This window comes from Pseudomonas sp. 15A4, assembly GCF_016925575.1.
Taxonomy (GTDB): Bacteria; Pseudomonadota; Gammaproteobacteria; order Pseudomonadales; family Pseudomonadaceae; genus Aquipseudomonas.
Window position 1 is genome coordinate 3,703,645 of record NZ_CP068986.1, and the last position, 57,671, is coordinate 3,761,315.

Sequence of the window (57,671 nt, forward strand, 5' to 3'; positions counted from 1 at the left end):
ACACCTTCCGCAAAGCCATCCGCGAAGCCTTCACCGGCCGCATCATCTACGCCGGCCGCTACACCGCCGAACGTGGCAACCGCCTGATCGACGCCGGTCTGGCCGACCTCATCGCCTTCGGCCGCCCCTTCATCGCCAACCCCGACCTGCCGGCACGCATCGCCAACGGCTGGCCCCTCAACCCCGTTAACCCGGCCACGTTGTATGGCGGGACTGAAGTGGGCTATGTCGACTATCCGGTTTATCAGGCCGGCAAGTGAAGGCAGCGCCCCGCAGCTGACTGATGCGACGCAGAGCGTCGGAGGATGCGTTCCCACGCGGAGCGTGGGAACGATTAAATCGTCGGGATGGCTTCATCGAGCGAAATTGATGGTGCATGCACTGGCCTCTTCCCGGCTGAAGCCGGTCCCACTAAGAGCAGCGCGTGTATGCGGCGAAATTGGGAGTGATCCGGCTGGCCTCTTCCCGGCTGAAGCCGGTCCCACTACCAGCAGCGCGTGCATTCAGCAAAATTGGCGGTAATCCGGCCGGCCTCTTCCCGGCTAAAGCCAGTTCAGTGGGACCGGCTTTAGCCGAGAAGCTTTGATCTGCTTTTGATCTTCGTACACAAAAGAGCCCAGTCACCGCCAATCGCGACTTTGGTGCAGGCTGAACGCAGACGATGCGCAGTGGGCCGAGCGGCATGGATGCCGCGAGAGCGCCGTCAGGACATGGATGTCCGTTCGGCGCGGGCCCACGGAGCGTCGTCGGAGTGAGGAACCCGACGAAGTCGGGCCAAACCGAGAGCAAGCACCCTTGGTTACTTGGGGTGCTTTTCCAAGTAACTCGCCGAAGGCGAAACCGAGGCCGTTAGGCCGACGCTCTTGATCTCGACGTTCCAGACCTGCCGAGCACTACTCCCGCGTCGCGATCTCATCCAGATGATTGAGCATCGCCAACGGATCCTCATACACCCGCAACGCCCCGGCCCGCTCCAGCTCGCTCGTATCGTACCCACCCGAAAGCAGCCCGATCCCCGTCGCCTTACACCGCCGCGCCGCGAGCATGTCCCAGATCGCATCACCGACCACCAGACAATCCTCGATTTTCGCGTCAATCTTCTTCGCCGCCGTCACGAACAAATCCGGGTCCGGCTTGCCGTTCTTCACATCATCGCGCGTGATCAGATTGATCTTCTTCGGGTCCAGACCCAACGCTTTCAAATTGATCTTCGCCGTCGACATCTCCCCACTGGTCGCGATGCACCACGGGAAGCCCTCATCGTCCAGCGTCTTCAGCAAATCAACAGCGCCGGGCAACGCAATGATCTGATCCTGGGTTCTCTCGTACGCCTCAGCGTGCTTTTTGCTCAACCGATCGGCCTGCGCCTCACTGATCTCCATCCCGGTCTCCCGGGACAGCATCTTCAACATCAAACCGCCGCTCATGCCGATCTTGCGGTGGATTCGCCACATCGCCAGTGGGATGTTTTCCGAATCGAGGGCTTCCTTCCACGCCGTGACGTTCTGATAAACGCTGTCAGTCAAGGTGCCGTCGAGGTCAAAAAGGAAGGAGGTATTGGATCGCATGGTGTGGCTCCGTTGGTAAACATGTCATCCGCTGACAATGGCTAAAAATAGAAAGGGAGATGCCCGGCGCTCAGGCACGCTGCACAACGTCGGCTCAGGACAACCCGAGCGTCAGCCGCTTCAACCGGCATTCCACGACCTTGTCGTAGAACTCCGAAAGCGCCTCGGCCTGCTGCGCGTCAATGCCGCCGCAGCACTGCAGACCGAGCACGAAGCCGTTGGCCTGAGCGCCGTTCTTGACGGCGTCGATGGTCGAGCCGGACGCATGGATATCCGCCAGGATGCGCTCGCTTTGCGGTCGCAGCACCGGGGGCAAGTGATCAATGATGTCGGTCATGGGAAGGCTGCCTTTCAGTTCTCTGTCCGCAGGTCTGCGCTTGCACAGATGCGGTTGAATGCTCATGCAAGACCTGACCGGGAGAGGGACGCAGCGGTTCCGACAAATTTGCAGAAATGGCCGCGAACGGCAGGGGGCGTGGGACTGGCTTTAGCCGGGAAGGCGTCGTGTGCTACACCACAACACTGATGGTGTATAAACCGGCCTCTTCCCGGCTGAAGCCGGTCCCACCAGAATCAATCTATACGCGGGTGCTGCTGAACCAGGCTCTCGCGTTTGGCTTGCAGTTCGGCAATCTGCGTGTCGATGTCTTCAATCTTCTGCTCGATGTTGTCGTGGTGCTCCTGCAGCAGCTCACGGGCCTCGTTGAGGTCAGATGCTGCCGGCGCTGCACCACGCAAAGGCTTGTTCGCCGTTTCCTTCATGGTCAGGCCGGTGATCAGGCCCACCACTGCCACCACCATCAGGTAGTACGCCGGCATGTAAAGGTCCTGGGTGGTTTCAACCAGCCAGGCGACCACGGTCGGGGTCAGACCTGCAATCAATACCGAGACGTTAAAGGCACTGGCCAGCGCGCTGTAGCGGATGTGGGTGGGGAACATCGCCGGGAGCGTCGAGGCCATCACACCGATGAAGAAGTTGAGGATCACCGCGATCAGCAGCAGACCGGCGAAGATCAGGCCCAACTGGCCGCTGTTGATCAGCTTGAACGCCGGAATCGACAGCACCAGCAAGGCAATGCTGCCCGCGATGATGAAGGGACGACGGCCGATCTTGTCGCTGAGAAAGCCGATCAGCGGCTGCACGAAGAGCATGCCGACCATGATCGCCACGATGATCAGCACGCCGCGGTCTTCGCTGTAATGCAGGTTATGCGACAGGTAGCTGGGCATGTACGTGAGCAGCATGTAGTACGTGACGTTGGTCGCCGCGACCACGCCGATGCAGGTCAGCAGGCTGCGCCAGTGCTTGGTCGCGACTTCCTTGAAGGAGACTTTCGGGCCGTGGGCCAGGCCTTCGCGGTCGCCTTGCTCGAGTTTTTCAACGTGCTGCTGGAACGCCGGGGTTTCTTCCAGAGCATTACGCAGATAGAGACCGACCATACCCAGGGGCAGGGCGAGGAAGAACGGCAGACGCCAGCCCCATTCGAGGAACTTCTCTTCACCCACCACAGAGGAAATCAGCACAACGACCCCGGCCCCGAGGACGAAACCGGCGATCGAGCCGAAGTCCAGCCAGCTGCCGAGGAAACCGCGTTTACGGTCCGGCGCGTATTCGGCGACGAAGATCGAGGCGCCGGTGTACTCGCCGCCGACCGAGAAGCCCTGGGCCATCTTGGCCAGCAGCAGCAGAATCGGCGCCCAGATGCCAATGGATTCATACGAGGGAATCAGCCCGATGGCAAAGGTGCTGAGGGACATGATGACGATGGTCGCGGCGAGGACTTTCTGTCGCCCGTACTTGTCGCCGATGGCGCCGAAGAACACGCCGCCGATAGGGCGAATCAGGAAGGGCACGGAAAAGGTCGCGAGGGCCGCGATCATCTGCACGCTGGGGTCGGCGCCGGGGAAGAAGATCTTGCCCAGTGCGTAGGCCACGAAGCCGTAGACGCCGAAGTCGAACCATTCCATTGCATTGCCCAGCGCGGCGGCCGTGATGGCCTTCCGCATCTTGGCATCGTCGACAATAGTGATGTCTTGCAACCCGATCGGGTTGACGGTTTTCTTGCGTGATCTCATAAAAGTCCCGGCAGCTGGAAGTATGACGTTGTGGCAATCAAAGCCCTGGCCCTTGGCGACGCGCGCACTCCGTGGAATGCGGTGCTGTCGTAGTAATGGCAGGCCGATCTGCATCTGATAGGACAAGGGCGTAAATAATTCAGAACGGGCGCCATATATTTTGAATCCGTACAAATGAGTGCCTAATCGATTGGCTCTATCGGCTGATAAATTCAAACAGGTTGGATCCAATGAATTAAATGTATCGGTAGTAGACGAGCGGTAGCCTCAGCCTATTGAGTAAGTGATGGCTCAATGACATATTCACTCCGCCATCCACTCATGCCCACGGAACATCATGCGCCCCTTCAAGTCACTTGTTGCAGCCTCAGTGCTGATCAGCGGGTGCAACGGAATGCCCACCGCTTTTACTCAGGACCCTGTATTTGACCAAGCCTTCGTCGTCCACTCCGGTGCGCCGTTGCCCTATCTGATGATGGGCACCGCGATCCAGTGGAATGAAGATTATGCCGTGACGGTCAAGCACCTTCCTTACGTATCCGGTGCGGTCTACCAGGGGCAGGGCGACGTGCAATTCTTCAAGCACAAGGCCAACGGCGTGCCGATGTGGCGCTCGTACCAGCCCGGTGAAGAACTGACTTCCGTGGGTTTCAACTCCGCCTACATGTCGGTGAAAGGCACCGGCCATGCGCTGCCGGCCATGGTTCGTCTGGACGCCAAAGAAGGCAACGTGATGTACGGCACCCATGATGGCCCGGTCGCCAAGGGCATGTCCGGCGGTCCGGTGTTCGCGGCAGACGGCAAGGTGGTGGGGATCACCGTGGCGTTGCTGACCGCCAACGACCTGGCCAGGATCAAGCGCCCTGACCTGGCCAACCAGCCCCGCGTCAGCATCTTTTTGCCGTACAACGAGATCAACCGCGAGTGGACCCGCTACATGGCCCAGGCCAAGCCGGCCACGCCCGTGCCGACCAACCTGGCCGCCAACTGATCACCGCTCGCGCAGGGCTTCTCGGGCGCGGTTGAGGGGCTTGATGAGGTAATCCAGCACGGTCTTTTCACCCGTGCGGATGTCCACGGTGGCGATCATCCCCGGAACGATGGCGAAAGTTTTACCTGCCTTGTTGCGCAGCACGTCCGAGTCCGTGCGGATGAACACCCGGTAGTAGAAGATTTCCGGTTTGACTTCATCCTGAATCGTGTCCGGCGAGATGGTCACCACCTTGCCGTCCAGGCTGCCGTAGATCGAGTAGTCGTAGGCCGTGATTTTCACCTTGGCCTGCTGCTCGGGGTGAATAAAGGCGATGTCCCGGGGCGAGATGCGCGTTTCGATGAGCAGTTGCTCATCCAGCGGAACGATTTGCATGAGCTGCCCATTGGGCGGCACCACCCCACCGATCGTGGTGACTTCGATGTCCTTGACGATGCCGCGCACCGGCGAGCGCAGGGTCAGGCGTGACAACGAATCGCTGCGCCCGCGGATCACCGAAGACAGCATCTGCGCTTCGGAATTGGCTTTTGCCAGGTCTTCCCGGGCATGCACCATGTACTCCGAACGCGCTTCGGTGGCCTTCAGCTCAAGCTCGGAGCGCTGGCGGTTCAGGCGCAGGACTTCGACCCGGCTGGAAGCGCCTATTTTTGCCAGATTCTCGGTGATGGTCAGCTCGCTGCGCACCAGTTTCAACGAGCTCTCGATGCCGGTCAGCGTTTCAGCCAAGCCTTTGCGGCGGGCGTTGAACAGCTCGGTTTCGGCACGACGCAGCTCCGGGTACTTGTCCAGCGAGGCGTCGAAGGTCAGCGGTTTCTCACTGACTTCGGCCTGCAGCCGGTTGACGCTGGCCAGTGCCGCCCGGTACTTCGCCTCACTCTCACCTACGTTCGATTCACTCTTGACCGCATCCAGCTGCGCCAGCACCTGGCCGCGCTCGACCAGCGTGCCTTCACTGACATTCAGCTCCTTGATGATCCCGCCCTCCATGGATTGAATCAGCTGCTCCCTGGAGCTGGGCACCACCTTGCCGGTGCCGGTGGACACTTCCACGACCTGAAACCAGGCCGCCCAGGCGATGAAGCACGCCAGCATCAGCGCGCAGACCCAGATCACCCGCACGCTCCCGGTGATGCTGCGCTCGTCCTGGCCATCGAGGTAAGTGATCTGGTCGCCGAGCCGAGGCGTTTGTTCGGTGGTCAATGCGTTCATGCCTGCGCTCCTTGCGGCTGCTTGAGTCGGGTGAGGGCGGCGTCGCGGTGGTCGTCGATGACGATGCGGCCGTTGTCCAGCACGATGATCCGTTCCACCAGTTGCAGCAGGCTGACCCGGTGGGTGGCGACGATCAACGTGCGGCCCTGGCACCAGGTCGAGAGTTTTTCAAGCAACTGGCGTTCGGTGATGTCATCCAGTGACGCCGTGGGTTCGTCCAGCAGCAGTACCTGGGGCTGGCGAATCAGCAGGCGTGACAGCAGCAGGCTCTGGCGCTGGCCGCCGGACAGGCCCAAACCCCCTTCGAGAATCAGGTGGTCCATGCCTTTGGGCATCTGGCGGACAAACTCCAGCGCGCCGGTCACTGCCAGGGCGGCGATGATTTCCTGATCGCTGGCCTGGCCCGCGCCGAGGGTCAGGTTGTCCCGCAGCGTGCCGTGAAACAGCCGCGCCTGCTGTGACATCAGGCCGACGTCCCGGCGCAGGTCGGCCGGGTCCAGGTGAGCGAGGGAGATGCCGTCCACGGTGGTCTCGCCGCTGGACAAATCCATTGAACCCGCCAGCGCCTGCAGCAGTGTCGACTTGCCCGCGCCGTTGCGCCCGAGAATGGCAACGCGCTCGCCCGGGCGAATCTTCAGGTTGATGCCGCTCAAGGCCGGCGATGCTTCTTCGCTGTACTTGAAGCCGGCCTGACGGAGCACGTAATCCCCGCGAATGGACGGGAGATGCACGCGCTGGCTGCCTTCGGGATGATCGACCGGCATCTGCATCAACCGATTGAGCCCTTGCAGCGCGACTTTTGCCTGTTGCCAGCGGGTCAGCACGTGGGTCAGTTGCGCCATCGGCGCCATCATCCGCGAGGCCAGCATCGAGGCCGCCACCAGGCTGCCGGTGGTGAGGTCGCCGGCAATCACCATTGGCGCGCCGAACACGATGACCACGGCGAACACCGCGCCCTGCACGTTCTGGGTCCAGGCCACCAGGCTGTTGGTCAGCGAACGCAGTTTCAGGCTGCTGTCGGCGGACGCAGCGTTGTAATGATTCCACTGCTGCTGAAAGCGTTGCTCGGCCTGCAGCGCCTTGATGTCGTCCATGCCCTGCACGGTTTCCACCAGCATGGCGTTGCGCAGCGCGGCTTCGCGCATCGACGCATTGGCCAGCCGCGCCAGCTTGCGTTGAGCGAGGATGCCGGGCAGCACCATTGCCACCAGCGCAACCAGAGGAATCAGCACCAGTGGCCCGCCAATCAGGTAGAACACCAGCAGGAACAGGAAGAAAAACGGCATGTCCGCCAGCGCCGTTGCCGTGCTTGAGGTGATCAGGTCGCGGATCTGCTCCAGCTCGCGCAGCTGCGAAATGAACGAACCGGTGGATTTCGGCCGGGCCGAGTTACGCAGGCGCAGGGCGTGGCCGAACACCAGGTCCGAGACCCGCAGGTCGGCGCGCTTGCCCATGACGTCGGTGATGCGCAGACGCATGATGCGCATCACGAAGTCGAACACCAGCGCGAGCATGACGCCACCGAAGAGCACGTACAGCGTCGGCAGGGATTCGGCCGGAATCACTCGGTCGTAGACCTGCATGGAGAACAGCACGCCGGCCATGCCCAGCAGGTTCGCGACCAGCGACGCCAGCATTACCTGGCGGTACGGGCGCAGGTCACTGAGGACGATGCGCCTGAACCAGTGCTCGTCGTAGGGCTTGATGTAGTCGTCGGTGCGCACGTCGCTCAGGGGCTGAATGGGCCGCAGGATCACCGTGCGCAGCGCCTGTTCGGCGAGCACGGCCGGGTCGATACGGCTTTGCAGGCCCTGATCACCGCTGTAGGCGATGCCCAGTTCGCCTTGCTCGCTGACGCTTTCGATCACGCCGACCTGGCCGTCGCGCAGTTGCACCAGCAGCGGCGTGCGCCAACGCGACAGGCTTTTACGGTCGTAGTGGGCGAACTTGACGCTCAGGCCCGCCTGACGCGCCATGTGTCGCACCACTTCCTCGGCGCGGCCCTCGCTGTTGGTCGACGCCAGACGAACGCTCTCGGGCGAGACGTCCAGCCGGTAATGCCGGGCGACGATGAGGATGGCTTCCACCCACGGCGAGTAGTCCGGACGATCAGGGCCTGCCGCGGGCGCTTCGGGAATGACGATGGTCTCGGTCATGGCAGGATCTCCACGTGCTGGATGGTGCTGTGATCGATGCCGAACGCGCGGCGCAGCGCACCGCTGTTGTACAGGCAGTCGATTTGCAGACGGCGCAGGTCGGCCTGGGTATTGGCCAGGTCGAAGCGCGACTGGTGGATTTCCTGTTCGGCGTTGAGCAGGTCGAGCAACGGCCGGGTGCCCAGCTCCAGGTATTGCCGACCGTACAACTCGCGGGCCTCGGTGATGCTGGTCTGCCGCGATTCGAGCGAACTGAGTCGGCGCGTCAGCCCGGACGTCTGCGCCTGGGCTTCGCCGAGCCCTTGCCGCGCCTGCAAACGGGCGGCGTCTTCGGCGGAATCGGCGGCGGTGAGCGCGTAGTTGGCGGCGCGACTGCGGGCACTGATGGCACCGCCCTGGTAAATCGGCACTTCCAGATTGAGGAAGATCCCGGCCTGGGTGCGATTGATCCTCGTGTTCTGGTCGTCGTAATGGTCGTCCAGAAACTGGTTGATCGACGGCTGCAACGACAGCGTCGGGTAGGCTTCGGCCTTTGCCTGGGCCAGCTCGGCCTGGGCCTGGGTGCGCTGGGCAGCGGCTTGCAGCACCGCGGGGAGGGCGTCAGTGCCCAGTGGCCCCTTACAGGCGTCGCTCATCGAGGTGTCGAACGTGTCACTGACCTGGGGCGGGGTCTGCCGCCCGAGCAGGTTGGTCAACGTCGACTGCCAGCGCGCATACAGTGCTTTGTACTCTTGCAGCGTGGCCATGCCGCCCTCGGCGCGGGACTGCGCCTGAACCACATCGGAGCGGGTGCTCGCACCCATGTCGCTGCGCTGTCTGGCGAGTTCGACGATGTCGCCGATCCCGCGAATCTGCTCACGGGCGACCTCCACCAGACGCTGATAACGCTGGACTTCGATGTAGGCGAATGCGGTGTCGCGGCTGACCTGATCGATGGTCAGCAGAATGCTGGCCTGACTGCGCGCTACCTTGGCCCGGGCCGCCTCGACTGAATTCGAGACCTTGCCGAAGTCGTACAGCATCTGCTTGAGGGAAATGCTCACGGACTGGCTGCCGTCGTCGCTGCCGTAGCCGCTGGTGTAACCGCCTTTTATCCCGCCGGAGATCTGCGGGTAATAACCGGCTTCAGCCACGTTGATGCCCTCGGCCTGCTGATACAAGGTGCCGATCGCTTCGCTGATGCTGGGGTGCCAGTCAACCGCGAGCCTGACCGCCTGTTCCAGACCCAGGGTCTGGCTGTCTTCCTTGACCATGACTGCCCCGGGGCGGAACCGCCTTTGGCATTGTCTGGTGCACTGCCTTTGGAACTGTCTGCCGTGCCATCGCCCTTGCGCCGCTGATCCGCGGGCTTAGCCTGCAAGCGCGAAGGGCTGATGCTGCGCAGGCCGGGATCAATCTGATCCTCCGCCAGCGCAACGGAGAATATCGGGTGACACAGGCCGAGGGTCAGGACGACCGCCGGCCATTTCTGCTTGCGAACGCGCTCCACATGGCTTCCTTACTGTACGAATACAGAGCTTCCCTTTAGTGAATCAACCGGTCGAGCGCATTGATCGACCGGTTGAACCCCGCCGCTGGCAGCGCCAGACGGCGGGCTGATCAAACGACGTGAATACCGTTCTGCACCCACAGATGATGGGTTGGATCTTCCTGCGGCGTGTACTGGGTGTAATCGACACCATCAGCCTGTTGCGCACCGCCGGCGACCCAGGTGTTGGTCATGTGTACGGTGTCCTCGCTGCCCCCTTTAATCAGCAAGGTGTTGTTGTCTGCCGAGGTAATGGACACCAGGTCCGCCAGGCTGATGGTCAGCGCGACGGCACTGGTGTGGTTCAGGTCCAGCACCTCGATGTTGTTGATCCGGTCCTGCAGATCACCCAGGTTGATGGTGGCATCGCCTCCCGCCCAGAGCAGCGTGTCGGTACCCGTGCCGCCATCGACCGAGGCAAAGTGCTGGTCAGCGATGATCAGCGTGTCGTTGCCGGCGCCGCCTTGCAGCGTGACGGCACCGCCATGGGAGCCGTCCAGCGTGTCGTTGCCTGCCGTGCCCTGTATCAGCTCGGCACCGGTGGTGGCAATGGCGGTGGCGCTGTGATCATCAACGCTCGCTACAGTGGACAGCGCCGCAAACGAGGTAGTGACGACGGCACCGGCCTGTTCCAGATCAATGGTCAGCGTCGCCGTGTCGGTAGTCCCGTTGGGGTGCTTGAGCTGGTAGGTGAAGACGTCTTCACGGCCGATGACCGCATCCGTCTGTCCGGGCGTCAGTGTGTAGGTGTAGCGCCCGTCGGCCTGCACCAGCAGCGAGCCATAGGTGCCGACAATCGTGGTGCCGTTGTAGCCCGGCGTCACGTAACTGCCGGCCGCCAGCACGTTGAGCACGGTGAACGCCGAGCCCAGCACGTCAGCACCGCCGCCGGCAGTGTCGGTGAGCAGATTGCCCGACACCGGCGTGTAGCTGCCGACGACGAACTGATTGGTATAGGTTGCATCGTTGATCAGGCTGATGTTGACCGTACTGGCGACACCGATGCCCCCGGCGGCGAGTCTGACCTGATAGCTGCCGGGCCCCTGGTCATCGAAGCGCGCGGCGTAATTGCCGCCGCCCAGGTTCGCCAGCGAGCCGCCGGCATAGCTCTTGACCAGCACGTATTGGCCGGTGGTGGTGTTGAGCTTGTACAGGCCCAGGTTCAGCGAACCGAGCAGGCTGAGCAGGTTGGAGGAGTTGACCACCACGGTCAGGTCACTGATCGCACCCGCCGCCACGCTGGTGGTCCATGAGCCACTGCCGCCCAGCAGCGGCACGAGGAACGGGCCCAGCGTGGAGGTGGTGATGACCTCCTTGTTGACCAGGGTGATGTCGCTGATCGCGATGTCGTTGGTGGCGTCGACCAGAAAGGCCGGGCTGGCCAGGTTACTGTCGCTCCACACCTCGGTGGCTTGCGGACTGTCGATGCGCACGTACAGATTGGCCGTGTCGCTCAGGCCATTCGGGTGTACCAGTTGATAGCTGAAGACGTCCACTTTGCCGACGCTGGTCACCGCCCCGTCGGGTCTGTAGCTGTAGTTGCCGCTGGCGTCGATGGTGAGCGTGCCATACAGGCCTTGCACCGTGATGCCCGCGCTGGCCGCGACATAGCTGCCGTTTTTCAGCACCTGCAACACGGCGCCGTTGTCCGGGCCGGTGACATCCGCCTGGCCGTCAATGCCCGGGTTGGTGATGACGTTCCCGGTCACGGCGGTACCGGCCACCCCGTTGAACTGGGTCAGGCTGGTGACATCCAGCTGCAGTTGCGTGGTGACGTTGGTCACCACGCCAATGCCAGTGCTGGACACGATCAGCCGGTAGTCGCCACCCAGCAGATCACCGATGTTCACCCGCACGCCCTGGCCGGTCAGCGCCACCAGATCGAGCAGCCCGCCGCTGCCGTTGACGTCGAGGGTCACCCAGTTGCCGCTGGCGTTTTTCACTTGCAGCGTATAGACCACGCCGTCGAGCAGCGACACCAGGCTGCCGGTGGTCAGCGTCAGGGTCGGATCGAGGCGGGTGCCGCTGTTGACGGTGAACACAAACGCCTTGGAGAACCCGGCCAGCAATGTGGTGAAGGAGTCCGCAAAGTTCTGCGTGGTTTTCACCGGCACAAGGGTGACCGTGGCGGTAGCGAGGTTGTCACTGGCGACCACCGGCGTGTTGACGTCGATGTCCGGCGCGGTGACGTTGGCCGTCACGGAAAGATTGCCCCTGATGTCGGTGAGGCTGACCAGCAGGGTTTCGCCGTTGATCTGCGCGGGGGCGAGGGTGACGCTGAACAGCCCCGTGGCGCCGACGGTACCCGTCCCGAGCACTGCGCCGCCAACGGATTTGATTTGCACCGTCGAACCGATTTCCCCGCTGCCGGTGACCGTCAGGCCATCGACGCTGACCAGCAGCGCGCCGGGGGCAGCTGGGGGTGTCAGATCAGGCGCGATGGCGCTCACCGCAAGGGATACGTTCCCCGACGCGTCCGCCTGGGTAATGCTCAGCACTTGATTGTTGATCTGCGCGGCGTTCAGTGCCACCGAGAAGCTGCCATTGGCGGCCACGGTCGTTGTGCCGAGGACAGCGCCCAGTGCATTGCTCACGGTCACCGTGGAACCTGCGACACCGGTGCCGGTCACCACCGTACCGCTGGCATTCACCGCAACGATCGTTGGTGCCCCGGGCGCCGTGGTGTCTGGTGCCAGAAGGCTGCCGGCGGCCGACACGTTGCCAGCGACGTCGACCTGACGCACCGTCAGCGCCTGGCCGTCCAGTTGCGCGGCGTTGAGGGTAACGTTGAACGTCCCGCCAACGCCCACGGTGGTGGTCCCCAGCAGCGTACCGCCCGCGTTGAATACGTTGACCGTCGCACCGACCTCACCGCTGCCGCTCAGGGTCAGGCCGTTAGCCGCCAGCAACAGGGCCGAAGGCGCATTTGGCGCTTGAACGTCGAGGGCGTTGACCGTCGCGACTGCCGAGAGGTTACTCGCCGCGTCCACTTGCTGGACGCTCAGCACCTGACCATTCAACTGCGCGCTGGAGAGCGAGACGACAAACCCGCCCGCCGCATTGACCACTGCGCTGCCGAGCACGCCGCCGCCCGCGTTGGTCACGCGCACGGTCGCTCCGGCTTCACCGTTGCCGCTGACCTGCAGGCCTGCGGCATTCAGCGCGACGTTGGTCAGCGCAGCGGGTGGCGTAGTGTCGACGGCAGTCACATTGGCGAGCACCGAGAGGTTGCCTGCGACGTCGCGCTGACTCACCGTCAGCACCTGGCCATTGAGTTGCGCCGCCGAGAGGTTGGCGTTGAACGTGCCGTCAAGGGCAACGGTCGCGGTGCCAAGCACGACGCCGAGGCTGCTGCGCACCGTCACGGTCGCACCGGCTTCGCCGATCCCGCTCAGCACGGTGCCCGCGCCATTGAGGGTCAGTTGCAACGGTGCGTTCGGTGCGGTGATGTCGGGCGCCGTGACCGTCACGATGGCGGACGGCTGCGATGCGGCGTCGGTCTGGAACGCGTTGAGGATCTGGCCGTTGGCTTGCGCCGGGCTCAGCGTCAGGGCAAAGGTGCCGCCGGCATTGACCAGCGCGGTGCCGAGCGTTGAGCCGCCGGTGGTGATGGTGACCGTGGCCCCGGCTTCGCCTCGACCGGTCACCAGGGTGCCGGTGGCGTTGACCTGGAGGTCGGCGAGCACCGCCGGCGGCGTGGTGTCAGCCGCCACGACCGCAGCCAGCAGCGATGCGCCGCCCGCCGCAGTGCTGGCCGTCACGCCCAGGCTTTCGCCGTTGGTCTGCGCAGCGTTGAGGGTGACGCTGAACGTGCCGCCCGCAGTGGTATTCGCTGTACCGAGCACGACGCCCGTCGCGCTGTACACCGTGATGGTGGTGCCCGTTGCGGCGCTGCCGGTGACCGTCAGGCCGTCGGCGCTGATCAGCAGATTGGTCGGCGCATTCGGTGGCGGTGTTACCGGAACGGTGAGGTTGAACGTCCCGGAGGCGTTGCCGGTGACGTCTGCCTGACCGACCGTCAGGACGTCGTTGGCGGTGATGCCGGCACTCAGCGTGAGCGCGAACGTGCCATTGGCCGCCACTGTCCCGCTGCCGACGGTTATGTTCAGAGCGTTTTTCACCGTCACCAGCGCGCCGGCTTCACCACGCCCTTCCAGCAGCAGGTAATCGGCGCTGATGGCCAGGTTGGTGACCGGATCGGGCGCCTGAGTGTCCGGCACCTGCTGGACCAGCGGCGCGGAATGGTTGTTCTCCGCATCCGTCGCCACGATGGAGATGAGCTGCCCGTTGATCTGCGCCGGATTCAGCGTGATCGAGTACTGCCCGCTGGCGTTCGCCTGAGCGGAACCCAGCAGGGTTCCGTTGGCCGACGTCACCGCGATCGTGCTGTTGGGTTCGGCAGTGACTTGCAGGGTCGTGCCGTCACTGTTGAGCGAGACGAACACCGGGACTGCTGGCGGCGTGATGTCCGGCGCAATGACCGGCACCGGCGTCGAGTCGTTCTGCGCGGCGTCGACTTGCACGACCGTCAACGACTGACCATTGGTCTGGGCGATCGACAGCGGCACGCTGAACGTGCCGTCTGCCCGCACGATGGCCGTGCCGAGCACCGGCGTGCCCGCCACCGATACCGTGACTGTAGCGCCGGCTTCGCCGCGACCGCTGAGGACCAGCCCGTCCCCGCTGACCGACAGGTTGCTGACGGCGAGCGGATCGGTCACGTCGTCGACCTGATAGACCAGCGTGGCGGAGACGTTGGAGGCGACGTCAGTCTGGGTGAGGTTGAGGGTCTGGCCGTTGAGTAGGGCAGACGTCAGTGCGACGCTAAATTTCCCGTCGACCTGCACCGTGGCGCTGCCGAGGTCGACGCCGCTGGCGCTGGTCACCCTGACCGTCGCGCCCGCTTCGCCGGTGCCGTTCAGCGTCAGCCCGTTCACCAGGCCGGTGATCACCGGCAGCGGTGGCGGCGTGAAGTCCGGCGCCGTGACAGGCGTGCCCGTGGACGGGTTGCCCGCCGCATCACGCTGGACCACCGACAACAGCTCGCCGTTGCTTTGCGGCACCGACAGCGTGACCGCGAAATTGCCATCCACGCCGACCACGCCCGTGCCGACAATGTTGCCGGTGGCATCGGTGATTACCAGGCGGGCACCTGTCTCACCGCGACCGCTGACCACCACGCCGGTGTCATCGATCTGAACGTTGGTCACGGCGGCGGGCGGCGTCAGGTCGGGTGACGCGATGGAACCCGCAGCCGAGGGATTGTTTGCCGCGTCAGTCAGCACGACGAACACGGGCTGACCGGCGTTTTGAGGCGGGGTCAACGTGATCAGAAACCTGCCGTCGACGCCCACGTTGCCGGCACCGACCTGGGTGCCGTCGGCCAGGGTGATGCGCACGGCTGCGCCAACCTCGCCGCTGCCGCTGAGCACACTGCCCGAGGCATTGAACTGCAGGTCGGTGGCGACCGCCGGCGGGGTCAGGTCGGGGGCGGTGACCGTCGCGGGCACGCTGACGTTGCCGGGTGGATCGGCCTGCTGAACGCTCAGCACCTGGCTGTTGATCTGCGGGGTGGAGAGCGTGACGCTGAAAGAGCCGTCCGCCAGCACCAGCGTGGTGCCGAGCAGCGTGCCGCCGGCATCGCGGACCGTGACAGTGGCCCCGGCTTCACCGGTACCGGTCACTACGGCGCCTGCCGCGTTGATGCGCACGTTGTCCAGTGGATCGGGCGGCGTGAAGTCAGGCGTTGTCAGGCTGACTTGCGGTGACACGTTGCCGACGGCATCCCGTTGCACCAGCGTCAGCACTTCGGCGTTGGAGAGCGCCGGGACCAGCACCAGGGTGAAGGCCCCGGTGCTGCCCACCGTCGCCGTGCCGAGCGGAGTGCCGAGGCTATTGGTGACCGTGACAACTGCCCCGGCTTCACCGCGGCCGGTCAGCGTCGCGCCGTCGCTGGAAATGCCCAGCTGGGTCAGCGCGAGCGGTGCCGTGGTGTCGACCGAGGTCAGGCTGGCGGGCAGGGAGATATTCCCGGCCGCATCGGTCAGGGTCACGGCCAGCAGTTCGCCATTGGCCTGAGGTGTGGTGAGGGTGATCTGGAACGTGCCGTCGATGCGCACGCTGCCGGACCCGACGAGGGCGCCGCTGGCGTTGGACACATTGACCGTCGCGCCCGGTTCACCGGTGCCCGACAGCACCGCGCCGTCTGGCGTCACCGCCAGGGCGAGCGGCGCATCCGGTGCGATCAGGTCTCTGGCAGTCAGCGCGATGCTGGCCGATTCGTTACCGGCGGCGTCGGTCTGGCTGATGCTCAGGGACTGGCCGGCAATTTGCGCGGGGCTCAGCGACAGGGTGAAGTTGCCGTTGGCCCCCACTTGCCCGGTGCCAAGAATGAACCCGCCTGCGCCCAGCACAGTAACGGTTGCGCCGGCTTCACCTTGACCGGTCAAGGTCACGCCATTGGCGGTGAGCACCAGGTCGGTGAGCGGCCCTGGAGCGGTGACATCCGCTGCCAGGTAACCGGTCGCCGGCGAATTGATGCCGTCGCTGGAGGTGGCAATGGCCGAGAGCGACTCGCCGTTGAGCTGCGCGGCATTCAGTTGCGCACTGAACGTGCCGTCGCCATTGACCAGCGCCGTGCCCAGCAGGACACCGGAGGCGGTGCGAATGCTGACGGTGCTGCCGGCGTTGGCGGTGCCGGTCAGGGTCAGGCCGTCTGCACTGAGGGCCAGATTGACGGGAGCAGGTTCCGCGAGATTGCCGGGAGCAACCACCGTGGCGGCATCGGACGCATTCCCGGCGGCGTCGGTCTGAACCACGGTCAACGTGCCGCCGGCCGCTGCCGCAGGGGTCAGTCCGACCGTAAAGCTGCCGTTGGCCGCTACAGTGGCGGTGCCCAGCGCGTTGCCATTGGCATCGCGCACGACCACGGTTGCACCGGCCTCGCCGCTACCGCCCAGGGTCAGGCCATCGGCGCTGATGGCCAGGTTGCTGGCCGCGGAGGGCGCCACGGTGTCAGCGGCCTGATAAGGCGCGGGCACCGAGACGTTGCCAGCCGCATCGGTGGCCGTGACGGTAAGGCGCTGGCCGTTGAGTTGAGGCCCGGACAGGCTGACCTGGAACACGCCATTGGTCCCGGCAACGCCAGAACCCAGGACATTGCCCGCGGCATCGCGCACGGTCACGGTGCTGCCGGCTTCGGCGTTCCCTGCCAGTTGCACGCCGCTGCCGCTGAGCAGCAGGGCGGTCGGGCTGTCCGGTGCAGTCAGGTCAACGGATGTCACGTTGACCGCCGTCGAAACGTTGCCGGGCGGATCTTCCTGGGTGACGGTCAAGACTTCGGCGTTTATCTGCGCCGTGCTCAGCGTCACGCTGAACGCGCCGTTTGCCGCCACCAGCGCCGTGCCCAGCAGGGCACCGCCGGCCGTGCGCACCGACACCGTTGCGCCAGGTTCGCCACGGCCAACCACCGTCAGGCCGTCGGCGTTCACCGACACCTGAGTGAGCGCGGCAGGCGGGCTGATGTCCGGCGCCGTGAGGTTCGCCGACGGTGAGACATTGCCGCTCGGGTCGGTCTGGCTGATGTCGAGGGCCTGGCCGTTGTTGGGCGCGGGGGCGAGGGTCACGGTGAAGGTGCCGTCACTGGCCACCAGCGCGGTACCAAGCAGCGCGCCGCTGGCGTCGAGGACTCTAACGGTCGCGCCGGCCTCACCGGTACCGGTGAGGGTGCTGCCGGTGGCGCTGATCAGCAGGTTCTGCGGCAGGGCCGGTGGCGTGGTGTCCACGGTTGTCAGGCTGGCGCCGGCCGACACGTTACCCGCCGCGTCGGTCAGGGTGACCGTGAGCGGCGCGCCAGTTGTGACGGCGTTTGGCAGGGTCACCTGGAACTGGCCGCTCTGGTTGACAATGCCGGTGGCGAGAATGTTGCCTGCGGCGTCGCGGACCGTGACGGTCGCGCCGGCTTCGCCAACGCCATTGACCACGGTGCCGACGTTATTGATGGTCAGACCGGTGGCGGCGTCGGGCGGGGTCAGGTCCGGAGCAAGAACGGCCCCGGTTTGCGAGACGTTACCCGCCAGGTCGGTTTGCTTGGCCGTCAGCGGTTGGCCGCCCAGCTGCGACGGCGTCACGATGACAGCGAAAGTGCCGTTGGGTGCAACGGTGCCGGAACCCAGCAACGTGCCGCTGCTGTTGGTGATGGCCACCGTCGAGCCGGCTTCGCCACGGCCCGAGACCACGCTGCCATCCGGGCTGATGGTGATGCTGGTCGGCGCCTCGGGGGCCGTCAGGTCGTTGGCCACCACCAGGGCGGTCACCGAGGTCTGGCCGGCGTCATCGGTCGAGGTGACGTGCAGTGTTTGAGCATTCAACTGCGCGAACCGCATGAGAATGCTGAAACGGCCGAAACTGTTGACCCTGCCGCTGCCCAGGCTCGCGCCGTTGCTGTCGAGAATGTTGACTGTGCTGCCTGGGGTGGCGGCGCCGGTGAGAATGAAACCGTCGCTGCTGATGGCCATATCACTGGGGGTCGCCAGCTGCGTGCCGTCCGGCCCTGGGAGGATGACGGCGGTGGAGGCGTTGCCACTGGCGTCGGTGCTGATGACCTCCAGATTGGTATTGCTGGCAGCAGGCGGATTGAGGCCGATGACGAAGCTGCCATCCTGGCCAACCGTGCCGGTGCCGAGCAGCACGTTGCCGGGACCGGGGCCGCGAACGGTGACGGTGGTGCCAGGCTCGCCGGTACCGGAAACCACATCGCCACCGGGGCTGATCGCCAGATCGGACACAGGGACCGGGCGGGTGGTGTCAGGCGCGAGCACAGCAGTGGGCAGCGAGTCGTTGGTGCCATCGGTCGCAACCACTTGCACCGTCTCGCCGTTGCTCAGGATCGGCGTGACATTGAAGGTGAAGGTCCCGTTAGCCAGGGCCACGGCAGTGCCGATCTGAACCCCATTGGCGTCGAGGATGTTCACGGAGCCGAAGGGCACGGTGGTCCCGGTCAGCACGCCGTTAGCGTCCAGATCAAGGTCGCTTGGTGCTGGCGGTGCGGTGATGTCAGGTGCCGTGACGGAACCTGCCGGCGAGGGCAGGGTGCTGGCGTCGGTCTGAGTCACGCTGAGCACCTGTCCGTCCAGCTGCGCCGGACTCAGGGTTACCACAAAACTGTTGTTGCTGGCGACGATGGCCGAACCCAGCAAGGTCCCGTTGCCATCGCGCACTTGCACGGTATCGCCGGGAGTGCCTGTGCCGGAAACGGTCACACCGTCGCTGCTGATGGTGATTCCGGTCGGCGCAGCCGGCGCCGTGGTGTCCGGTGCGGTTAAAGAGGCCGCAGGGGAGAGGTTGCCCGTTGCGTCATTCTGCCTGACCAGCAGGACCTGGCCGTCGGCCTGAACCGCGTTCAGCGGGACGTCAAAGCGACCGGTTGCCGGGTCCGCCGTCGCGATACCCAGCACGTTGCCGCTGGCGTCGCGCACGCTGACAGTGGCGCCGGGTTCGCCCTGGCCGCTCAGCGTCAGGCCGTTGGCGCTCAGGGTGAGCGCAGTGGGCGCGTCCGGTGCCTGGATATCCGCAGCCTGCAAGGGAACAGCCGGAGAGGCCAGGGTCGATCCATCGACTTGAGTAACGCTGAGATTCTGGCCGTTGATCTGCGCGCTGGACAGGGTCACCTCAAAGCGTCCGTCGCTGCCGACCACGGCGGTGCCCAGCGTGCCGCCCGAAGCATTCCTAACGGTGACGGTGGCACCGATCTGGCCGTTGCCGGTGACGATCAGGCCGTTCGCCGACAGATCAAGGTTGGTCAAAGGTGGCGGTGCGCTGAGGTCCGGCGCTGTGACGGGAACGGGCTGGGACTGATTGCCTGCGGCGTCGGCCTGGGTGACCTGCAACAGCTGGCCGTCGGTCTGTGCCGACGTCAAGGTCAGGGTAAAACTACCGCCGGCACCCGCCTGGCCGCTGCCGATGATAGTGCCCGCGGCATCACGCACCGTCACTGTGGCACCGGACTCAGCGGTGCCGGTGAGGATCAGGCCAGTGCCGTCGAGGGCGACGTTGGTCAGCGCAGCGGGCGCTTGGGTATCCGGGGTGACAAAGGTCACCGGCAAAGCCGGGTTGCCGGTGCTGTCACTGGCGCCGATCAGCAGGGTTTGGCCATTGTTCTGCGGGCTGCTCAACGTCACGCTGAAGCGCCCGTCGGCGGCGGCGATGGCCGTGCCAAGCACGGTACCGCTGACGGTGGTGACGGTGATCGTCGAACCGGCCTCGCCGATCCCGGTCAGCGTCGTGCCGCCGACGTCGAGGCCGATGGCGGAGGGTTGCAGGGGGCCGTTGAGGTCCGGCGCGCTGACCGGCGCAATGGGCGATGGATTCCCGACTGCGTCGCTCAGCACGACTTGCAGCGCCTGACCGTTGGTTTGCGCCGAAGCGAGGCTGACCGTGAAATTGCCGGTCGCGGACGTCACGTCCGTTCCGATGACGTTGCCTTGGGCGTCACGCACCGAAACGGTCGAGCCCGGTTCGCCACGGCCGGTCAGGGTCAGGCCGTTGTTGGCCACAGCCAGATCAGTGGCGGCAGTTGGGCCGGTGATGTCGGGGGCGGTGACGGGAACGGTGACCGAGCTCTCGCCCTGACCGTCGACCGCCACCACGTCGAGCACTTCGCCATTGGCCTGGGCCGGGGTGATGGCGACGGTAAAGCTGCCGTTGCTGCCGACGGTTGCACTGCCAAGCAGCACGCCGTTGGCGTCACGCACCTGGACCGCCGAACCGGCGCTGGCGGTCCCGGTCAGCTGCGTGCCGTCGCCACTGATGACCAGGCCGGAAGGCGTTGCCGGACCACTGGCGTCAGGCGCCGTGACCACCAGCACGGGGGACGCCAGGCCTGCGGTATCGGTCTGGCTGATTTGCACCTGATCACCGGGATTGACCGGCGGTGCCAGGGTGGTAGCGAAGGTGCCGTTGGCGCCGACCACCGCCGTGCCGATGGGCGTGCCGTTGGCGATTAGGGTGACCGTCGCGCCAGCTTCTCCCTTGCCTGAGACCTGTGTGCCGTCTGCGCTGATCACCACATCGGCGACTTGGGCGGGAGGCGTGGTGTCGGCGGCGTTAAGCTCGGCCGAGGCAGTGTTGCCGGCCGAATCCGTGACGCTGACGTTGAGTGTCTCGCCGTTGGTCTGCGCGGTATCGAGGCTCACGCTGAATGTACCGTCCACACCAGCGCGGGAGGCGCCGATGACCGCACCCGACGCATTGCGCACAAGTACGCGGGCGCCCGCTTCGGCTCGACCGGTGAGGGTCAGGCCGTCGGCCGACAGAACCAAAGCCGAGGGTGCCACCGGCGGCGTGGTGTCCGGTGCTTGCAGTGGTACGTTGGCGGAGGTGTTGCCAGCCGCATCGGTGAGGGTGACCTGCAGGACTTGCCCGGCATTTTGCGGGGCGCCGAGATTGATGTTGAAGAGCCCGTCAGTCCCCACGATAGCGGTACCGAGCACGTTGCCATTGGCGTCTATGACGCTGGCAGTGCTGCCGGGTTCGCCGCGGCCGCTGACAATCGAGCCACTGCCGCTGATCGCGATGCCAGCAGGTGCATTGGGCGGTGTGACATCGCCGCCGGGCGGCGTGACGTCGATGTCTGGCGCCAGCGCTTGAGCAGGCGGGGAGACATTGCCGGCGGCATCGACCGCATTGACCGTCAGCGACTGACCATCGGTTTGCGCTGGGTTCAGCGTGAGGCTGAAGGTCCCGTCTGCCGCGACGATGGCGCTGCCCAGCAACGTGCCGTCGGCGGCGCGAACCTGAATGGTCGCGCCGATTTCGCCCGAACCGGTGACGCGCGTACCGTCGGCGCTCACCACAAGGTTGCCCGGCGCATTGGGCGCGGTGGTGTCGACCGGTGGGGTGACGTCGATGTCTGGCGCCAGCGCTTGAGCAGGGGGAGACATTGCCGGCGGCGTCGACCGCGCTCACAGTCAGCGACTGACCATCGGTTTGCGCCGGGCTTAGCGTGAGGCTGAAAGTGCCGTCTGCCGCGACGATGCCGCTGCCCAGCAAGGTGCCGTCGGCGGCGCGAACTTGAATGGTCGCTCCGATTTCGCCCGAACCGGTGACGCGCGTACCGTCGGCGCTCACCACAAGGTTGCCCGGTGCGTTGGGCGCGGTGGTGTCGACCGGTGGGGTGACGTCGATGTCTGGCGCCAGCGCTTGAGCAGGGGGAGACATTGCCGGCGGCGTCGACCGCGCTCACGGTCAGCGACTGACCATCGGTTTGCGGCGGACTCAGGGTAAGGCTGAAGGTGCCATCGGCTGCGACGATGCCGGTGCCCAGCAAAGAGCCATCGGCGGCACGCACCTGAATGGTCGCGCCGACTTCGCCGGAACCGGTCAACCGGTCGCCGGTGGGGTTGACCGCCAGGTTGGCCGGCGCAGCTGGAGGTGTCGTGTCTGGGCCCGGGGGTGTCCCGCCGTCGGTATCGGGCGTTGGTGCCTGAGTGGAAGGGGACACGTTGCCCGCGGCGTCGGTGGCGCTCACTGCCAGAGGCTGCCCACTGGTTTGCGGCGGGTTCAGCGTCACACTGAACGTGCCGTCAGGTGCCACGACACCGCTGCCCAGCAGGGTGCCGGCGGTGTTTCGAACCTGGATGGTTGCGCCGGCCTCACTGGTGCCGGTGAGTAACGTGCCGTCCGCACTGACGAGCAGGTTGCCCGGGGCCACGGGTGCCGAAGTGTCTGCGGCGTTTCCACCGCCGCCCCCGCCGCCGCCACCCGCAACGCCGCCTGCCGCTGCCGCTGCACCGCCGGCGCCCAACAGCCCGAGCCCGGCGATCGCAAACGTAGGCGTTGACCCGCCGACCACGCCGGCGTCTGCGATGAGTTCATCCAGGGAGTTGACTTCGTCGAAGGTAAAACCGTTGAAGGACTGAGTGTCGTATTGGGCTTGCCAAAGGGTGCCGTCTTCACCCTGGAACACCATGTCGTTGTTGGGGCCTTCAGGCGCGGTGTTGAAGAAGTTGGCGACTTTGATCTGTTCGCCATTCTTCAAGTTCACTACCAGATCTTGCCCATTGCGGGAGACCGAGGACACTTGGCTGGGAGGAACGGGCATTTGAACAACTGACGGCGTATCGAGTGACAGATTTCCCCAGGCTTTGGCAGTGAGTTCGGAGGTTGCTTTATTGGCGACAACAATATTGTCCATTCTGACAGTCCTTTTCTTCGCTTTTAGCACTACAACAACGCGTTTAATGGCGTGTCATACCAGCCGCCTGACCTAGCTAATCAGGCGCAACTTTGTTTCTTACAATGAAAGCCGTTTGCCAGTAATTTAGAATGGAACCCCTCAATATCAATGGAAAATAGTTTGACGTTTATCTATTTATAGAATTTTCTAATTTACAGGTCATTGAAATATAGGGATTTTTATTGAGTTAGATGGCGATCTACCGGTCGTCGGGGCGTTTGCGCAAAAGCCTCCGTATGGGGGAAAACGTTTGCTATCTACTGGGTTGATGAGTAGAGGAGTAATAATGGCGCCGGGGGTTTGGTCAATCCAGCAACCCACATTCACCTGGATGCAAGAACGCGCGTAGAGATACCTTTGTTTTAATCTGGCAACGGGAGATCGGGGGAGGTGGGAGTTCGAAAAACGTACAGTGGGACGCCAGCCAAATACTTGTTCACTCATGTTGCAAACGCTGTAAGGTGGCGAGTCCCCCTGTACGAGGCTATTTCGCTAACCCAGGAAGCTCGCACTCCAGCCCCCATTGCACCCACCGGTCCATCGCGTGGCGTGAATTCAGCAGGAGTTTGCTCATGGAACAGCTTGGCACGCGTTTGAGAAAAGAACGCAAACGGTTAGGCCTGACGCAAATCGCGTTCGCCAGAATTGGTGGCGTCGAACCTAACGCTCAAGGTCATTACGAAAGTGGCCATCGATCACCTAAAGCCGACTATCTCCAGCGCGTTTGCGACGCCGGCGTCGATATGCACTATCTGTTTTCCGGTAACAGCCTGATAGGCTCGGTGAACGGACTTGACGCCGAAGATCAGTCGTCTCCGAACAGGGCACTGATCAGCAGTAACCGCGACGTCATCATTTCAAACCGTAACGCGGTGGGAATCCTGGTCACGCTGCACCAGACCCTCAACGACACGACGCAGGTCATCGCCGACGTGGCCACCTGTTTCAGCACTCGCCACCTGGACGTCCGCGAAGAGCAGTTCGCCGCCCAGGTGCGAGATTTTCAGGAAGACTCCCGACGCTTCATCGGCCTGGCCATGATGAAAGTCCAGCACAGCGCCTGATCAGCAATGTGGGTAGCCATTCTGTCAGCGGCAATGAACGCCGCTGCCCTTCACAGAACCACCGCCACTGCAGGCACCCCCGGCGAACCGACCCACTGCAGGGTCTGCTCAAGGGGCATCGGTCGCGAAAACAGGTAGCCCTGAACCAGCGTGCAGCCCAGGGTCCGCAACGCCTGCAGTCCCGCTTCGGTCTCGACGCCCTCGCTGACGCACTGCAGGTCCATGTCCTGGCTCAGCGCCAACAGTGATTTGACGATCTTGAAGCTCGCGGCGTTCTGGTGAATGTCGGTGATGAACGAGCGGTCGATTTTCAGCTTGGTCAACGGCAGGGCGTGAAGCTGGCTCAGGCTTGAGTAGCCGGTGCCGAAGTCGTCCAGAGAAATACCGCAGCCGAGTTCACGGAACGCGTTGATGGACCTCTGCGCTTGCACGAGGTCCTTGATAACGGCGGTTTCGGTGATTTCCAGATCCAGCCGCGTGGCGTCGAACCCGCTCTGGCGGATGACGGTGATCAGTTGTTCAACGGCGTCCATGGACGAGCAATCGTGGGCCGACAAATTGAACGCGAGCCTGATATCGGCCGGCCATAACTGCGCCGCGTGCAGGGCTTTTTCCAGCAGCACCGGCGTCAGCCGGTTGATCAGGCCAATCCGCTCGGCCACGCCGATGAAATGCCCCGGGGCGACGCTGCCCAGCTTCGGACTCACCCATCGGGCCAGCGCTTCGAACCCCACCGTGCGCGAGGTGCGGATGTCGACGATGGGCTGAAACACCAGGGTGAACTCCTCGGCGACGTCGGCCTGGCGCAGGCCCTGCTCGGTCAGCACGTCGCGTTTGAGACGCTGATGCTGGCTGGCGGAAAAGATACACAGCTCGCCGGGTGTTTCCCGCTTGCTGGTGTAGAGCGCGTAGTCAGCGAATTCATAAGCTTCGGTCGAGGTGCTCGCCAGGTCCGGAAACACGACAAGTCCCATGGATGCGCTGATGCTGACCTGAATATCGCCAATGGTGAAGGGCTGGCGCATCGTGCGGCAGAGTGACTGGCCTTGTTTGATCAGTTCGTTTTGATCGTCGGCCCTGACGATGATCAGGCCGAACTCGTCGCCGCCCAGCCGGGCCACGTGCAGCTGCTCACTGGCAAACGCGCGCAGGCGCTGGCCGACCTGACGCAGCAGTTTGTCTCCCACGCCGTGGCCGTAGGAGTCATTGATCGGTTTGAAGCCGTCCAGGTCGATCATCCCCACGGCCAGCTTCGTTTCGTCCTGCCGCGCGTGGTCGAGTTCACGGTCGAGCAAGGCGAAAAACTGTCGTCGGTTGGGCAGGCCGGTCAGGCTGTCTTCGTTGGCCAGTCGCTGGTTGTCGTCGCTGAGCTTCTCTGTGCGGATCTGCATGTTCACCAGCCGGGTGAACTCGCCGTAGTGATTCTGCAGAACCACGATCATCGCCAGCGAAACGAGAAACACGTTGGCGGCCATGGCGGTGTACGTGGCGTTGCCGGCGCTGGCAAAGAACGCTACGAAGGCGATGTTGACCACCGCCGTGGTCATCATCGCCGAGGACGGCAGGTGCATCAGGCAGAAGATGCAGACGATGACCGTAATCGCCATGTAGAAGGCCACATGGGACTTGGTGTACGTATCGCCGTAGGGAAACAGCAGCAGCGCCCAGATCGTGAAGCCGAACGCGATGAACACCGTGAGCTGATTGGTGCGCGTCAGTTTTTTGAAGATCTGCTCGGAGGTGATGGGCTGACCACGGCTCTGCCACCAGAGCACTGCCCTCAGGCCGCCTATCAGGGTCAACAGCAACGGGATGTAAACCGTCAGCCACTTCGGAGCTATGCCGTAATGGGTGGCCGCGAGGGCGAGGGTGTTGATCAGCAGAATCACATACATCATGGGCAGCTGTCTGGACAGCGCGATGTATTGCGCTTCCATCAGACGGGTGTTGTCCTGCTGGACGCAGACCAGCGCTTTCAATCGATCTAAAGACGGGAATTTCATGACTAGGAACCTAACGCGTGCAATAAGAAAAAACGGCGAACCCCACAACTTGCAGCGCTGCAGAACGTGATGACTGTCAGAGGATATCGGCGGCGGGGTTGGTTTCTATAGCCAGCGCAGCGGTTGAGACGCCGGGCGATTGGCCACCCGGCATGGGGTCGCTGTGAGTGTAAGGAATGGATGGACAGCCTCCTGGCAGAGTTCATCGGCATCGGGAGGCGCAGGGAATAAGCGGTCACCCGCGCCGGCCGACTGCGAAAAACTGACCTTTTTCAGCGATGCCGTGCCCAACAGGGCATGCGTAACGCACGGGCGCGTGGCGGGCCTGAAAGTCTGCCGTAATAAACGTCGTGCAAACCTTGGGAAGGATGCAAAAGCAATGGTGATTGCCTGTCTGGGTTGGGGCTCATTGATATGGAAGCCGGACGCACTGCCGGTCGCCAGTGAGTGGTTCATGGATGGGCCGGCTTTGCCAGTCGAATTCTCGCGGATAGGTGACGGCGGTGAGCTGGCCACTGCAATCTGTCTCAACGCACCGCCATGCCGGGTCTTGTGGACGGTCCTGGCCACCGAATCACTTGAGCAGGCGTGCAGTGCGCTGCGTGAGCGTGAGCAGATCCCGGCACAACGCGAAGACGGTATCGGCGTGTATCGGGCGCATGGGTCTTCAACGGGCCCGCTGGCTCATTGGGCGAGGGAGCGCCAGGTCGATGCGCTGGTCTGGACAGCACTCCCGCCGCGCCTTCACAGCGAGGGGCATTTGCCGACGAGCGAGGACGCTGTTGCGTACCTGCGAAGCCTGACGGGGAGAAACTCGAACATGCCCGGGATTACATCCGCCAAGTACCGGCCCAGATCGACACCCCTTATCGCCGTGATATCCAGAAGCAGTTGGGCTGGAAGTGACGGCAGTCCTTCAGCGTGCCGCTGCCAGCTCATGCAGCGGTCAGGTACAGGAAGGGTCATCGGGTTTTAATAAGTATCAACACTCATTTACAGCCGAACCAGGGAGCTTTTCATGTTTGATCGTGGTGGTGTTTATCAGCAGTGGGTGCAACTAACGGCCGACGACGAGTCGTACAGTGAGGCGGCGGAAAACGGCTGTCAGCTGGAAGTTCGTGCACGTGCCCATGAAGAGGCCGTTGAAGTACTGGTGTGCGTTTATGCTGCGGACGGCGAAAGAGTGGTCGAAGCGGTAGAAAGACTTCCAGCCTCTGACTGGACCGTCGAGCAGGGGCTCGTCCGAGGGCGCGATCAGGCTGAGCGTATTGCAGGGGAGAGAACGCGTAACTACCGTACCTTGGCTTGGGGTCACAGGCGGACGACGGAATGACCGGTAGCGAGTAGGGCGGCGGGACCGCCCTTCAGGCAGGTCACGCTACTTAATCGACAGATGATCGACGACCTCCGCCATGGCTGTTCTGGCCGCCTTTTTCCCCGCTTCGGAGGCCTTGACGCGGTCGTTGGCGAAGTTGCCCCCGGACGCCTGGCCGCCTTTTCTCCCGGCCTGAGAGGCCTTCTCACGATCATTGGCAAAATTGCCGGATTTTTGTTGGCGGTTGTCATGATGGCTCTCCGATATCAACTAATGAGATGGCGCCCGGTATATCCGACGGACAACTAATCCGATGCGCTTCAATGTTTAATCGTTGAGACGGTTTGATAAATGGCGGATGAGTGGCGTGGAGCACTAGTTGACGGTACTTTGCCCCTATCCAAATGAATGATTCACACCCGCTCGCGTTATGGATGCATTGTTAGTTGAATAACTCGCACTAAGGGGTCGGTACTCGTTATTAGCCGCTCGTCTCCAATCTTGAAATTTAAGCTGAACATCCGCGATTGTCGGCCGGTCCATCCTTTACCGGCGCATTGTCTGCGCCGGCTTTTAAGCAGCTCCTCGATTCAATGGGTTTACCGCCCAGTTATAACGCGGCACGAAGCCGCCCTTGAAAGCCTGAGGCCTCAGCTATGGAGACTTCCCATGCGGTTATTCCCTGAACGGGTATTGGTGAGTAATGCAGCCCGGGTCAGCCCGAGGCTGGCACTATCGGCGGCACTGGCCGGCCTGGTGTTAACCGGTTGCGCAGGTGATGACACTCGCTCAAGTGTGCCGAGTCCCGGCAAGCCAACCAGTGCAACCCTCAGCGTTCTCGATGCAGGCGCCGCCACCTTGCAGTCGCGTCCGCCCGTCGAGGCTCTGAATGCCTATCTGGATGGCTTTCATTTCTATAACGGTCATCCCGATGTGCAAATGGAAGCCCATCACTACTGCTCGGTGCTCAGCGAAGAGTTCATTCAGTGTGTGATTTACGATGGCAACGTGCGAGACGCCAAGTTGATGGGCGTCGAGTACATCATCAGCGCTGACTTGTTCAATCAGCTGCCCGAGGGCGAGAAGCGCCTCTGGCACAGCCACGCCCACGAAGTGAAGTCGGGGCAACTGGTGGCGCCGGGTATTCCGGCCAGTGCCGAACACGCGTTGATGGCCAAGCTTGCCAATACCTATGGCAAAACTTGGCACACCTGGCACACCGATCAGGACAAGCGCCTGCCATTGGGCGTCCCGCAATTGATGATGGGCTTTACCGCCGACGGCCAGGCAGACCCTGCCATGGTTGAGCAGCGCAACCGCCGCATGGCCATCGATACCGAAAAGAAACGCTCGGAACGCGCGGACATACAGGTCCAGCCGGTGCTCAAGGGCGCCGATGCCTGGCAGCACGGCGATGCAGTGCAGTTGGCAGACCCTACCGGTCGCGGCCACGTCATGCAGCCGGGCAAACCTTCGCCTCCTGGCACCAATAGTCGATCCGTCGCGCCCCAGGCGGATCCCTAGTCTGCAGCGTTAACCCCCCTGCGGTGAGTCAGTCGTCCACCCACAATGGAAACCAAACCACGAAACCGATCCTGTGAACGAGATCAAGACCATGCAACATACCCAACACTACCGCATCGAATACCTTTTCCATGGCAAGCCACGATGGTTCTACGTGTGCGCCAAGCAAATGGACAACGCTGAGGCGTGGCACTGGGCTGCAGTCGACGCTGGCGTGGCCGACATCCCCAAATACCGGAGCGACAGAGCCATCAAACTGTCCAAGCCCAAGGCCGAGCGATTGGGTATCGATGCCGTGACGTGGAAGCCGGCGTGAGTCAGATGCGCTTCACGAGCCGGGGACAGATTGATTTACGGTGAAGCGCTGTAAATAAATCAGTCCCCTCACATTTCGGTGACTTGGAAGTCAGCGTAAGGCAGTGAAATAAGAGGGTGTTCATACGTGCGCATTCCCGGCTAAAGCCGGTCCCACTATAAGCATCTCATGCGGTCAGTGGGACCGGCTTCAGCCGGGAAGCCGTTGATCTGCTTTTGATCTTCATACACAGAAGGTCCAGTCACCGCCAATCGCGACTTGGGTGCAGGCTGAACGCAGGTTTCGCGGAGTGGGCCGAGCCGCATGGATGCGGCGAGAGCGCCGTCAGGGCATGGATGCCCGTTCGGCGCGGGCCCACGGAGCGAGACCGAAGTGAAGGAACCCTGAGGAACGAAGGGCCCAACCAGGAGCAAGCACCCTTGGTTACTTGGGGTGCTTTTCCAAGTAACTCGCCGAAGGCGAAACCCGAGGCCGTTAGGCCGACGCTCTTGCTCTTGGTTTGCCGACGCTCTTGAGCTTGACCCAAAGCGTCAGCTAACGAGCGGCACCGCTTCGGCCTCGTGCAAATGGCACTCCCACCGCCAGGCATCCGCCAACATCCGCTCCAGCGACCGCCGCGCGCTCCAGCCCAACTCGCTCAGCGCTTTCTCAGGATCCGCCCAGCACCGCGCAATGTCCCCGGCGCGGCGTCCCTCAAACACCAGCGGCACCGAAATCCCCGAGACCTTCTCGAACGCCCGCACCACCTCCAGCACCGAATAGCCCAGCCCCGTGCCCAGGTTCCAGACATGCACACCATGCTGATGGCGCAGCGCATCCAGCGCCTTCACGTGCCCCTCGGCCAGATCCACCACATGAATGTAATCACGCACCCCCGTACCGTCCGGCGTCTCGTAATCACGCCCGAACACACTCAGTGCCGCGCGCTGCCCGCTGGCCACCTGCAACAAATACGGCAACAGATTATTCGGCGTACTGGTGGGCGCCTCGCCCAGCAACCCCGACCTATGCGCGCCGATCGGATTGAAATAGCGCAGCAAACCCACCGACCAGCGCTCGTCCGAACAGACCATGCTCTTCATCACATTCTCGGCCATCAGCTTGGACTGACCATACGGATTGGTCGGCTGCCCGGTGGCGCAGGTCTCGTCGATGGGCATCTTCAAGCAATCCCCGTACACCGTCGCTGATGAACTGAACAACAGCGTGAACACCCCGGCGTGGGCCATGGCCTGACACAGCGTCACAGTGCCGCCGACGTTGGTGTCGTAATAACGCAGCGGCTCGCGGACGCTCTCGCCCACGGCTTTCAAACCTGCGCAGTGGATAACGGCTTCGATGGGGTAATCGGCAAAAATCGTGTCGAGCAGGGCGCGATTGCGCACGTCGCCGAGCACGAATCCGGGGCGGCGGCCCGTCAGGGTGGCGATGCGATCAAGGGTCGAGCGGTAGCTGTTGCAAAGATTATCCAGGATCAACACGTCATCGCCCTGGTTCATCAATTCCAGCGCCACGTGTGCGCCGATGTAGCCTGCACCGCCGGTTATCAAAATCATCTGCAATCCCTCGAACGCACCCCGGCGACATGTGGCCGGGCATCCTGCGATGGGCATGGCGGGCTGAAATCAGCCGACGCAAACCTGTGTCTGTCCAAGTTATGGGCACACCGACCGCGCGGAGTTCAAACACGATGATCCACCGGTACATGCTGTTCATCGGTAATCGCGCGGCTACGCTGAACGGCCGAAGCGGCGCAGCCTTCCAAGCTTCATGAGTCGCGCAATCAGTCACTGACTGCCGCGCGCTCTTCGATGTTGAAGCCAAGGAAGTTCAGGCCTTCAGCCAGTCCCTTTCAGAAAGGAAGTCGCCATGAATCTTGCCGAACAGCCCGACTCGTTATCCGCCGTCGCCATCGACAATCCGCTGCAGCCCACCCAACGAACGCGCCCGACGCTGTTGTGCCTCTCGCACCTGCGCTGGGGCTTCGTTTATCAGCGGCCTCAGCATGTGATGTCGCGTCTGGCCCGCGATTACGACGTGATCTTTTTGAAGAGCCTGTGTTTGAAGACCTGGCTGAAGACCGCGCTACGCCACGTCTGGATCACTCGCAGCCGGCACCGGGCATTGAAGTCATCGTGCCGCGACTGGCCCACGGTCTGAGCGAAGAACAGATTGCCGAGGCCCAGCGTCAACTGCTGGACGAGATGCTGCTGGCGCGGGGCGACGCGGAGCTGTTGCTGTGGTACCTGACGCCCATGAGCCTGGCGTTCACCGACCATCTGAAAGGCAACGTGACGATCTTCGACTGCATGGACGAGCTTTCGGCGTTCCGCGGTGCGCCAGTGCGACTGGTCGACATGGAACGCGAGCTGATGGCCCGTGCCGACGTGGTGTTTACCGGCGGCTACAGCCTGTGGGAGGTCAAGCAGCGGCAACACGACAACGCCCACCCGGTGCCGAGCAGTGTCGACATCGCGCATTTCGCCGCTGCCCGCGATGGCCTCGCCGATCCTGGCGATCAGGCCGACATTGCCCATCCTCGCATGGGCTTTTTGGCGTCATTGACGAGCGCTTCGATATCGAGCTCGTCGAAAAGCTCGCCACCCTGCGCCCTGACTGGCAGATCGTGTTGATCGGGCCGGTGGTGAAAATCGATCCGGCAACGTTGCCGCAGCTGCCCAACATTCACTACCTCGGCGGCAAAAGCTACGACGAGCTGCCCGCGTACCTGGCCGGCTGGGACGTCGCATTGATGCCGTTCGCGATCAATGAATCCACGCGGTTCATCAGCCCGACCAAGACGCCAGAGTATCTGGCGGGGGCTGTCCGGTGGTGTCAACGCCAATCCATGACGTCATCCGCGGCTACGGCCAGAGCGGCGCCGTGACCATCGCCGACACTGCCGGTGCGTTCGTGGCCGCCATCGATGCTGCCCTGGGCCTGAAGGGCTCGGCGGAATTTCTGCAGAGCGCCGACGCCGCCCTCGACGGCATGTCGTGGGACACCACCAGCCGCTTCATGAAGGAGCAGATCGAATGCCTCAGGTAACCCTTGAACAGGCCATCAATGCGTCGTCGCCCTCATCGAAAGGCGGTTATGACTACCTCATCGTCGGCGCCGGTTTTGCCGGCAGTGTGATCGCCGAGCGCCTCGCCGCAGGGTTGGGCAAAAAGGTCTTGCTAATAGATCGCCGCGAACACATCGGCGGCAACGCCTACGACCATCTTGATGCCGCCGGGGTCATGGTCCATCGCTATGGCCCGCACATCTTTCACACCAACGCTCAGCGCATCGTTGACTACCTCTCGCAATTCACCGAATGGCGCCTGTATGAGCACCGCGTGCTGGCTCAGGTCGATGAGCATTTGGTGCCGATTCCGATCAACCTGACCACCCTCAACACGTTGTACGGATTGTCGATGACGCCGGAAGAGGCCGAGGTGTTTCTCGCCGAACGAGCCGAGCCGGTATCGGCCATTCATACTTCGGAAGACGTGGTCATCAATCAGATCGGTCGCGAGCTGTACGAGAAATTCTTCCAAGGCTACACGCGCAAACAGTGGGGCCTGGACCCAAGTGATCTGGACAAATCAGTGACGTCGCGCATTCCCACCCGCACCACAGAAGACGATCGCTACTTCACCGATGCCTTCCAGATGATGCCCCGCGATGGCTACACGCGGATGTTCGAGCAGATGCTCGATCACCCGAACATCGACATCCTGCTGGACACCGATTTCAAGGCCGTGCGCGAGTCGACTGCCCACCGTCACCTGATTTACTGCGGGCCGATCGATGAGTACTACGAGTTTCGCTTCGGTCATTTGCCGTACCGCTCGCTGCGCTTCCAGCACGAAACCGTCCAGCAAGCCGAATACCAGCCGGTGGCGGTGGTCAATTTTCCGGACCAGAGCGTGCCCTACACACGCATTACCGAGTACAAGCACCTGACCGGTCAGACCCACCCGCTGACCAGCATCAGCTACGAGTTTCCCTGCGACGACGGCGATCCGTACTACCCGGTGCCGCGCCCGGAGAACGCCGAGCTGTACAAGCGCTACAAGGCGCTGGCGGACGAAACGGCGAACGTCACCTTCCTCGGACGGCTGGGCACCTACAAGTACTACAACATGGATCAGGTGGTCGGTCAGGCGTTGGCGTTGTACCAGCGCATCGAAGAGGGCCACGCCGTGACAGCCGAGCCCGTCGGAGCGCAAGCGTCATGACCGCCCCTCAGCGCCGTTGGGATGACACCCACGGCGCTGACGGCAATGCGGCACTGTTCAAGAGTTTTCTGATGGCGGGTTACGAGTGCTCGAGCCAGCGCCGTCGCGATGGCAAGCGTCTGGACCTGGCCGACGCAACCGGTCATGCGCGCTGGGCTTCCAACGACTATGCGCAGCTCGCCGGCCTGGGGATCGGTTGCGCCCGCGACGGCCTGCGCTGGCACTTGATCGAATCGCGGCCAGGGCACTACGACTGGAGCAGTTTTCTGCCGATGTTGCGAGCGGCGCGGGAGCGAGGCATTCAGGTGGTCTGGGACCTTTGCCATTACGGCTATCCGGACGACCTGGACATCTGGCGCCCCGAGTTCGTCGACCGTTTCGCGCGTTTCGCCGGTGCTGCCGCAGCGCTGATGCGGGAGGAGGGCGCAGAGATTCCGTTCTATGCGCCGATCAACGAGATGTCGTTCTGGAGCTGGGCAGGGGGCGACGTCGGATACTTCAACCCGGGCGCCCACGGGCGGGGCCTTGAACTCAAACACCAGTTGGTGAGGGCGAGCATCGCCGCCATCGAGGCGGTGCGGGATGTGATCCCCTCCGCGCGATTCATTCAGTGCGATCCGGTGATCCACGTGGTCTCCGGTTCGAAGCGCGGGGAGGACCATGAAAACGCTGAACGCCATCGGATGGCGCAGTTCGAGGCATGGGACATGCTCACCGGGCGGCAATGGCCGGGGCTGGGCGGGCACGAGAAGTACCTGGACATCCTCGGTGCCAATTTTTACCCGCATAACCAGTGGGTGTTCGGCGGCGGCATGATCCCGCGGGGCAGCCCGGATTATCGCCCTCTGGCCGGCATGCTCAAGGAGTTGCACCACCGTTACCAGCGACCCGTTCTGCTCTCGGAGACCGGGTGCGAAGACGAAGAGCGGGTGCCGTGGTTCAACTACGTCGTAGAGCAGTCTCTGTTGGCGATGGACCGGGGCGTGCCCATGGAGGGCGTGTGCTGGTATCCGTTTCTCGATTATCCCGGGTGGGACGACGGTCGCTACTGCCCGACGGGCCTGTTCGGTTATCCCGACGGCGAAGGCAATCGGGCACCTTTCCACCCGATGCATCTACAGGCACAGGCGCTGCAGCAACACATGATGGTCCGTGCCCAGCGCACCCCGATTCGGGAATCCGCCGGACTCGCCCATGAAAAATGACCACTGGCGCCGGCAGCCGCTGCCGTTGACGCCCATCGCCTTTCTCTGGCGTTACGTTCGGGTTCGGCCGTGGCATTTCTTCATCATGCTGTTGCTGGTCGTGGGCGCCGCCGGATGCGCGGTGGCGGTGCAGTACGGCATGAAGCTGCTGGTCGACGCCATGGCCGCCGGCAGGGAACACGTGGCGCACGTCTGGCGGCCGTTCACCCTGTTTATCGCCCTGATCGTCATGGAGAACGTGTTCTGGCGCCTCGGTGGCTGGCTGGGCTGTCGCACCGTGGTCGGCAGTTGCGCCGATTTGCGCATCGACCTGTTCACGCACCTGACCGGCCACCCCATGCGTTACTTCACCCAGCATTTTGCCGGAGCACTGGCCAACCGGGTGTCTTCGGCGGGTGCGGCGGCGGGCTCGATCTACGGCGGTCTGGCGTGGAAGATCATCCCGCCCTGCGTGGATTTCGTCGGCGCGGTGATTGTGCTGTGCACCGTGCGCTTGTCGATGGCCTTCGCACTGATTGTCTGCGTGTTCATGGTCGCTGCGCTGATCACCGTGATCGGCATTCGCGGGCGGACGCGGCACATCGATTTTGCTTCGCAATCGGCGCGGGTGGGCGGTGAGATCGTCGACCTGGTGTCCAACGTCTGGACCATCAAGGCGTTCTCGGGACGGGATCGCGAGCGCGCCCGGCTGGAGCGGGAAATCGGCGTGGAAGCGCGGGCGCAACGGCGCAGCTGGATCTACCTGGAGAAGGCGCGGGTGCTGCACGACATCTGCCTGTCGATCATGGCGGGTGCCATGCTCGGCTGGGCGATCTCGTTATGGCTGGATGCGCAGATCACGCCCGGGGATGTGGTGATGGTCAGCGCCCTGACATTCCGTATTCTGCACGGATCGCGGGACCTGGCCCTGGCGCTGGTGGACACATCGCAGCAAATGGGCGTGATCGCGGAAACCCTGAACATCATCGCCCAGCCCCATGCGCTCAGCGATGCTCCCGAGGAACTGGCGCCACCCCGCGGGCATATTCAACTTGTGGACGTCGGCTACACCTACCCCGGCGGCGTGCAGGTATTCAATCACCTGGGCGTGGACATTCCTGCCGGGCAGAGCGTCGGCATCGTCGGTGCGTCTGGATCTGGAAAGTCCACGCTGATCAGCCTGCTGCAGCGTCTTGATGATGTGGGCAACGGCGCGATCCTCATCGACGGACGCGACATCCGCTCGGTCAGCCAGGACAGCCTGCGTCGGCAAATTGCGGTGGTTCCGCAAGAGCCGGCGCTGTTCAACCGCACCGTGCTGGAAAACATTGGTTATGGCCTGCCCGACGCCAGCGAGGAGCAAATCGTCGCCGCTGCGCGCCAGGCCTATTGCGATGAATTCATCCGCGCACTGCCCCAGGGTTACCGAACGCAAGTTGGGGAGCGCGGTGTCATGTTGTCGGGTGGACAACGGCAGCGCCTTGGCCTGGCTCGCGCGTTTCTGAAGGACGCACCCATCCTGATTCTTGACGAAGCCACCTCGGCGCTGGACTCCGATTCCGAAGCGATCATCCAGCGGGCCCTGGCCGACCTGATGCGCGGGCGCACGGTGCTGGCGGTGGCACATCGGTTGTCGACGATTGCCGGTTTTGACCGGGTACTGGTTCTGGAAGGCGGGCAACTGATTCAGGACGGTCCGCCACGAGCGCTGCGGGAGGCGCCGGGTCAGTTTCGCACGCTGTGGCAGCTGCAGAGCATGGCGCCGGAGCGCTGATGCGGGTTCGAGTGGCTCATGGTGATGAGGAGAATGCCGGCAGGCGGCTTCTGGAACGTCTGCTGCGAAGTGCCGGGCCGCCCCGAACTGGCCGGTTTAACGCGGGCCACTGCCTTTCATCTCCTGATTGTCACGCAATCGCAACGCTGCACCGGCGGCAAGGTTCCAGATGCCTGTATCCACAAGGCAATACCGCCGTCATAGGGGGAGCTTAACGATGTCTGCCGAATCCGTTCTGGACTATCTCCGGGAGCATGCGCTCTTGTTGGCCACAGCCGAGTCCTGCACTGCCGGGATGATCATGGCGCTGCTGGCGAAAGTGCCGGGCAGCGGCTCGCTGGTCGAGTGCGGCTATGTGGTGTATTCGCCCGAAGCCAAGCAGCGTTTGCTTCACGTGAGCCCTGAAACCATCGAGCGATGCAACCTCACCAGCGTTGAAGTCGCCGAGGAGATGGCCGTCGGCGCATTGCGCGACAGCCCGGCCAATGTCGCGGTGGCGACGACTGGCGTGTGCGGTCCTGATGACATGGACGGCATTCCCGCAGGCACCGTGTGTTTTGCCTGGGGATTCCTCCATCAGGGAGAACTGCGGGTCTTCAGCGAGCAGCGTCTGTTTTCGGGAGATCGGGCGTCGGTGCAACATCAGGCAGCGGTGTACGCGCTTGAGCAGGTGCCGCTCCGTCACCAGCGATTGGTCGAAACCCCGCGTTAGATGGACCGAAGCGCAGCGGTGCGGGCTCGCGTTGGGCGTGCAGGTATTGGGTGGCGCTTGAACGTCGGCCTTGGAGATCACCACTCATCGTCGCCGTATCGCCCTGCCACAACTTCCCCATGCTCAACGGGTCAGCCTTAAAATCATTCCTTTACTATCGCAGCACAGCGGAGCGACCCCATGAGCACACCTCCACACCCGCCAAGCAGGGCACTGAAGCGCGCCGTCACTGGCCCGATGCTGCTGCTGTTCATCCTTGGCGACGTTCTTGGTGCCGGGGTTTACGCGTTGGCCGGTACGATTGCCGGTGAAGTGGGCGGCGCGATCTGGGTGCCGCTCCTCATTGCGCTGTGCTTTGCCATGCTCACTGCAGGTTCCTATGCCGAACTCGTCACCAAATACCCCCACGCGGGTGCTTCAGCGGTGTTTGCCGGCAAAGCCTTCAAGTCGCCCTTGATCTCGTTTCTGGTGGGCTTCTGCATGCTGGCGGCAGGCGTGACCAGTGCAGCCGGCTTGTCCCTCGCGTTTGCCGGCGACTACATGGCGCCCTTTATCGATCTGCCGGCTCACGTTGTCGCGTTGATCTTCCTGGTGGTCATTGCCTTGCTCAACGCGCGTGGCATCAAGGAGTCACTGTCCGCCAACCTGGTGATGACGGTGATCGAAGTGTCGGGCCTGCTGCTGGTCATCGTCGCGGCCATCTGGTTCTTCCGCTCCGGCGATGCGGATCTGTCCCGCGCCGTGCAATTCAAGGAGGGGGTCAACCCCGCGTTCGCCGTGCTCGGGGCGGCGTTGCTGGCGTTCTACTCGTTCGTCGGCTTCGAGACCTCGGCCAATCTGGCGGAGGAGGTGCGTAACGTGCGCACCGTCTATCCCCGCGCGTTGTTCGGTGCGCTGTTGATTGCCGGGGCGATCTACATGGGTGTCGGCGTCGCGGCCGCCACCGTCATGCCCATTGAGCAACTGGTGCATTCGTCGGCACCGCTGCTGGAAGTGGTCAAGGCGTCGAACCTCGGGATTCCGCCTCGGCTGTTCGCCTTTATTGCGCTGGTGGCCGTGGCCAATGGCGCGCTGCTGACCATGATCATGTCCAGCCGCCTGGCCTATGGCATGTCGCGCCAGGGTCTGCTGCCCCACGCGCTGTCGAACGTGCTGCCGGAACGACGGACGCCGTGGGTGGCCATTGTCGCGACGACAGTGGTCGCGATCATCCTGACCCTGACCGGCTCCCTGGCGACCTTGGCGGAGACCGTGGTCCTGCTGCTGTTGTTCGTGTTCATCAGCACCAATCTGGCGGTGCTGGTGTTGCGTCGAGACGTGGTTGACGTTGACCACTTCCGCGTGCCGACCTGGGTGCCGGTCCTGGCGATTGTGTCGTGCCTGATCCTCCTGACGCAGCAGAGTGCCGAAACCTGGCTGCGTGCCGGGGCACTGATGCTGGTGGGGGTGGCGCTGTACTTCCTGGCCCGCGTGGGCGGCACGCGGCCAGCGTTCAACACCCATCTGGCGGATGCCGACGCCGAGTATTGATCCAGTCCTGAAGATCGGCGGTGCAATGCCGCCAATCCTGGTCAGCCGCTTGGGCGGCCGGTAAGCGTGCTCACAACTCCGTAATTCCCCATCGCCATCATGCGCAAAAAGTTGCGCAGTCCATGCGCAAAAAAGCCTGACCATCGCCCTGCAGGCCGCGTATTTGGAGGCCTGCAGAGCAGTGCGCAAGAAGTTGCGCAGAGGTGCGCAACTTCTTGCGCACATTTCCCCGGATTCCTTACCGAATCACCCCCTGATCCCCTTAAGCATTTACCGCAAACCCTTGTGACATAAGGGCTTCGCCCGCGCTGGCACGCCCCTTGATATCTCCGTCGTCCTCTGGAAATGCGAATACACCCGATCACTCGCGATTTCCGGAACGCGGAGAGCGCCGTCGACGCCGGCAACGGCAAGGCGGTTCGCTGTCCTTCCACACATTTGCAGTCGTTGATTGCCCCCTTGGCATCGACGTCTGCCGCAACAGCGCATAAGGAACACGGGATGTTCGCACCGGCCAACCAAGCCTCATTCAGCCTGACCCTCAATGGGCAGGACACGCTGTTCCAAGTGCTGTCCTTCACCGGCCGGGAGCGCCTCAACCAACCGTTCGAATTCGAGGTGGAGCTGGTCAGCGAAAAGGCCGCGCTGGACCTTGAAAGCCTTCTGCACGGGCAGACGTTTCTGCAGCTGGCCGAAGACGGCACCGGTGTCCACGGGCTGGCCTACAGCATCGCCCAGGGTGATGCCGGCAAGCGCCTGACTCGCTACCGGATTTCCCTGCGGCCGCAGCTGGCGTACCTGGCCCACCGGATCAACCAGCGCATTTTCCAGCAGATGACGGTGCGGCAAATTATCAGTCAGGTGTTGGAAGAGCACGGCATCCTCTCCATCGACTACCGGTTCCAGCTCGGCGTGACCTATCCCGAGCGCGTCTATTGTGTGCAGTACGACGAATCCGACCTGCATTTCATCCAGCGTTTGTGCGAAGAGGAAGGCATTCACTTTCATTTCCAGCACAGCGCCAAGGGCCATCTGTTGGTGTTCGGCGACGACCAGACGGTGTTTCCGAAACTGGCGCCAGTGCTCTATCAGCAGGACACCGGACTGGTCGCCGACGTCCAGGTGATCAAGCGCTTCGGCCTGCGCATGAACACCCGCACCAGCCGCTCGACGCGGCGTGATTACGACTTCACCAAGCCGAAGTTCCAGCTGGAAGGCAGCGCCAACAGTGTGGCCGTCCCGGACCTCGAAGATTATGACTACCCCGGCCGCTTCGCTGATCGCGAACGTGGCCGCCATCTGGCCAATCGCGCCCTCGAGCGCCACCGCAGCGACTACCGGCTGGCCGAAGGCAGCAGCGATCAGCCACGGCTGGTCAGTGGTCATTTTCTCGCCCTGACCGGACACGCCAACCCGCTGTGGAACGACCTGTGGCTGCTGACCGAGGTCTTCCACGAGGGTAAGCAGCCGCAGGTACTGGAAGAAGTCATCACCAGCGATGTCACTGACCTGAAGAGCGATTTCCATCAAGGCTATCGCAACCGTTTCAGCGCCACGCCGTGGGACGTTCATTACCGGCCACCGCTGGAGCATCCGAAGCCGAAGGTGCTGGGCACACAATCCGCCGTGGTCACCGGGCCCGAAGGCGAAGAGATTTACTGCGATCAGCACGGCCGGGTGAAGGTGCAGTTTTTCTGGGACCGGGAAGGGCAGCACAACGACAAGTCCAGCTGCTGGATGCGCGTGGCGTCGAACTGGGCCAGCCAGCACTTCGGGGCGATCAATCTGCCGCGGGTCGGCATGGAAGTCCTGATCACCTTCCTTGAAGGCGACCCCGACCAGCCCCTCATCACCGGTTGCCTGTACCACGGCGCCCACTTGCCGCCGTACAAACTGCCCGATTTCAAGACCCTGGCCACGGTCAAGAGCAAGGAATACAAGGGCAGTCGCGCTAACGAATTGCGCATCGACGACACCACCAGCGAGATCAGCATTGCGCTGCGCAGCGATCATGGCGCCAGTGCCATCAACCTCGGCTACCTGACCCATCCGCGGCCCGCCGGCGGCCAGCCCCGTGGCGAAGGTTTCGAGCTGCGCACCGACCGCCACGGCGCTGTCCGGGCCGCCGCTGGCTTGTTGATCACCACCGAGCCGCGTCCCCACGAATCGAAACACCACAAGGACCTGCCGGAAACCGCCGAACGCCTGGCCACTGCCGCCGATCAGCAAGACGGCTTCGCGGTGCAAGCCAAGGAATTCCAGGCACAGGAACCTGGGGATCAGGATGACGTCGCCAAAGCCCTGCACGCCCAGCATCAGGGCGTGCTCGGCAGCGGCCCTGCCAACGCAAGTGGCAACGAGTTCCCCGAGTTCACCGAAGCGCATCTGGTGCTCGCCAGCCCGGCGGGCATTGCCCTGACCACACCGCGCTCAAGCCACATCGCCACCGGCGAACACCTGGCGTTGAGCAGCACGGGGCACACCAGTTTTTCCGTGGGTAAACGCCTGCTCGCCAGCGCCAGCCAGGGCATGCGCCTGTTCGTGCAAAGCCTTGGCTGGCGTCTGGTCGCGGCGTCCGGCGACATCGACGTGCGGGCCCTGAAGGACAGCATCAACCTGCTGGCCAAACTCAACATCACCGCCAACGCCGAGCGCATCACCCTCACCGCGAAAACCGAACTGGTGATCCAGGGCGGCGGCAGCGCCACCACCTACAACGCGGCCGGCATCACCCACGTCACCACCGGGCCGTACACCGCCCACGCCGCCAACTTTGCCTACACCTCGGCGCAAAACCTGGCGGGCGTGTTCCCCGAGCCACCAAAGCCGGGCGAGGGCGACCTTGAGTTGTTCAACCAGTACGCGGGGCAGCAAGGCATTCAGGGCGGCGGTTACGAGGTGATCGATGCCCTGGGTAAACGCGTCACAGGGGCGCTCGACGGCAAGGGTTTCATGACCGTTTCCGGTGCTGCGCCGGGGCCGGGAAGGGTGACCTTTGGCAAAGACCCCGCAGACACCTGGACGGATGGCAGCGTCATCGGCAAGCCCGAATGGCCAGCTACGCCGCCCAGTGCGGGAGCCGTTCCGGCGCAGTTGGAGGCGGCAGTCACGGAGGGGTTGCCGAGCAAGAACTGGGATGTGCTTGAGCACGGATTGGCGGCGGTGCAGGGCGCCGGAGCGAGTTTGCCGGCGCAGGCCACCGCACTCGCGCCTCTTGTTTCGAGCGTTCTGAGTGGCGTGATCAAAAGCGGGAAGCTCCCGAGCCTGCCGGCGCCAACTGAGCTGGAGAGCCTGCTTGAGGCTCCGGACTTGCTGGCCGGCGAGAAGTTGTCATGAGCGCGGATATGGGAGCGCGCGAGCCTCAGGTGGCGGTTGTACCGCTTGATCAGATCCAGTTGGAAGACGTTGGTCTTGGCGCGGCGAATGTCGATGCCTGGCTGCAGGAGATCAGCGGTGGGGTCGTGACGCTCGACCGGATTAAAGCCGTCGCGGGTGGGCTGCCGGTGGTGGGCAACATCATGGCGCTGGTTGATGCGCTGAATGACATCGTCCGGCTGGCGACCAGTGAGAAACGCGACCCTCTGGATTGGGTGAGTTTGGGCATCAACCTGATCGGCATGGTGCCTGTCCCGCCGGGCATGGCGGCGGCACGGATGAGCCTGCGGCCGATGCTTTTTCTGGTGCGTCAGGAGATGCGGCAGGCGGGGAAGATGCTGTTGGGTGACGCGCTGATCGAGATTCTGATCGGGCACCTCAATGCCACCATCGTCGGGACCCTTGATGATTTCGTGACCCAGGCGCAGGGGAAGCTGCCCGGGATTCTTGAGGATGCCGGGAAGCTGGGCGAAGGCGTGCTGCTTCAGATCGCTGCTGGCTTGGAGAGCTTGGTAGACCCAAAACTGAACGCCAAGGCCGATTTGCTTGAGGCGGGGCAGTTAGTTCATGCCGCAGGCGATCTTTGGGCCTACGACCCTCAGGCGGCGATTGGCAATATTTTTGTGGCAGCGGCGGAGGTGTGCACTGCTGCGGGCAAGGGCGCAGTTAACGGCGCCGTCGAGCATTTGGTGCCTGACGCAGTCAAGGCGGAGGTGGTTAGACAGGCCAAATTGTTGCGCGCCCTGGGGTCAGAGCTTCGGGCCCAGATTAATGGTCTAGCGGATCCTGAGGTTCAAAACTCGATTGGAGCGTTGCTGCAGACGTTGGCTGGAGCGGTTGTAAGTTGGCGTTCCCGCAATGGGCATGGGCAGTCTTTCAACATCAAGCCGGGAGTGACCAATCAGACCAAGCGTCGGGGCAGCGAAGGCAAACTCGAAGTTGTTCAGCGTGAGAAGCCTGCCAAGGGCCGGCCCAACGTACTGAAGAAGTGCACATGTGCCTGTCCTTGCGCCTGTAACTGCGGCTCAACGGGGAACAGCATCAGTTTTGCGATGGGCTCGGAGTCGGTCAGTCATACCGATTTCAGCCTGCCGGGGCCGTTTCCGATTGAGTGGACGCGTACCTATTGTTCGAGTCTTGATGCCTACGATCATGATGTCATTGGTGCGCGTTGGATCACGCCGTTTACTACGCGGTTTGATCTCTTCGGCGACGGTTTGGTGTTTCATGACTCCGATGGGCGTAGTCATGAATTTCCTCTTCCCAAGGTAAAACTCTTTCACTTCAACGCCATTGAGAACCTGACCGTCATTCGCCTCAGCAAGGATCGGTTGGCGCTGATGCGGGGGCTTGAGCACAGGGAAACCTATGTTCGGCGGGGCAAGCGCTTTGTTCTGATCAACAAGGTTTTGCCTAATGGCGCTGGGGTGATGCTGCATTACGAGCATCGGCATGATGGGCGTTTGATGCTCTCCGAGTTGGTGACGTACTCGGAAAAAGATGTCAGTAAAGTCCATCTGCGACTTGGCACTTTGATCGATGATCAGGGCCGGTTGACCGGTCTTTGGGAAGTTCGCGATGGCGACGTCAAACGGCAACTCTGCGCGTATCAGTACGACGATTCTGGCGATCTTGTTCTGGCTCAGGATGACAACGGCGCCACGTGGCGTTACCAGTATCAAGACCACTTGATCACCCGCTACACCGACCGAACCAATCGCGGCCTGAACTTGCAATGGCAAGGCACGGGCGCCGACGCGAAAGCTGTCCGTGAATGGGCTGACGACGGCAGTTTTGATACTCGGTTGGCGTGGGACGAAAACATCCGCCTAACCTACGTTACTGATGCCTTGGGCCACGAAACCCGGCACTACTACGACAGCCTGGGTTACACCTATCGCATCTGCCATGCCGATGGCCGTTCCGAATGGTTCTTTCGTGATCAGGCGAAAAACATCATTCGCCACGTCCATACCGATGACAGCACCGACCGCTATCGCTACGACAAGCTGAGCAACCTGACCGAACACACTCGCGCTGACCACAGCGTGATCAATTACGCCTACGACGATAAAAGCCACCTGATCAAGATCAGCGATGGCGAAGGCGGGTTGTGGAAACGGGACTATGACCATCGCGGAAATCTCGTTGAAGCGATTGATCCGCTAGAGAACGTTACCGAATACGCCTACAACACGTTTGGCTTTCCTACAGCAATCAAGGACGCCAACGGCAATACAAAGGCGTTGGCCTACAACGACGCCGGACAACTCCTCAAATACACCGACTGCTCGGGCAAGGTGAGTAGCTGGGAGTACGACGAACGCGGCCAGATGATCCGCTTTACCGATCCGGCCGGGCACAGCACCACGTACGAATACAAGTCAGGCCAGCTTGTCCTGATCAAACACCCGGACAAAACCGAAGAGCGCTTTAGCCGGGATGCCGAAGGCAGACTTCTCGCCCACTCCGATGGCCTTGAACGCTGCACCACTTGGCGCTATTCAGCTGCGGGCTTTATCGCCGAACGCGTCGACGCCGCCGAGCAAACCTTGCGTTACCGCTGGGACAAACTCGGTCGTCTCGTTGCGCTGGAAAACGAAAACGAACGCCGCGCTCACTTTCACTACGATCCGGTCGGGCGGCTGCTGGAAGAGCGCGGCTTCGACAACCGCTCGACTCGCTATCAGTACGATCCCGAAACAGGACGGCTCGCTCAGACTGTTAATGGCGAGCGCACCATCGCGCTGACCTTCGACCCGATGAGCCGCCTTACCGAACGCCGCGCCACGCTTGGGGAAAAATCCCAAAGTGAAACCTTTGCCTACGACGGCAATGGCCATCTGGTCATGGCGACCAACGCCATCAGCAAGCTGCAATGGTTTCACGATCCAGCGGGCAACCTGCTGCGCGAGCATCAGCATTATTCGAATCTGGATAAACCCCTGGTTGCCGTCTGGCAGCACGAGTACGACGCCCTTAATAATCGCGTCGCGACCATCCGCCCGGACGGGCATCGCGTCAGCTGGCTGACTTACGGCAGCGGCCATCTGCTGAGCCTGAAGCTGGACGAACATGAACTGCTCAGTTACGAGCGCGATGACCTGCACCGCGAGATCAAGCGGCATCAAGGCAATAGCCTGCTGCAAACCCAGTCATGGGACCCGGCGGGGCGTCTGCACGAACAACTGCTAGGACGCACTGACGACAAATCCACGCTCATAAAGCGCGCTTACACCTACGACGCTGCCGGCCAACTCACCGACATCAAGGACAGCCGTCGCGGCCCGTTAAGTTACCGCTACGACCCAGTCAGTCGCTTGCTCAGCGCCACGAGTCGCCTGGGTACAGAAACCTTCGCCTTCGACCCGGCGAGCAACCTGCTCAACGACAGCGCCGTACCCGTCCGCCGCCCACTCGACCCCGAGCCGGTCAGCCAAAAACTGATCGACAACATGCTGCGCGACTACGCCGGCAACCACTACGAATACGACGAACGCGGCAACCAGACCGAGCGCTGGACCAACGGTCTGCGCAGCGAACTGCACTGGGATCTATTCGATCGTCTGGTTCACTTCCGCGATCCGCGCCTGACTGTCGACTTCGGCTACGACCCCTCGGACGTCGCCTCTACAAACTCTCAAAAGCCCACTACCACCCACGCCCGGAAGCCGGTACCGGCTGGAATGAAAACGAACACGCCCGCAAGGAACGCGAGCTCGGCTGCGGCTTCACCCTGTACGGCTGGGACGGCGACAACCTCGCCTGGGAAAGCAGCCCGCCGCCCTATGCAGGCGGGTTAGGCCGAACCGTCCACTACATCCACGAACCCGGCACCTTCGTCCCGGTCGCCCAAGCCATCCGCCACGAAACCATCCGCCTTGTAAGCCAGCCAACTTACACCGGTCGCTACAACTTCAAAGAAGACCCGCTGTGGAACTACAAACCCGTCGCGCTACCGATCGACGCGCTGGCTTGGTACCAGTGCGACCACCTCGGCACGCCCCAGGAAATCACCGATCAAAACGGCAACACCGCCTGGAGCGCGCAATACAAAGCATGGGGAGAAGCAACCGAACAGCGCTCCGAGTTCGCCCAACAAGTCGGCCTGACCAACCCGATCCGATTCCAGGGCCAGTACCACGACCACGAAACCGGCCTGCACTACAACCGGCATCGGTATTATGATCCAAGTCTCGGAAGGTTTATCAGCAAGGACCCGATTGGCTACAGTGGTGGGCTAAATCTATACCACTACGCACCTAACCCGGTGCTATGGGTTGATCCAAGCGGATTAAGTAATGACCCCCTTGGCGGTGAATACAATCCGTTCCATACCTCCAGGGCGGCACGACGAGAAGCGATGAGAAAAGCCCGCATCCCCACTAGCCACCAGCCGGTCAGCCGATCCAGCAACGAGTCGGGAGTGGAATTCAGTTATGACACGCCCGTGGCTGGCGGTGGCAGAGGACTCTCGTCTGTGCAGCAGCAAACGATGGATGTAAGCCATCCACACAAACCACACTGGGAAGCTGGCCAAGTGAAAGTTGATGACATCGGAAATCCGAGAATGAGTAAATATGGACGCCCTCAGCTTAAAAATGGGAAAGGGAAGGCCTTCTACCTTGAAGGATGCTGCCGATGATTATTGCTCCTTACAAAAGAGACCTGCTGTATAGGAAAGCTCAGGGCAACAGCCTGCGCGAAAGGTATAAGGAAAAACTTAATTTCCTCCTCGGCACTGCCCCACAAGACGCACTCTTTCTAAGTTTGATTGAGACAGATGAAATAATCAAAAATTTACTTGAAAGAAAAAAATACTCACAGAAAATGCGGAATTTGCAACTTTGGATGAATGCATAAAATATGATTTATCAAGAGAAATTGTTAGCGAATGCTACTTGTTGCTAGACGGAGACTGGCGTTATTGCGGCGCATACCTCTGCCGCAACTTTAATTTTAATCCGGAATTCGACTTCAATAAATTTCAAAGCGACGAAATCAGATTAATAAGCACGGATTTTGTCACGGAGATTGCTATTGACTACAGTGAAACTTACAGTGAAACCCTTATTGAGTTTCGCATCAGTAAATACGCACCAGTAAAAATAGCAGGTTAGGTGGGCTCCCCCATCTACAAGCAGCAAAAGCCTCTTGTGCAGTTAAAGGGGAGGGACCCCTTTAATTGCGCAGATACAAGGGGCGGGGCGCCGCTCCTTAAGCTGGCTCAAAGCATCATCGGGGACAGATTAATTTACGGTGAAGCGTTGTAAATAAATCAGTCCCCTATCTGGTATTAGTTCTCTATGCCCACAAAGACATGGGCTGCGAGCTTCTTGTCATAGCCAGAGTGGGTTTGTTGGAACATATCACCGAAAAAATGGCTGAATGGGTTAAGTCTCAGTGAGTTTGCCGCAAACAACCAAGGTAAATAAGGGGAAGGATTTCTGCAGCGTTATTGACTGATCTACAGTTAGTCCGGAGAGGTTGAGAATATTATGAGTGATGAGTATAGGCTGGTATTGGCAGACGAAAGTATCTGTCAGCACGTCATGGATTTTCTTAAGTCCAGCGCTTTTTACGTTGAACACTACGAGGGATCTGTCTATCTAAAAGATTGGAGCTTGAAAAACGGAGCTCATTACGAGGTGCGTGTGATCCAGGAGGATCGCCATTCGCTTTGGCTTCAGGTCAATCTTAGAACTCCAGCGTTACATGACCTGCTGGAGGCAGCGGTAGGAGACGCCCCATATAAATGTCTAGAGGATGGCGATCTCGATCATGAAGTATCGTTACATGATGCATTGGGTTAGACAGAGACGTGATAGACCCTGTTAATTGCGCAGACGAAAAGGGGCGGGGCGCTGCCCTCGAGTTGGCTTGGATCAGCGCCCTCGGGGACAGATTAATTTACGGTGAAGCGTTGTAAATAAATCAGTCCCCTATCTGACTGACTACTTTCTGACTTCAACCCCTCACCAAAACGTCGTAGCCGGCGCATTCACCTTACCGGCAATCACCGCAATCGCCTTTTCCACATCACCCACTTCGGTATAACGCCCCAAACTCAGCCGCAAGCTGCTGCCCGCCTGAGCCTGACTCAGCCCCAGCGCCAGCAAAACGTGGGAGACGCTGCTGCTCGCCGAGTTGCAAGCAGAGGTCGAGGACACCGCCAGTTCGCTGGCAAGGCTGGCAACGTTAAACCCCGGGCTGTCGATGCAGACGTTCAGGGTGTGGGGAATGCGCTGTTGTGCATCGCCGTTGAGGCTCACGCCGCTCAAGCCGAGCAACCCTTCACGCAGTTGCGCCGACAAGGCGGTGATACGCCTCACTTCCTCGGCCATTTCAGCGCTGGCCAGTGCGTATGCCGCGCCCATGCCGACGATCTGGTGAGTGGCGAGGGTGCCGGAGCGGTAACCCTGTTCGTGGCCGCCACCGTGCATCTGCGCTTCGAGCAGCGGCTGTGCGCGTTCGCCGACATAGAGCGCGCCGATGCCTTTCGGGCCGTAGGTTTTGTGCGCGGAAAAGGACATCAGGTCCACTGGCAGCGTGCTCAGGTCGATCGCCACTTTGCCAGCGCCCTGGGCAGCGTCGACATGGAACAGGGCGCCGTGGTCACGGACCTGTTGGCCGATGGCGGCGATGTCGGTCACTGTGCCCAGTTCGTTATTGACCAGCATCAGCGAGACCAGCAGGGTGTCGTCGCGCAGTGCCTGGCGCACGGCGTCGGGGTGAATCAGGCCGCGATTGTCGGGTTCGAGCCAGGTCACCGGGCAACCGGCTTGCTCGAGTTGGCGCACGGTGTCGATGACGGCTTTGTGTTCAATGGTGCTGGTGATGAGGTGGCGGTGAGCGCCGTTGTTGGGGTTGAGCGCGATACCCTTGATCGCCAGGTTGTTGGATTCGGTCGCGCCTGAGGTCCAGACCAGCGCGTCGGCACTGCAGCCCACCAGTTCTGCAACCTGACGGCGGGCCAGTTCAACGGCCTGGCGGGCTTGATTGCCGTAAGCGTGAGAAGAGGAGGCCGGATTGCCGAAGGTGCCTTCACGGCCCAGGCACGTGACCATGGCCTGGATGACGCGGTCATCCACCGGTGTGGTGGCGGCGTAATCGAAATAGCAAGGAAGTGTTTTCATGGGAATTTCTGCGCTGTCCGTCGTGCAGAAAATACTACTAGCGTCAGGATGAAAAAAATTGATTCCTCCACGGAGATTTACCGTATCCGTAGAATCTATTTTCGTTAATGGCGTGATAAACGGAATATCATTCACGGCGCTGCTCATTTTGACCTATCTTTATCGCTTCCCGGCATATGACATGACTGAGGCCACCGCGCATTCCATGGACAAATTCGACCAGGCCATCCTGAGCATTCTGCAAAACGACTGCACCCGCCCGATTGCAGACGTCGCCGACAGTGTCGGGCTTGGCAGCACCGCGTGCTGGCGTCGAGTGCAGAAGCTCGAAGAGCAGGGCGTGATTCGTGGCCGGGTTGCATTGCTTGACCCGGCGCAGTTGAACGTCGCGGTGACAGTCTTCGCCGCGATCCGCACCAACCAGCACAACGCCCAGTGGCTGGGTCGGTTTCACGACCTGATCGCCACGTTGCCCGAGGTGGTCGAGTGCTACCGCATGGCAGGTGACACCGATTACATGCTGCGAATCGTGGTGCCGGACATTGCAGGCTACGACGCCGTCTACAAAAAGCTCATTCAGCTGTCCGGCATCACCGACATGAGTTCCAGCTTCGCCATGGAGCAGATCAAGTCCACGACCCAGCTGCCGCTGAGCTACACGTCGTGAACCTCCCAGCACGGTGAATTAAAAGCACTTGGTCTAAATACCGCGCAAAAAAACAGCCATACGACGATGGCTGCTTTTTTATGGCATGGGGAAAGATGGCTTGAGGCAAATCAGACGCGGGCTTTGTCGATCCACTCCATCGAAGTCCGCCAGATGCAGATCCCCAGGAAGTACGCCGACATCGCCAGCCAGATGAACAAGGTCACCGACGCGTTGTAGGGGTGGTTCATGACCAACAGGAAGCTGCAGAAGAACCAGACGGCGGTGACCGCGATATTAAGGGCCATGAATCGGCGAACGCGGAACGGGTGCAGGAACTTCATGCGCGTGACGGTCAGCAGCGCCAGGCAGATCACGGTGATAAACGTCAGCCACGGCGCCGGGGAAAGGATGTAGACACACAAGGCGACGACGTTCCAGGCGGCGGGGAAGCCCTGAAAGTAGTTGTCCTTGCTCTTCATCTCTACGTTGCAGAAACAGAACAGCGACGACACAAGGATGATCGAGGTGGTCAGCAGCAGGGTGTATTCCGGCAGCGGGATGTAGCGGTATATGAACAGGGCGGGGATGAATACGTAGGTGAGGTAATCGATCACCAGGTCTAGCACGGAGCCGTCAAAATGCGGCAGCACCGACTGCACGTTGAGCTTGCGCGCCAGTGAGCCATCCACGCCGTCGACGATCAGGGCAAATCCCAGCCACAGCAGGCACGCCTTGGGTTGGTTATCGAACAGGGCAATGGTCGCGAGAAAGGCGAGCACCACCCCCGTGGCGGTAAAACCATGGGCGCCCCAAGCCTTGAGCCAGGCGATGCGTTGGATAGGAATCATGAACGGTCCTTCTGAAAATAAGCGGGTTCGGTCGGGTACGGCAGCGGTCGACAGAACCAGAGGTGCATCTATCGACCGGGGATCGGTCGATAAGGTTCAGACGTAGCCCCTACACGGTAGCAGGCGGCGCAGGCTTTCGTTACTCAAATGTGACGCGAAGCTCTCAGACCGCAGCGGCGCGGATGTCATTGGTCGGCTGATGGGGAAAGCAGGCAAAATGCTGGCCCCTCGTTCTGATCTATACGTTCAGAATCCGCGCCTTATCAGTCAGTTAGGCAGGGAATCGCATGTCGTTTATCAGGATCGCATTAACTTTCTGCCTCCTCGCCACGGTGACTTCCCAAGCGCTGGCCCGGAGCCCCAGCAAGAACGAACGCGATGTCTGCACTTGGGGCGCCGGAATGGCAGCCACCGCTCAGCGGTACAAACTGTCCGGCCTGACGCTGTATGGCGCTCGCAAGAAAATGCAGGCCCAGCACTTTGCGCAGCAATGGATGCGCATGAGCGCGCTGGGTATCACCGAGCAAACCTACGACAGCCCGTCGCGGCTGCGGCCGGAAAGCGTCAAACAGGTGTATTACGAAGGCTGCATCAAGCACGAAGTCGCGCGGCGCTGATCCATCGCGCTGCAGCCCGAAGGGGCGCAGCGCGATAAGCCGGTCGGTCCGGAATCAGTGCGGCGCGCGGGGAATGGTCTTCAGCAGGTCCGCCGGGCTGATATGGCCCACCACCTGAACGCCGCTGCCTGGGTGCGGCAGTCCGAGAATGTGGCCTTTGATCTTGCCGATCACGTGCATCTCGCACGGCTTGCAATCGAACTTCAGCGTCAGCACTTCATCGCCGTGCACCAGCTGCATCGGCGCCACCTTGGTGCGCACGCCTGTCACGCCCTTGGCCTGCTTGGGGCACAGGTTGAAGGAGAAGCGCAGGCAGTGTTTGGTGATCATCACCGGCACTTCGCCCTTTTCTTCGTGGGCCTCGTACGCGGCGTCGATCAGCTGTACGCCATGACGATGATAGAAATGCCGCGCCTTCTCGTTGTAGACGTTGGCCAGGAACGACAGGTGCGCCTCAGGGTAAACCGGCGGCGGCGAGGTCTCCGGCTTGCGGGCTCCGCGCGGATGCGCCTGGATGCGAGCGGCGGTCAGGGTCTCGATGACCTCACGGCGCAAGGCCTTCAGCTGCGAGTTCGGAATGAAGAACGCCTCCGGCGCGTCCAGCTCGATGGCGGTCGCATGGTACTCGGTGGTGCCGAGCTGGCCGAGCAGGTCGTGAAGTTGCTCCAGCGCCTGCTCCGGTTTATTGGCAACGCCAAACGGACCGTTCAGCTCGACGCGGGCGCTGATGCCTTCTTCGCTGGTGGCGACCAGCTCCAGACGCTCTTCACGCAGACGCGCCACCCATGACAAACCGATGCGGCGTTCGGCCGACGTCTTCTGCAAGGCCTGCTGCCAGTTGTGATCGAGGTTGCGGCTGAGGGGATGGTTCGGCCGCAGTTGCAGGCCTTTGGGCATCTCGTTGGGCTCGACGCGGTAGCGGTAGCGCTTCTCGCCGTCTTCCTCGAACTCGCCCTTGGGCTCGGCGATGTTGGCGCGGAAACCCACCACTTCGCGCTTGACCAGCACATTGAGGCCGTCGCCGTTGGACAGCGGCTCGTGGGTCACCACCTGCAAATCACGCTTGCCGACTTTCTCGACCACGCCGACCAACAGGCCGGTGAAGGTCGGCGAATCGAACGCGCCGATGTCGATCTTGCGGTCGGTGACGAAGTAGTCAGTGCTGCCCCGGTGAAAGGTTTTGTCCGGGTCGGGCAGGAAAAAGTGCGCGGTGCGGCCGCTGGAGGCGCGGGCCAGGTCCGGGCGGTCTTCCAGAATGTCGTCCAGACGCTGGCGGTAGTAGGCCGTGATGTTCTTCACGTAGCCCATGTCCTTGTAGCGGCCTTCGATCTTGAACGAGCGCACGCCGGCGTCCACCAGTGCGCGCAGATTGGCGCTCTGGTTGTTGTCTTTCATCGACAGCAGGTGTTTTTCGTAGGCAACGACGCGGCCCTGATCATCTTTCAGCGTGTAGGGCAGACGGCAGGCCTGGGAGCAGTCGCCACGGTTGGCACTGCGCCCGGTGTGCGCGTGGGAAATGTTGCACTGACCGGAGAAGGCCACACACAACGCACCGTGAATGAAGAACTCGATGGCGGCATCGGTTTCGTCGGCGATGGCGCGGATCTCTTGCAGATTCAGTTCACGGGCCAGCACCAGTTGCGAGAAGCCAGCCTGATCGAGAAAGCGCGCGCGCTCCAGCGTACGGATGTCGGTCTGGGTACTGGCGTGCAGCTCGATGGGCGGAATGTCCAGCTCCATCACGCCGAGGTCCTGCACGATCAGAGCGTCGACGCCTGCGTCGTACAGCTGATGGATCAGCTGGCGTGCCGGTTCCAGCTCGTTGTCGTGAAGGATGGTGTTGATGGTGGTGAAGACGCGGGCGTGGTAACGGCGGGCGAACTCGACCAGTTGGGCGATTTCGCTGACGTCGTTGGCCGCGTTGTGGCGCGCGCCGAAGCTCGGGCCGCCGATGTAGATCGCGTCAGCGCCATGCAGTATGGCCTCGCGGGCAATGGCCACGTCGCGGGCGGGGCTGAGCAATTCCAGGTGATGTTTAGGCAGAGACATATGTTTTTAGTCGGCACGGTCACGGTCAAGGCGCGCATTGTAGCGGCGAAACGCTTGACCGGCACCCGTCTGTTGCCCGATGGCGCCTGCGGGTGGAGCGGGGCGCCAGAATCACCGCGTGATCAGGCTTTGGCGGCCATCGCCGTGACTTCCACGCGCATGCCTTCGACGGCCAGCGCGGCAACGCCAACCGCAGCGCGCACGGGCCAGGGTTTCGCGAAAAAGCGTGTGTAGACTTCGTTAAATGCGGCGCGATCGGCCATGTCGGTCAGGTAGATGGTCAGGTGCAGGACGCGGTCCATGGAACTGCCGGCCCTTTCCAGCGCCACTTTCAGCGCCTGCAGGGTGCATTCGCTCTGCTCGACGATCCCGCCCAGTTCCAGACTGCCGTCGGCGCGGGTGGGGATCTGTGTTGAAACCAGCAGACCGCCGAAACCGGCGACGTCCGAGGAAATCGAGTCGGCGTCTGGGTCGGGCGTGAAGGTGATGTCGTGATTGGCCATGGGGAGGTCTCTTCAACGAGTAGGTGGATGAAGGGCCGGGAAACGGCCGGCGGTCATGATGTCCGACTCGGAAGGGAAAAGGGAGGCTTGACAGGGTTGCAGCCGCCCGGTTCGACACGGGACCCGATCAGAACGCTATCGGATGGACCGATGGGGCCAGCGCAAAAAGCGAGCCGCCCTCACGTTATCTCTGACGTGAAGGCGGCTCCGGGAGGTTGTCAAATCGGCGGATTCAACGTGTTTGAAAGTAGCAGTGGCGTATACCGTTAGCTAGCTATCATTTCGCAATACAGTATTGCCGATGCGGAAATAATCGAGCCCTTCGCTGGCGCACCTCGCGAAACCGCCCGGCGTCACCGCTGCAAAAACTCCGAACTCATCCCCCGGTCGTTCAGTCCACCCTTAACGCTGACCGTTTGCGTTGGACTATTTCGAGGAGAGCCCCATGACTGATTACCCGAAACCGCCTTTCAAACCTCAACAGCAAACCGTTCCTGGCGATCAGAGCAGAATGGACCCTTACCCGGATTGCGGCGAGACCACTTACAAGGGCTCAGGCCGCATGAACAACAAGATCGCGCTGATCACTGGCGGCGACAGTGGCATCGGCCGCGCCGTGGCGATTGCCTATGCCCGTGAAGGCGCCGACGTGGCGATCTCGTACCTCGACGAGCACGAAGACGCCAAGGAAACCGCGCGCTGGGTGGAGGAGGCGGGCCGTCAATGCCTGCTGTTGCCAGGCGATCTGGCCGAGAAAGCCCAGTGCCTGTCGATCGTCGACGAAACCGTGAAGAAATTCGGCCGCATCGACGTGCTGGTCAATAACGCGGCGTTCCAGATGTCCCACAAAACCCTCGAAGAAATCCCTGACGAGGAGTGGGTGAAGACCTTCGATATCAACATTACCGCGATGTTTCGCATCTGCAAGGCCGCCGTGCCCCACATGGCCGCGGGCAGTTCGATCATCAACACCAGCTCGGTCAACTCCGACTCGCCGAAGCCGACGCTGCTTCCCTATGCAGCCACCAAAGGTGCCATCGCCAACTTCACCGCCGGCCTTGCCCAGTTGTTGGGTGAGCGTGGTATCCGCGTAAACAGCGTCGCGCCCGGCCCGATCTGGACGCCGCTGATCGTGTCGACCATGACCGACGAAGACGTGAAAAGCTTCGGCGAAGAAACGCCACTTGGGCGGCCGGGTCAGCCGGTTGAAGTCTCGCCGATCTATGTGCTGCTAGGCTCCGACGAAGGCAGTTATATCTCGGGGACACGTTACGGCGTGACCGGCGGCAAGCCGATCTTGTAAGGGCTCCAATCGCTGCGCATACCTGCTCGGCAAGTAGCGCGCATGAAAAGGGGCTGCCAACGCAGCCCCTTTTTTCGTCCCTCGTTGCGTTCGCCGTCACACGCCTTTGGCAGTGTTCTTCAGGTCGTCGGCCATGTTCTTGCCGGCGTCCGACACCGTTTCCCATGTCTCGCTGACCGTCGCCTTGGCTTTCTGCGTGAGGTTGTCACTGGCCTTGCCAAACGCCTTGTTTTCCTTCTCCGTGCTCGGCAACGCAGCGCCGAGGGCCGCGCCCAGCGCGATGCCCATCGCGGCGAGCGCCAACGGTTGCTCGCGCAGCATGTACTGGAAGGTGCCTTGCAGATTACGACCCTGACGCAGAAGCGCTTCCTGGGCATTGCCGGCTGACGATGACAGCGTGTCTTTCATCGCCGCCGTCTTCTCGCTGGCCTGATGCCTGAGATCATCCAGGGTGTGGCTGGCGGATTCACCAAACTGCCCGACCTTGTCGCTGGCCTGGTGCGCCGATTCCCGTGCGTGCTCCGTCGCGCCGCTGAACGTCTCGCTCACGCTCTGCGCAGCACCGCTGAGCTTCTCGCCCAGTTGCCCGAACATTGACGCGCCACCACTGCTGCCTGACATATGGCCGGGCTTTTGATTCTGCCCAAGCATCAGCCAGGAGATGCCCACGGTGGTCAGCAGCATCGGCATCGGGTTGTTCTTGATCGAGGTGCCGAGGTTGCCGAAAAACTCGCCGCCGTTTTCCCGGGTGAATGCCAGCGCCTGATCGATCAGTTGCCCGGGGGACAGCTTGCTCTCCAAGGCGTCGACCAGGTTTTCAATGTTGGCCCTGCGCGCATCGATGTTGCGCTCGATCGCGTCCGGGCTTTTCGCCAGGAGCGGGTCGGGGATGTCGCGGTTCAGTTCATCTTCGCTGGCAAAGCTGCTGTCGATGCTCATGAGACTTTCCTCTGAATGGCGTCTTTGTCCTTGCTGAGCGAGTTCATCGTGCGCTCAGGGGCCAGTTGGGTGGCTTCAAGGTGTTTCTTGCCGGATTGCACCATCAAATAGCCGACGAGCATTGCCGCCACGCCCACGATCAGCGCAGCCAGCCAGGGCGCAACGACCATCGCCAGCGCGTACACGGCGGCCAGCAGCAGGATCACCAACCCGGCCATCATGATGACCATGCCGCCGGCGAGGGCCGCGGCTGCCGCTTTGGCAGTGGCGACCGAGGTGCGGATTTCGGCCTTGGCCAGCGCAAGTTCTTCGCTGATCAGCGCCGGGACTTCGTGGGCCAGCTGGCGGATGAGGCCAAGCGCCGAGGTGTCGGTGTCGCCGTTGTGGCTGGCGGTGCCGCGCGGCGGGAGTTCAGAATTGATCGACATTAGAATTCTCCCCGGGGCGAGGTTTTGTCAGGCGCGGGCGTTGATGTGGGCGCAGGGCGGGTTGCCGTGCCAGGGTCTGCATTGAAACTGCCCAGCTCTAAACCGGATTGCTGAATTCCGCCGTCACCATCTGCGGCGGCTGAACGCTGGGCGGTGGGGTTGTGTGGGGCCAGTGGATCCGGCGTCTGGATCGGTGTACCGCGGGAGGCTGCGCCTTCATACGGGTGACGCGCATTCCGGCCTTCGTCTTCGCCCGCCTTGGAGCCGCCCTCGCTTTCCCCTGAAGGGTACTGCGGCGAGTCGGGGGCGGAGGACGACGTGGATGAGGTCGACGCCGTCAGGTCCGGGCTGCTGGCGCGGAGGAATCGGGACAGTCCGAAGCCCACCGCCACACTGCCGGTCACAAACAGCGCAGGGTTTTCCCGTGCCAGACGGCCGGCCTGCTGCAGCATCTCCTCGGCGCTTTTGCCGCGCATGCTCGTCGCGAACGCGCTCAGGCTCTCGGCGATGTCGCTGATGTAATGGGAGATGCCCAGGGTGTCCTTGTCCTGCAGCTCTTCCGCCGCAGCGCTCGCCGTTTTCGCCAGGTTCTCGATCTGCTCGGCGGCGCTGTCGCGGTAACTGCCGAACTGCTCGGTGCCGTGCTCTCGGGCCGTGCCGAGCAAGTCTTTTGCGTTGTCTTGCAGCGTGTGCAGCGCCTCGCCTGGAGACGCGGGGCGCGGTTGAGCGCCTGCGGTGTCTTCGCTGAATGTAGGCATTTGATCATCATCCTTAAATCAATCGGGACATCATTCGCGGCAAAGGCACACTCGGTGACGCGCGCACCTGGCCATCTCACGCGGCAAGGAATCTGCGCGCTGTGTAAGGGTGGAGGGGCCTGGCGAAGCGGGAGTTCGGGGTCAAAGACGGACGGTCGAGCTGTTGATCCGAACGCTGGAACGGCGGGGCGATGATCGATCTGTTCGGGCGTGAGTTGATTCGAATGAGGGGAAGGTGAGGGCAGCATCGGCGCGCGGTCATTGCGACCGTGCGCCGTAAAACGGGCCAGCCTCAGCCCTTGCTGTGCTCCTTGGACGTCGGCGCTTCAGCGATCCCCGTGGCCCGGCGATGCCCCAGATGGCGACGCCGATGACCGGAAAGATAAGGATCAGCACCGCCCAGCCGATCTTGGTGCCGGACGATTTGGTGCTGCGCCAGACACTGGCGATGGCCCACACGTCGACCAGAAGGATGATCACCGCCAGGGCGATCGAGAAGAGCGTTTCCATATCATTGTCCTCGGTGCGCGTGCCATCACATGGCGGGGATGCCGGTGACGGTTCCGGTTTGGGTCACGGTTTCGGTTTCGGTCAGAGGGATTTCAGGGCTGCCCGGTGTCAGGATGACCTTGCGGCAGTCTTGCTGTTTCTTGTCG

Annotated in this window: 34 protein-coding genes and 7 pseudogenes (2 of these 41 only partly in view); 20 read left to right on the plus strand and 21 right to left on the minus strand. The window is 62.2% G+C overall.

What is annotated here, in order from left to right; all coding sequences use genetic code 11:
* Positions 1 to 260, plus strand: a pseudogene (locus JN403_RS16450) (alkene reductase) (it extends 870 nt beyond the left edge of the window).
* A gap of 633 nt (positions 261 to 893) precedes the next feature.
* On the opposite strand, the gene JN403_RS16455 reads toward JN403_RS16450, so the two are convergent.
* The 3 genes from JN403_RS16455 to proP form a co-directional block, all read right to left on the minus strand.
* Positions 894 to 1,568, minus strand: a complete 675-nt coding sequence (locus JN403_RS16455) for an HAD family hydrolase (protein WP_122624112.1) — start codon at positions 1,566 to 1,568, stop codon at positions 894 to 896.
* A 94-nt stretch (positions 1,569 to 1,662) separates the two neighbouring features.
* On the minus strand, positions 1,663 to 1,905 hold the full coding sequence (locus tag JN403_RS16460) for a hypothetical protein (RefSeq protein ID WP_122624111.1): 243 nt from the start codon (positions 1,903 to 1,905) through the stop codon (positions 1,663 to 1,665).
* A gap of 236 nt (positions 1,906 to 2,141) precedes the next feature.
* Positions 2,142 to 3,644 carry a glycine betaine/L-proline transporter ProP gene (proP, locus tag JN403_RS16465; protein WP_122624110.1) on the minus strand — a complete coding sequence of 501 codons (1,503 nt, stop codon included), beginning with the start codon at positions 3,642 to 3,644 and terminating at the stop codon, positions 2,142 to 2,144.
* A 394-nt stretch (positions 3,645 to 4,038) separates the two neighbouring features.
* On the opposite strand from proP, the gene JN403_RS16470 reads away from it, so the two are divergent.
* Positions 4,039 to 4,635: a serine protease gene (locus JN403_RS16470; RefSeq protein WP_240356611.1), complete on the plus strand. Its 597-nt coding sequence runs from the start codon at positions 4,039 to 4,041 to the stop codon at positions 4,633 to 4,635.
* Here JN403_RS16470 and JN403_RS16475 read toward each other — a convergent pair whose 3' ends face one another.
* The 6 genes and pseudogenes from JN403_RS16475 to JN403_RS16495 all read right to left on the minus strand — a co-directional run.
* Positions 4,636 to 5,844 carry an HlyD family efflux transporter periplasmic adaptor subunit gene (locus tag JN403_RS16475; RefSeq protein WP_205483262.1) on the minus strand — a complete coding sequence of 403 codons (1,209 nt, stop codon included), beginning with the start codon at positions 5,842 to 5,844 and terminating at the stop codon, positions 4,636 to 4,638.
* A complete protein-coding gene (locus JN403_RS16480; RefSeq protein WP_205483263.1) occupies positions 5,841 to 8,000 on the minus strand; it encodes a type I secretion system permease/ATPase in 2,160 nt (719 codons plus the stop codon). The genes JN403_RS16475 and JN403_RS16480 overlap by 4 nt, the downstream gene beginning before the upstream one ends.
* Positions 7,997 to 9,253: a TolC family outer membrane protein gene (locus JN403_RS16485; RefSeq protein ID WP_205483264.1), complete on the minus strand. Its 1,257-nt coding sequence runs from the start codon at positions 9,251 to 9,253 to the stop codon at positions 7,997 to 7,999. Before JN403_RS16485 ends, JN403_RS16480 begins: the two co-directional genes overlap by 4 nt.
* Before the next feature lie 346 nt (positions 9,254 to 9,599).
* Positions 9,600 to 21,467, minus strand: a complete 11,868-nt coding sequence (locus tag JN403_RS16490) for a BapA/Bap/LapF family large adhesin (RefSeq protein ID WP_205483265.1) — start codon at positions 21,465 to 21,467, stop codon at positions 9,600 to 9,602.
* Between the two features lie 43 nt (positions 21,468 to 21,510).
* Positions 21,511 to 21,744: pseudogene (locus JN403_RS25555) on the minus strand (Ig-like domain-containing protein); the annotation flags it as partial.
* Between the two features lie 43 nt (positions 21,745 to 21,787).
* A pseudogene (locus JN403_RS16495) lies at positions 21,788 to 22,720 on the minus strand (Ig-like domain-containing protein); the annotation flags it as partial.
* A gap of 614 nt (positions 22,721 to 23,334) precedes the next feature.
* Here JN403_RS16495 and JN403_RS25560 point away from each other — a divergent pair.
* Positions 23,335 to 23,526: pseudogene (locus JN403_RS25560) on the plus strand (helix-turn-helix transcriptional regulator); the annotation flags it as partial.
* 350 nt (positions 23,527 to 23,876) lie between these two features.
* On the opposite strand, the gene JN403_RS16505 reads toward JN403_RS25560, so the two are convergent.
* On the minus strand, positions 23,877 to 25,829 hold the full coding sequence (locus JN403_RS16505; protein ID WP_205483269.1) for an EAL domain-containing protein: 1,953 nt from the start codon (positions 25,827 to 25,829) through the stop codon (positions 23,877 to 23,879).
* Positions 25,830 to 26,847: 1,018 nt separating this feature from the next.
* Here JN403_RS16505 and JN403_RS16510 point away from each other — a divergent pair.
* Positions 26,848 to 27,162, plus strand: coding sequence for a hypothetical protein (locus JN403_RS16510; protein WP_205483271.1), 315 nt, complete (start codon positions 26,848 to 26,850; stop codon positions 27,160 to 27,162).
* Positions 27,163 to 27,211: 49 nt separating this feature from the next.
* Here the strand turns inward: JN403_RS16510 and JN403_RS16515 are convergent.
* Positions 27,212 to 27,369: pseudogene (locus JN403_RS16515) on the minus strand (general stress protein); the annotation flags it as partial.
* A 444-nt stretch (positions 27,370 to 27,813) separates the two neighbouring features.
* On the opposite strand from JN403_RS16515, the gene JN403_RS16520 reads away from it, so the two are divergent.
* Positions 27,814 to 28,668 carry an OBAP family protein gene (locus JN403_RS16520; RefSeq protein ID WP_205483273.1) on the plus strand — a complete coding sequence of 285 codons (855 nt, stop codon included), beginning with the start codon at positions 27,814 to 27,816 and terminating at the stop codon, positions 28,666 to 28,668.
* Between the two features lie 91 nt (positions 28,669 to 28,759).
* Positions 28,760 to 28,984 (plus strand): DUF6555 family protein, encoded by a 225-nt coding sequence (locus JN403_RS16525; protein WP_122536317.1) that lies wholly within the window; start codon positions 28,760 to 28,762, stop codon positions 28,982 to 28,984.
* A 530-nt stretch (positions 28,985 to 29,514) separates the two neighbouring features.
* Here JN403_RS16525 and galE read toward each other — a convergent pair.
* Entirely contained in the window at positions 29,515 to 30,540 is a 1,026-nt protein-coding gene (gene galE / locus JN403_RS16530; protein ID WP_205483274.1) for a UDP-glucose 4-epimerase GalE, read from the minus strand.
* 313 nt (positions 30,541 to 30,853) lie between these two features.
* Here galE and JN403_RS16535 point away from each other — a divergent pair.
* The 11 genes and pseudogenes from JN403_RS16535 (at position 30,854) to JN403_RS16585 (ending at position 47,598) form a co-directional block, all read left to right on the plus strand.
* A pseudogene (locus JN403_RS16535) lies at positions 30,854 to 32,032 on the plus strand (glycosyltransferase family 1 protein).
* Positions 32,020 to 33,210 carry a UDP-galactopyranose mutase gene (gene glf, locus JN403_RS16540; RefSeq protein WP_205483275.1) on the plus strand — a complete coding sequence of 397 codons (1,191 nt, stop codon included), beginning with the start codon at positions 32,020 to 32,022 and terminating at the stop codon, positions 33,208 to 33,210. Before JN403_RS16535 ends, glf begins: the two are co-directional and overlap by 13 nt.
* Positions 33,207 to 34,415 (plus strand): family 1 glycosylhydrolase, encoded by a 1,209-nt coding sequence (locus tag JN403_RS16545; protein WP_205483276.1) that lies wholly within the window; start codon positions 33,207 to 33,209, stop codon positions 34,413 to 34,415. Before glf ends, JN403_RS16545 begins: the two co-directional genes overlap by 4 nt.
* Positions 34,405 to 36,168 carry an ABC transporter ATP-binding protein gene (locus JN403_RS16550; protein WP_205483277.1) on the plus strand — a complete coding sequence of 588 codons (1,764 nt, stop codon included), beginning with the start codon at positions 34,405 to 34,407 and terminating at the stop codon, positions 36,166 to 36,168. Before JN403_RS16545 ends, JN403_RS16550 begins: the two co-directional genes overlap by 11 nt.
* Positions 36,169 to 36,385: 217 nt before the next feature.
* Positions 36,386 to 36,880 carry a CinA family protein gene (locus JN403_RS16555; protein WP_205483279.1) on the plus strand — a complete coding sequence of 165 codons (495 nt, stop codon included), beginning with the start codon at positions 36,386 to 36,388 and terminating at the stop codon, positions 36,878 to 36,880.
* Positions 36,881 to 37,060: 180 nt separating this feature from the next.
* Positions 37,061 to 38,410, plus strand: coding sequence for an amino acid permease (locus JN403_RS16560; RefSeq protein ID WP_205483280.1), 1,350 nt, complete (start codon positions 37,061 to 37,063; stop codon positions 38,408 to 38,410).
* A 501-nt stretch (positions 38,411 to 38,911) separates the two neighbouring features.
* Entirely contained in the window at positions 38,912 to 41,746 is a 2,835-nt protein-coding gene (locus tag JN403_RS16565) for a type VI secretion system tip protein VgrG (protein ID WP_205483281.1), read from the plus strand.
* The gene (locus JN403_RS16570) at positions 41,743 to 45,588 is read left to right on the plus strand and encodes a DUF6531 domain-containing protein (protein ID WP_205483282.1); all 3,846 of its coding nucleotides are present in this window, start codon (positions 41,743 to 41,745) and stop codon (positions 45,586 to 45,588) included. Before JN403_RS16565 ends, JN403_RS16570 begins: the two co-directional genes overlap by 4 nt.
* A 209-nt stretch (positions 45,589 to 45,797) precedes the next feature.
* Positions 45,798 to 46,430 (plus strand): RHS repeat-associated core domain-containing protein, encoded by a 633-nt coding sequence (locus JN403_RS25920; RefSeq protein ID WP_345945852.1) that lies wholly within the window; start codon positions 45,798 to 45,800, stop codon positions 46,428 to 46,430.
* A complete protein-coding gene (locus JN403_RS16580) occupies positions 46,427 to 46,648 on the plus strand; it encodes a hypothetical protein (RefSeq protein ID WP_205483284.1) in 222 nt (73 codons plus the stop codon). Before JN403_RS25920 ends, JN403_RS16580 begins: the two co-directional genes overlap by 4 nt.
* 635 nt (positions 46,649 to 47,283) lie before the next feature.
* Positions 47,284 to 47,598, plus strand: a complete 315-nt coding sequence (locus tag JN403_RS16585; protein ID WP_205483286.1) for a hypothetical protein — start codon at positions 47,284 to 47,286, stop codon at positions 47,596 to 47,598.
* Positions 47,599 to 47,760: 162 nt separating this feature from the next.
* Here the strand turns inward: JN403_RS16585 and JN403_RS16590 are convergent, their stop codons facing one another.
* Complete coding sequence (locus JN403_RS16590; RefSeq protein WP_205483288.1) at positions 47,761 to 48,921, minus strand: aminotransferase class V-fold PLP-dependent enzyme; 1,161 nt, start codon at positions 48,919 to 48,921, stop codon at positions 47,761 to 47,763.
* Positions 48,922 to 49,126: 205 nt separating this feature from the next.
* Here JN403_RS16590 and JN403_RS16595 point away from each other — a divergent pair, with 205 nt between their 5' ends.
* On the plus strand, positions 49,127 to 49,588 hold the full coding sequence (locus JN403_RS16595; protein WP_122536251.1) for an Lrp/AsnC family transcriptional regulator: 462 nt from the start codon (positions 49,127 to 49,129) through the stop codon (positions 49,586 to 49,588).
* Between the two features lie 110 nt (positions 49,589 to 49,698).
* Here JN403_RS16595 and pcsA read toward each other — a convergent pair whose 3' ends face one another.
* Positions 49,699 to 50,418, minus strand: coding sequence for a phosphatidylcholine synthase (gene pcsA, locus JN403_RS16600; RefSeq protein WP_205483290.1), 720 nt, complete (start codon positions 50,416 to 50,418; stop codon positions 49,699 to 49,701).
* A gap of 287 nt (positions 50,419 to 50,705) precedes the next feature.
* Between pcsA and JN403_RS16605 the strand changes: the two genes are divergently transcribed.
* Positions 50,706 to 51,035, plus strand: a complete 330-nt coding sequence (locus JN403_RS16605) for a hypothetical protein (protein ID WP_122536230.1) — start codon at positions 50,706 to 50,708, stop codon at positions 51,033 to 51,035.
* A 54-nt stretch (positions 51,036 to 51,089) separates the two neighbouring features.
* Here JN403_RS16605 and JN403_RS16610 read toward each other — a convergent pair whose 3' ends face one another.
* Positions 51,090 to 53,084, minus strand: a complete 1,995-nt coding sequence (locus JN403_RS16610; protein ID WP_205483292.1) for a U32 family peptidase — start codon at positions 53,082 to 53,084, stop codon at positions 51,090 to 51,092.
* Positions 53,085 to 53,206: 122 nt separating this feature from the next.
* Entirely contained in the window at positions 53,207 to 53,587 is a 381-nt protein-coding gene (locus tag JN403_RS16615; protein ID WP_205483294.1) for a RidA family protein, read from the minus strand.
* 445 nt (positions 53,588 to 54,032) lie between these two features.
* On the opposite strand from JN403_RS16615, the gene JN403_RS16620 reads away from it, so the two are divergent.
* A complete protein-coding gene (locus JN403_RS16620; RefSeq protein WP_205483296.1) occupies positions 54,033 to 54,890 on the plus strand; it encodes an SDR family oxidoreductase in 858 nt (285 codons plus the stop codon).
* A gap of 96 nt (positions 54,891 to 54,986) precedes the next feature.
* Here the strand turns inward: JN403_RS16620 and JN403_RS16625 are convergent, their stop codons facing one another.
* The 5 genes and pseudogenes from JN403_RS16625 to JN403_RS16645 all read right to left on the minus strand — a co-directional run.
* Positions 54,987 to 55,829, minus strand: coding sequence for a DUF3618 domain-containing protein (locus tag JN403_RS16625; protein ID WP_205483298.1), 843 nt, complete (start codon positions 55,827 to 55,829; stop codon positions 54,987 to 54,989).
* Positions 55,826 to 56,257 (minus strand): phage holin family protein, encoded by a 432-nt coding sequence (locus tag JN403_RS16630; RefSeq protein WP_172612285.1) that lies wholly within the window; start codon positions 56,255 to 56,257, stop codon positions 55,826 to 55,828. Before JN403_RS16630 ends, JN403_RS16625 begins: the two co-directional genes overlap by 4 nt.
* Entirely contained in the window at positions 56,257 to 57,015 is a 759-nt protein-coding gene (locus JN403_RS16635) for a hypothetical protein (protein ID WP_205483299.1), read from the minus strand. Before JN403_RS16635 ends, JN403_RS16630 begins: the two co-directional genes overlap by 1 nt.
* Before the next feature lie 292 nt (positions 57,016 to 57,307).
* Positions 57,308 to 57,525, minus strand: a pseudogene (locus tag JN403_RS16640) (PLD nuclease N-terminal domain-containing protein).
* Between the two features lie 25 nt (positions 57,526 to 57,550).
* Positions 57,551 to 57,671 carry the 3' portion of a zinc-dependent alcohol dehydrogenase gene (locus JN403_RS16645; RefSeq protein WP_205483300.1) on the minus strand. Its footprint extends 1,121 nt past the window's final position, so the window shows 121 of its 1,242 coding nt (coding positions 1,122-1,242); its start codon lies off the right edge, out of view — the gene reads right to left on this strand; it ends in the stop codon at positions 57,551 to 57,553.

Coding starts and splice junctions, on each gene's coding strand:
- JN403_RS16480 (WP_205483263.1), bottom strand. CDS start 8,000: ATGACCGAGACCATCGTCATTCCCGAAGCGCCCGCGGCAGGCCCTGAT.
- JN403_RS16570 (WP_205483282.1), top strand. CDS start 41,743: ATGAGCGCGGATATGGGAGCGCGCGAGCCTCAGGTGGCGGTTGTACCG.
- JN403_RS16520 (WP_205483273.1), top strand. CDS start 27,814: ATGCGGTTATTCCCTGAACGGGTATTGGTGAGTAATGCAGCCCGGGTC.
- JN403_RS16590 (WP_205483288.1), bottom strand. CDS start 48,921: ATGAAAACACTTCCTTGCTATTTCGATTACGCCGCCACCACACCGGTG.
- glf (WP_205483275.1), top strand. CDS start 32,020: ATGCCTCAGGTAACCCTTGAACAGGCCATCAATGCGTCGTCGCCCTCA.
- JN403_RS16585 (WP_205483286.1), top strand. CDS start 47,284: ATGAGTGATGAGTATAGGCTGGTATTGGCAGACGAAAGTATCTGTCAG.
- galE (WP_205483274.1), bottom strand. CDS start 30,540: ATGATTTTGATAACCGGCGGTGCAGGCTACATCGGCGCACACGTGGCG.
- JN403_RS16470 (WP_240356611.1), top strand. CDS start 4,039: ATGCCCACCGCTTTTACTCAGGACCCTGTATTTGACCAAGCCTTCGTC.
- JN403_RS16630 (WP_172612285.1), bottom strand. CDS start 56,257: ATGTCGATCAATTCTGAACTCCCGCCGCGCGGCACCGCCAGCCACAAC.
- JN403_RS16625 (WP_205483298.1), bottom strand. CDS start 55,829: ATGAGCATCGACAGCAGCTTTGCCAGCGAAGATGAACTGAACCGCGAC.
- JN403_RS16545 (WP_205483276.1), top strand. CDS start 33,207: ATGACCGCCCCTCAGCGCCGTTGGGATGACACCCACGGCGCTGACGGC.
- JN403_RS16550 (WP_205483277.1), top strand. CDS start 34,405: ATGAAAAATGACCACTGGCGCCGGCAGCCGCTGCCGTTGACGCCCATC.
- JN403_RS16565 (WP_205483281.1), top strand. CDS start 38,912: ATGTTCGCACCGGCCAACCAAGCCTCATTCAGCCTGACCCTCAATGGG.
- JN403_RS16505 (WP_205483269.1), bottom strand. CDS start 25,829: ATGAAATTCCCGTCTTTAGATCGATTGAAAGCGCTGGTCTGCGTCCAG.
- JN403_RS16605 (WP_122536230.1), top strand. CDS start 50,706: ATGTCGTTTATCAGGATCGCATTAACTTTCTGCCTCCTCGCCACGGTG.
- JN403_RS16460 (WP_122624111.1), bottom strand. CDS start 1,905: ATGACCGACATCATTGATCACTTGCCCCCGGTGCTGCGACCGCAAAGC.
- JN403_RS16635 (WP_205483299.1), bottom strand. CDS start 57,015: ATGCCTACATTCAGCGAAGACACCGCAGGCGCTCAACCGCGCCCCGCG.
- JN403_RS16555 (WP_205483279.1), top strand. CDS start 36,386: ATGTCTGCCGAATCCGTTCTGGACTATCTCCGGGAGCATGCGCTCTTG.
- JN403_RS16485 (WP_205483264.1), bottom strand. CDS start 9,253: ATGGTCAAGGAAGACAGCCAGACCCTGGGTCTGGAACAGGCGGTCAGG.
- JN403_RS16580 (WP_205483284.1), top strand. CDS start 46,427: ATGATTATTGCTCCTTACAAAAGAGACCTGCTGTATAGGAAAGCTCAG.
- JN403_RS16610 (WP_205483292.1), bottom strand. CDS start 53,084: ATGTCTCTGCCTAAACATCACCTGGAATTGCTCAGCCCCGCCCGCGAC.
- JN403_RS16595 (WP_122536251.1), top strand. CDS start 49,127: ATGGACAAATTCGACCAGGCCATCCTGAGCATTCTGCAAAACGACTGC.
- proP (WP_122624110.1), bottom strand. CDS start 3,644: ATGAGATCACGCAAGAAAACCGTCAACCCGATCGGGTTGCAAGACATC.
- JN403_RS16615 (WP_205483294.1), bottom strand. CDS start 53,587: ATGGCCAATCACGACATCACCTTCACGCCCGACCCAGACGCCGACTCG.
- JN403_RS16525 (WP_122536317.1), top strand. CDS start 28,760: ATGCAACATACCCAACACTACCGCATCGAATACCTTTTCCATGGCAAG.
- JN403_RS16455 (WP_122624112.1), bottom strand. CDS start 1,568: ATGCGATCCAATACCTCCTTCCTTTTTGACCTCGACGGCACCTTGACT.
- JN403_RS16620 (WP_205483296.1), top strand. CDS start 54,033: ATGACTGATTACCCGAAACCGCCTTTCAAACCTCAACAGCAAACCGTT.
- JN403_RS16490 (WP_205483265.1), bottom strand. CDS start 21,467: ATGTCTCCCCCTGCTCAAGCGCTGGCGCCAGACATCGACGTCACCCCA.
- JN403_RS16475 (WP_205483262.1), bottom strand. CDS start 5,844: ATGAACGCATTGACCACCGAACAAACGCCTCGGCTCGGCGACCAGATC.
- JN403_RS16560 (WP_205483280.1), top strand. CDS start 37,061: ATGAGCACACCTCCACACCCGCCAAGCAGGGCACTGAAGCGCGCCGTC.
- pcsA (WP_205483290.1), bottom strand. CDS start 50,418: ATGATTCCTATCCAACGCATCGCCTGGCTCAAGGCTTGGGGCGCCCAT.
- JN403_RS16510 (WP_205483271.1), top strand. CDS start 26,848: ATGTTTGATCGTGGTGGTGTTTATCAGCAGTGGGTGCAACTAACGGCC.